This window comes from Kribbella sp. VKM Ac-2571, from assembly GCF_004362255.1.
GTDB classification, from domain to species: domain Bacteria; phylum Actinomycetota; class Actinomycetes; order Propionibacteriales; family Kribbellaceae; genus Kribbella; species Kribbella pratensis.
In genome coordinates this window covers 1-41,754 of record NZ_SNWS01000030.1, presented here as the reverse complement: position 1 = coordinate 41,754, position 41,754 = coordinate 1, and the positions used below count along the sequence as shown (strand labels likewise).

Genomic DNA, 41,754 nt, shown 5'->3' with positions numbered 1-41,754 from the left:
TCTTGAGTCCACACAACCCGAGATCATCAAGCGGTGGCCGCCTCGCGTCCGGGACCGCCACACCGCCAGATCACGAACTACGGCTGTCGTACTAGCCGGTACGTCCGGCGGAACGTTTACACTCAGACTCTTCGGCTTCGGGTTAGGGTCGAAGTCGGCGCTGTCTACGACGTATGTCTGACCGGTCCGAGTGGCGTAATCCGCAAGCGCGCGCTGGATCTCTTTGCCGGTTGCTCCTTTGGTCAGCGTTTTCATCGGCGCGACAGGCTTGGGGGTAGGTGCGGTGGCGGCGGGCGCAACGACCGGCTGAACGGTCGGCGACGACTGCAGCTGCTGAGGTTGCATGCCGGGCCGATTAGCGGCGGCACTGAGTAGGGCCGCTACGACGGCTGTTGCCGTCGCAGCACCATGTCGGAACGTCACCAGGGATCCTCCTGACGAGTGGGCGGGCATCCGTTTACACATCGCGCACCCATCGCGAAGCGTTACAGGCAGTTGCAACAACCTGCAACTGGGCTATTCCAAAACCCAGATCCCTTGACTGCTCCAGACTCGATGAGATAGGGACCGCTGCGGGCATGTGGAGGGCACCCGGCGCAGGTAGCGACCTCTCGACGTCATACTCCGGCAGCCGGGCGAAAGATGGGCCGCGGTGACGTCAGGCAATCGCGACGACTCGCGCACCAGTCGCGGCTTCGAAGTGCTGCTTGATGCGATTGGGAGCGCCGAGGACGGATCGTCGTGCCTGTCGGCCTTCGCGCGCTTCCTCGAAGCGACCATCCGCGACGAGGTCTTGATCAGGGCACGAGCCGGCGCCGATGGCAGTCGGTCGTCACACCAGGACGCGCGCCCGCCGGAGGCGGCGACAAGGCGGCCGCCGCGTAGCGGTGTCGGTTGTGTCCGGGCTTCCAGTTCGCTGCGCCGCGGCCGTTCTTGTTGGGGCGAGGTGCGCACCCCGCCGAAGGCGGCAACAGGCAGCCGCCGCGAAGCGGTGTCCTTTGTATCTCCTCAGGTGAGGGTTACGCCGGCGGTGTGGAGGTCGGTTAGGGCTTGTTGGGTGGTGGGATCGGCTACGCCTGCGGTTAGGTGGGTGAGGACCGTTGTGCGGAAGCCTTCTTTGTGGGCGTCTAGGGCGGTGGCTCGGACGCAGTAGTCGGTGGCTATGCCGCAGATGTCGACTTCGGTGACGCTCTTGCTGCGTAGCCAGTCGGCGAGGGTTTGGCCGCCTTCGTGGGACTTGCCTTCGAAGCCGGAGTAGGCGGCTGCGTATTCACCCTTGTCGAAGATTGCGTCGAAGGGCTGGGGATCCAGGTTCGGATGGAAGCTGACGCCGTCGGTGCCGGCTACGCAGTGCCGGGGCCAGGAGTGCACGAAGTCGGGTTCCTTGGAGAAGTGGTCGCCCGGGTCGATGTGGTGGTCCCGGGTGGCCACGACGTACGCGTACTGCCGGTCGTCCGGCTCGGCCTCGTGCCATTTGTGCAGCAGCTCGCCGATCCGGAACGCGACGTCGGCGCCGCCGGGGACGGGCAGGCTCCCGCCCTCGCAGAAGTCGTTCTGCACATCAACCACGATCAGTGCCCGGGTCATCGCGACGCTCCTTCTCCGGAGTACTCCTGAGCCCACCGTACAAGCGCCGACGCCGTCAGTGCTGCATTACGCGGGGATCAGGCTTCCGCCGGTGACGTGCAGGAGTTGGCCCTGGATCGCCTTGGTGCGGGGTGAGGTCAGGAAGAGGATCGCGTCGGCGAGCTCGGACGCGTCCGGGAGGTGCCGGGCGGTGAATCCGGCCGCGATCCGGTCCAGCGCCTGCTTGGGGATGACCCGGTGCGCCCCGTTCTCCAGCGTGATGCCGGGGAGTACGACGTTGACCAGTACGCCGTCCGCGCCCAGATCGTGCTGCAGACTCGCCGCCAGGCCGTGCAGGCCCGCCTTCGCCGCGCCGTACGCCCAGGAACCGCGCATGCCGCGCTCGGCGAGGTCCGTCGAGATCAGCACCAGGCGGCCGTGCTCAGAGGCGCGGAGGGCCGGTGCGACCTGCTGCACGAGGTGGTAGTTCCCCTCGAGGTTGGCCCGGATGATCTCGGTCCACCACTCGACCCGGGAGTCCTCGATCCGCTCCGGCCGGTCGTCGTACCCGAGCGTTCCCCAGGTGACCGCGTTCGCGACCACGGCGTCGAGCCCGCCCCAGTGTTCCACCGTCGATGCGACGGCGGCCGCGATCGTCTCCGGCGCACCGAGATCCAGCTGGACGACGTACGACGTACCACCCGCCTCCTCGACCTCGGAAGCGACCGCCTCGGCCGCGTCCTTCTGCGAGTTGTAGGTGATCGCGACCCGGGCCCCTTCCCGCCCGTAGGCGATCGCGGTCGCCCGCCCGATCCCCGACGACCCACCCGTCACCAGCACCGCGGCATCCTTCAAACCCAGGTCCATGACCCGTCCTCCAGCTATATTGTTAGTCGGCTAAGAAGAAAACTTAGCCGACTAATTAACTTGAAGCAAGCACGGTACGTACCGTGGTTCGTATGCAGCGCCACACCGCCCCCGGCGACGACCACCGCGGCTCCGTCTTCGACGAAGTCGTCGACCGCCGTACGGCGAACTCCGTGAAATGGGCCGCCGGCAACGAACTTCTGAGCCCGGACGAGGTCGCCGCCGACCCGCTGCCGATGTGGGTCGCCGACACCGACTTCAAAGCGCCGCAGGCAGTCCTCGACGCGCTGCATCAAGCGGTCGACCACGGGATCTTCGGCTATCCCGCAGGCCCCAGCGCGAGCTACCTGGACGCGGTCGTCGGCTGGCAGGCGCGCCGGTTCGGCTGGGATGTGCCGTGCGAGTGGGTGCTGCAGACCGCGGGCGTCATCACCACGCTCAAGACCACGGTGCAGGCGTTCTCGGCTCCCGGTGACTCGGTGCTGATCCAGCCTCCGGTCTATGCCCACTTCCACGACGACGTACTGCTCAACGGACGCCACCTGGCCTATGCGCCGCTCCAACGCACGGAGGACGGCTATCGCTTCGACGCCGCCGTCTTCGAGGCCGCGATCAGGCCCGACACGAAGCTGTTCATCCTCAGCCACCCGCACAACCCGACCGGGAACGTCTGGTCCGAGGACGAGCTGCGCGCCATGGGCGACATCTGCGCACGCCACAACGTGCTGGTCATCTCCGACGAGGTCCACCAGGACCTGATCCTGAACCCGGCCAAGCGGCACATCCCGTTCGCCTCGCTCGGACCGGGGTACGCCGCCAACAGCATCACCTGCACCTCGCCGAGCAAGACGTTCAACCTCCCCGGGCTGCAATGCGCCAACGTGTTCGTCGCGGACCGGTGGCGGCGTGCGGAGCTCGCCCGTCAGTACGAGCGCAATGTCTTTCCGGTCGCCAACGTGCTCGGCACTGTCGCGACCGAGGCCGCCTACACCCACGGCGAACCATGGCTCGAGGAGATGCTGACCTACCTGCGCGGCAACCATGCCCGATTCGCGGATGCGGTGAACAGCGCCACCGACATGATCCGCGTGCTGCCGGCCGACTCGCTCTACCTGGCCTGGATGGACTGTCGCGGCCTGGGACTGGACGCTGAGGCCCTCGACAAGTTCATGCTCACGCGAGCCAGGCTCTGGCTGGACAAGGGCCAGAAGTTCGGCCTCGAAGGCCACGGCTACATGCGCGTCAACCTCGGCTGTCCCCGTTCCACCGTCGAGGAGGCGATCGCCCGTCTCATCGCCGCCGTCAGTCGATCGGGCGGCCGGAAAGGTGGGCGAGCTGGGTGAAGAAGGCGCGGTAGACGGGCTCGTCTGACATGGGGATCTCTACCGTGGCCAGTGAGTAGACGCTGCTCATGAGGCGGCCGTAGATGGGCTCGTCCGGGTCCTGGATGTGGGTGAAGTGCAGCAGCATCGCGCGCCGGCGTACCTGCACGTGCACCCTGACCCACTCCAGTGGTGTCCGGTAGCACGCGACGACGCTCTTTCGCTGGAACAGCTCGAAGACGCCGCGATCGACCCGTACCTGCACGTTGCCGCGCTCGAAGACGATTGGCTCGGTCATTTGAGGCCCGAGTGGGCCAGGCCCTCGACGAACTGGCGTTGGGCGATGACGAACACGATCAGGACCGGGAGCACGGTCATGGTGGCGGCGGCGAGTTGTGTGTTCCACATGTCGGCTCCGTACGCGTCGGTGAATCGGGTGAGGGCTTGCGGCAGCGTGAACAGCTCCGGCGAGGTGAGGTAGACGGTGGGTTCGAGGTAGAGGTTCCAGGAGGCGAGGAAGGTCAGAATCGCGACCGCGGACAGGGCCGGCCGGGCGAGGGGCAGGCAGATTCGCCACCAGATCCCCGGGCGGCCGAGGCCGTCGAGCCGGCCGGCTTCCTCAAGCTCGGCGGGCAGGGCGATGAAGAACTGCCGCATGATGAAGCTCGCCAGTACGCACGGCGCCCCGAACGCGGTGACCAGGATCAGCGGCCAGTGGGTGTTGATCAGCCCGGCCCGTTTGAACACCTGGAACAGCGGGACGATCGTCACCTCGCTCGGCACCAGCAGACCGGTCAGCACGACCAGGAACAAGGCGTTGGCGCCAGGGAACCGGATCCGGGCGAAGGCGTAGCCGGCCATGCTCGAGACCAGCAGCGTGATCAGTGTGACCAGTACGGCGATGTAGACGCTGTTCACGTACTGCCTGGCGAACGGCTGGAACGTGGACGCTTCGCCGTACGCCGCCAGCGTCGGATGCTCGGTCCACAACGATGGCGGCGACTTGAAGATCTCGGGCAGCGGCTTGATCGACGCCGCGACCATCCAGATCGTCGGCACCGCGAACGGGACCGCGAGCACGGCGAGCGCTGCCACCAGCAACGCCCGCCGGAGCACCGAGGTTCTACTGTTCATGGAACACCCACTTCCGGCGCAGCTGCCATTGCAGCAGCGTCAGCACCATCACGAAGCTCAACAGCATCAGCGCGAGCGTCGAGCCGTAGCCGATGTCGTTGAACTCGAAGGCCTGCTGGAACACGTAGTACACGAGCACGGTCGTGCTCAGCTCCGGACCACCTCCGGTGAGTACGGCGATCTGCGCGAACGACTGCAGCGCGCCGACGACCGTGATGATCGCGGTCAGCAGCACCGTCGGCGAGATCAGCGGCAGCGTGATCCGCGCGAAGATCGACCTGCTGCCCGCGCCGTCGATCCGGGCCGCCTCGTACAGCTCCGACGGCACGCCCTGCAACGCTGCCAGGAACAGCACCATGTTCACACCGACGCTGCGGACGACCTGGCTGACGACCACCGACAGCATCGCGGTGTCGCCGTGCTGCAGCCAGTTCGGCCCGTCCACGCCGATCGCGTGCAGCAGACCGTTGATGCCGCCGTTGTCCTGCAGCAGGAAGCCCCAGACCAGGGTCCACGCCACCACGGACACCACGACCGGCGAGAAGAACAAGGTCCGGAAGAACGTCGCGCCGCGGAACCGCCGGTTCAGCAGCACGGCGATCAGCAGGCCGAGGGTGATGTTCAGGACCACGACGCCGCCGGAGAAGACGACCGTTGCCAGCAGCACCGATGGTAACTGCGGGTCGGAGGCCAGCGCGGCGTAATGGTCCCCGCCGACGAAGACCTGCTTTCCGGTGAAGACGTTCCACTTGTTCAGGCTGTACCAGATCGCCAGACCGACCGGGATCAGCACGAACAGCAGGACGCCGACGAGCTGTGGTGCGATGAACAGGTACCCCGTCAACACATCTCGCCGGCGCGTGGTCCAGAACGACGGCCTAGGCGCGGATCGGGTCTCGACCGGCGCCCGGTCCGAGTCCGGTGTGGTCGTGAGCGTGGCCATTACTTCGCCAGGATTGGCTGGATCGCGGTGCAGACCGACTTCAGGACGGCGGGGATGTCGGCGTCGGTCTTCCACAGTGCGTCCAGCGCGGTCTTGCCCTTCTGGGCGATCTCGGCCGGGCTGGTGTGGTTGGGCAGGGTGACGGCGTTCGGCAGCTGGTCGACCACGACTTCCTGCAGCTGGGCTGCGGAGAGCTTCTTGTTGTTCTCGGCAAGCTTCGCGCCGGTGAGCAGCGATTTGCGCGGCGGCGGGAAGAACTGGGCCAGCTTCGCCGCGTTGGCCGGATTCGTCAGGTAGGCAAGGAAGTCCGTCGCCTGGTCAGGATGCTTACTGGCGGCAAGAACACCGACACCGGCCTGGCCGAGTACGGCGTACTTGCCGGACGGACCGGCCGGCAGCGGGTACAGGCCGAACTTGAACGACCCGGTGAGCAACGACGCGCGGGAGACCTGGGCGACCGTGAAGGCGGCGTCACCGGCGAAGAAGTCGGCCTTCGTGCCGGGGCCGGGCATCGCGCTGGTCTTGAACGCGGCGTCGTGCAGGAACGTGAACGCGCGCTGCATCTCCGGGCTGTCGAACGTGCAGGTCTTTCCGTCCGCGCTCCACGCCGAGCCGCCGAAGCCGGTCCAGACCGTGGCCAGCGTGTTCCAGGACTTGTAGTCGAAGTCCCGGATCACAAAGCCCGCCTTGCCGGTCTTGGCGTGTACGGCGGCGCCCGCGGCTGCGACCTGGTCCCAGGTCAGCGTCTTCGGGTCGATCTTCTGACCGGCCTTCGCCAGCAGGTCGGTGTTGACGTAAAGGGCGAACGGCGAGTTCGAGAAGGGGTAGGCGTAGAGCTTGCCGTCCCGGCTGAACTCCTTGGTCGCGCTGTCCACCAGGTCGTCGTACTGCCAGCCCTCGGTCGCCTTGAGCTTGTCGGTGAGGCCGACCAGCGCGTCCGAGGCGATCAGGTCCTTCGACAGGTCACCCATCCAGGCCAGGTCGGGCGCGTTGCCGCCGGCGATCTGCGTCGTCAGCGTGGTGTTGTAGTCGGCGAACGGCAGGCTCTCGAAGGTGATCGAGGAGACCTCGGGGTGATCGGCCCGGTAGGCGTCGCCGATCGCGTTGAACAGCTTGAGCTGGTCCTCGTTCGAGGTCCAGACCGTCATCCGCAGCTTGACGTCGGTGGCCTTCGACCCCTCCGCCCCGGTGTCGGACGCTCCGCACGCGGCCGTCAGCGCGGCCGCGGTGGTCAGCGCGAGGGCGCCGAGCACCTTCCTTGCAGTGATCATGATGTGGTCCTTAAAGCTGGGGTGACTAGTAGCCGGCGATCTCGGGCCAGTGGAGCTCGACCCCGGCCTCGCTCAGCCGGCCCTGGAGGCGTTCGACGAGGGTGTCGTCGGTCGCGATCTGCTGCGGGCTCAGGCCGCTCTCGAGGCAGAACGCCACGAGTTCGCCGGCCGATTCGCCGATGTTCCACTCGACCGGATGCAGCCGGTAGGCGCCGTTGGTGATGTGGGTGGTGCCGATGTTCTTGGCGGCCGGCACCAGGTTCTGGGTGGCCACCGGAACCAGCGCGCCGAGCGGGATCTCGAACGGTGCGCACTCGACGTCGATGTAGTTGTCGCCGCCGGTGGAGGGATGGAGGTCGATCCGGTACATCCCGACTCCGACCGAGGCGTCGAACCGGGCCGGACCGTCGTACCCGCGGGCCTTGATCGAGATGTCCTGCTCGCGGACGGTCGTGAGGGCCTTGATCCGGCGCGATTCCCGGATGTACGGCGCCTGCGCGAAGCCGTCCGTGGTGCCGACCAGGTCACCGCGGAGCCGCAGACCGGGCCAGCCGCGACCGCCGTCCGGACGTGGCGCCTCGGTCTGCAGCCAGTACACGTACGCACGGGACTGGGCCTTCGCGGCCAGCAGGTGTACGGCGCGGTCGTCGGTGTCGATGATCGAGCCGCCGACGTAGTCGAGCTGCGGCCAGTTGGCGAGCACGATGTCGCTGTCGTAGAAGCCGTCGGCGAAGTTCTGCCGGGCGGCGATCCGGCGGAACTGCCACAGGTCGCGGTCGCCGGGATCGAAGCGCGGGTCGCCCCAGTGGTCGTCGACCGGGTTGACGTTCATCGTCCGTGCTTGCGGTACCAGCGTTCGCGGGTTCGGGGCGACGAAGGACAGCATCGGCGCGCCCCAGTACGGCAGCTCGAACGAACGCCAGAAGTCGTAGTCGTCGGGCCGCGCGATCGTGTGGTCGCCGTCGACGTGGTCGAAGACGAAGCACCACGCGATCGACTGCACGTTGGAGGGATCCGCGACCTCGGCGGCGCTCGGCTCACCGGTATCGGCTCGCGCTTCGGCGCCGACGGCGTACTCCGTGCCGGTGAGTGGCAGCAGGTCGCCGGTCTCGGTCCCGTCGACGACGAACTCGGCGGAGATCACGGTCTCGGCCCCGGTCGTCGGATCCGCGACCGTGACGGTGCGAACGACGCCGTCGGTCACCTCGGCCGCGATCGGCACGCAGGGTTGCAGAACGGTCAGGCGGCCGGTCGATCGGTATGGGGCGAGCAGTGCGGTGATGACCGCGTCGGCCACGCGAGGCTCGTGGCACAAGGCGCTGACCCGGCCACGGCCCGGATTCAGCTGTCGATGCGCGCGGGCGGCGTCGGTCAGCGGGTAGTGGTTGCGGTAGTAGCGGCGAATGCCTTCGCGGAGTGCGCGGTACCGGGCGGTGACGCCGAATTGCTCGACCCAGATGTGCTCGTCGGGCGGCACCGCCTGCGAGGTGAGCTGTCCGCCGAGCCACGCGTACTCCTCGGTCATCACCACCCGCCGGCCACGCTGCAACAGAGCCAGCGCGGCGGCGACGGAGCCGAGGCCGCCCCCGATGATCGCGACCTCGGTCGAAAGGCGGTCGGTCATGAGTCGGTCCGTTCGACGATGGTGGCGCCCGGCTCGACCTCGGAGTCGAGGTGCCGCCTGGTCTCGAGGTCGGTCCACTCCTGCGGTTCGGTCGAGATCAGCAACTGGAGCAGGTCGAGCGCCTCGGCCGCGAGTTGTTCCCTCGGGACGTGGAAGCCCGCGAGCGGCCGGCCGGCGATCCGGTGACCGCGCACCTCGCCGAGCGCCGCGACCGAGATCTCGTCGGGTACGGCGACTCCCGCGGCCGTCAGCGCGTGCACGGCATCCTCGATCAGGAACGCGTCCTCGGCGATGATCACGGTCGCGCCGGTGGCCTGCGCCAGCCGGGGCAGGTCAGCGATCCGCTCCTCACCGACCAGCAGGAAGGCGAGCCGTCCGTCCGCGGAGGCGGCCTCGACGGCACCGCGACGGTCCCGGGCCGCGGGCGTGTCCCGGCCGCGGTGCACGTAGAGCGCCTGCTGGTGACCGGCGGCCGCTGCCTGGTCGATCAACGCCGTGGCCGGCGTGATGTAGTCGATGGCGACGTACGGCACCGGGGCGGCGGTCTCGTCCCGGCGGCCGATGGCGACGAACGGGAACTGTTCGGCGACCAGTCGCTCCAGTTCGGAGGCGACCATCTGCTGGCCGAGCAGCACGCAGCCGTCGGTCAGCCGCAGCCGGGTCTTGCGGTGGAACAGGCTCCGGGTGCCGTCCTCGACCGGTGACGACGTGAAGAACAGCAGGTCCCAGCCGATCCGCTCGGCGGCGCGCTCGATCCCGTTCAGCAACGGCCCGTAGAAGTCCATGCTCTCGGGGGACAGCGCGGCCTCGTAGGTGAAAACGCCGATGATCTGATTGTCCAGGCCGGCCAGGCGGCGGGCCGCCGGGTCCGCGACGTACGTCAGTTGCTCGATCGCCTTCTTGACCCGCGCGCGGGTCGCCTCGGGGATCCGAACTCCTGTCCCGTCGCGGTCGTTCAGCACCACCGACACCGTGGTCTGACTGACGCCGGCGATCTCGGCGATCTCGCGCTGGGTGACCCGGCGAGGTTTCGGTGCCATCGTTCCTCCGTCGTGATAATGCCTATCTTCAGCAAGCTGCGGCGACCATAGCCCAGCCGAAGTCGGTAGCGCAATGACCTCTTGACGTCGGAGTTCCGGACTGGGAACGTTCCGACCATCGAATCTGAAGATACGCATTATCAAAGGAGTAGTCGATGACCTCCACCCTCAGTCGCCGCAGCCTGCTCGGCGCGGCGCTCGCGGCCGGCGTCGTCCTGGTCGCCGAAGCGACCCCGATCAGCGCGTTCGCCGCGGCCGGTGACGTGACCCTGACGGCCGGCGGCATCAGCCTGCTGGCCAGTCCCGGCGGCCGGCTCGCGATCCGTGACGCTGGTGGCGTCACGCGGTCGGTCGGGTCGAAGTTCCAGGTAAAGGACAGCGTCGCCGGCGTCCTGACCTCCACCGGCGGGACCCCGACGCTGAGCGCGCTCGCGGACGGTACGCCGGCGATCCGGATGGACTACACCTTCGACGCCGCCGCCGGCTCGACGGTCGTCACCGGCTGGTTCAGTGTCAGTACGTCGCATGCCCGGCTGGAATGGCGGATCACTGGGCCGAGCACGCTGCTCCCGGACGGGTTCCTCTTCAGCCGCGCGATCCAGGCGCCGACCGCGCCTGACGACTACATCGCGATCACCGAATGGGTCCGCGACGCGGGCGGCGGCATCCCGTACGAGGACACCGTCGGGGTTGCGCACACTTCGACGTGGAGCTCCAGCCTGCACGGTCTGTTCCTGCTGGAGCGCTCCCGGCAGTCGTGGACGAACGCGACCTGGGTGCACGCACCGGGCGTGGTGGATCCGGCCGGCGGCTGGACCAGCCGGGCCGACTTCTTCTTCTCCGAGACCCGCCCGTCGGCCACTGCCGCCATTGGCCGCGGCCGGGAGCTCGGGATCGAGCTCACCACCAACAGCGACTTCAACCTGTACGAGTCGGCCGGTGCACCGATGGCGCTCACCGCGCTGGTGGCCAACGGCGGCGCGGCCAAGTCGGTCGAGCTCGAGCTCTGGATGCGCAGCTTCGACGGTGTGCTGCTGGCATCAACGACCGTGACGGGAAGCGTCACCGCGGCCGGTACCTGGCAGCACACCTTCAACCTGACCGCGCCGGCCAGTGGGATCGCACTGGCTGAGGTGGTGGTCCGGTCCGGCGATGACGAGGCGTTCGCGCGGACCAATTTCGCCGTACTGCCGACGTACGACTATCAGGCCGGTACGGACAGCATGTTCGGGATCGCCAACTACCCGTGGCTCCAGCGGCCGAGCGCCGACGCCGTACTCGATCTGTGGCAGCGAGCCGGCATCAGTCTGGTCCGGATCGCGTACGACGGTGGGCCCGGGTTGCCGCCGTCCGCGTTCGACGCGCGCGGGATGCGGCACAACATCGAGCTGCAGCCGTCATTGACCGTGCCCGACGCCGAGGCGGCCGCCTGGGCCGCGGACAAGCTGGCCGTGGCGGCCGGTGCGGGTGCGGGGTACTTCGAGGTGGGCAACGAACTGAACCGGCCTTTCAACACCGGGGATGCCGCGCAGGCCTATCTGGACAAGGTGATGCGGCCGGTGTTCAACCGCCGGGCCGTCACTGGCGACACCGTGAAGCTGATGAACAACGGGCTGGCCGGGATGGACAAGCCGTGGGTGGAGAACTTCATCGCTGCGGGCGGCTGGGATCTGATCGATGCCTTCGCCTATCACCCAGGTCGCGGCAACTTCACGCCCGACTACATCCCACCGGGCGATGACTGGGGCACTGGCTCCACCGGGGCCTACTGGAACTTCTACGGTGGCCTGAAACAGTTGAAGGCGCTGATGGCGCAGCACGGTGAGAAGGAGATCTGGCTGACGGAGGCGTACGCCGCGACCAAGCCGAACAGCTGGTGGCACGACACATACCGGCATGCTGCGGAGAACGTGTTGTTGACATTGGCGCTCGCCAAGGCCGAGGGGATTCGGTGCGTGTGCTGGTACCAGTTCCACGACAGCGTGCTCGGGATGCCGCAGATCGCCGACCCGGACAACGTGGAGTACCACTTCGGCCTGATGAACCGCGATCTGAGCCCGAAGCCGTCGCTGCTCGCGTACGCGACGGCGGCCCGGGTGCTCGACCAGGCCGTCTTCGGTGGGCATTTGACGTTTGCCGATCCGCTGACGTCCGGCCTGTGGTTCGACACCCCGGACGGGCCGGCGGTGGTGCTGTGGAACCGGGCCGACGGGTACATCCTCAACACCGCGGGCCAGCGCACCGATTGGCACTTCCCGGCACCCGAGGTCTGGGTCGACCCGTGGCCGACCAAGACGCCGCTGACAGTCTCCGCGAGTTCCGCCGTACGAGAGCTGGATGCGATCGGGCAGGCACGGATGTTGCCCGTCACCAATGGCAACGCGACGCTGACCCTCGACGGCGCACCCCGGATCTACTACGGCCTGATCCCGCATGCCAGCGGCGCCGGCACCCACACCCTGGCCGGCTGCCGGCCCGGCCGCCGCTACCGCAGTTGACCCCGGGCCGCGAGGTGCGTGTGCCGACAGTTATCGTTTGACCGCGCATTGTCATCGGATCATGGGGTCGGCATCTTCCGCCGGAGCGGGCCCTTGGGGGTTTGCTCATGAAGAAGGCCGTTCTGGCTGTCGTCACCGCTGCGGCGGTTGGTGCTGCCGCACTCGTTCCGTCCGGTCCCGCTGTTCAGGCGGCTACTGCTACGGCGGCCGCTAGCGCGCCGCGTGGGTTCGGGTCCGCGCTGTCGTCGGTGCAGCAGGCGGCCTGGCAGACGAACGCGAGCATCAACACGCTCGCCGTCGCGGGGAACCTGGTGTTCGCCGGCGGTCTGTTCACTCGGGTCCGGCCGCCGGGGAAGGCCCGTGGCGTCGGGGACGTGGCGCGGAAGTACTTCGCGGTGTTCGACCGGACCACCGGCGTACCGACGCGGTTCGCGCCGCAGGTCAACGGGCCGGTGTGGAGCGTCGCGACCTCTCCGGACGGCCGGTACGTCGTGATCGGCGGCGACTTCACGGTCGTCGACGGGGTGCCGCGGTCGCGGGTGGCGATGTTCGATGTTGCGAGCGGCAAGCTGGTGGCCGGCTGGGATCCGGTGGTGAACTACCGGGTCGCGGCGCTGAAGGTCTCCAGCAGCACCGTCTACCTCGGCGGCTCGTTCGGATCGGTGGACAAGGTGGCCCGCGCGCGGGTGGCCGCGGTCAGCCTGAACAGCGGTGCGCTGCTGGCCTGGAGTCCGAACGCGAACGACGACGTCCATGCGATCGAGCTGTCGGCCGACGGCAAGCGGGCGTTCGTCGGCGGCGGGTTCACCCGGATCGGCGGCCGCGACGTGCACGCGCTCGCGATGGTGAACGCCGCCACCGGCGCCGCGCTCCCGATGCCCGCCGCGGCCGCGATCCCACCGAAGTCCGAGGAGTGCGACAGCCGGGTCAAGGACCTCGAAGTTCAAGGAAACAAGGTCTTCGCGTCGAACGCCGGCACGCTCAGCGTGGGTTGCTACGACGGCGTGCTGGCGGCTGACGCCACGACCGGCAAGCTGCTCTGGCAGAGCAAGTGCCGTGGTGCGACCGAGGCGATCAAGGCGATCGGGAACTGGCTGTACAAGGGTTCGCACGCCCACGACTGCAGCGCGGACGGAGCGTTCCCCGACAAGACCGGGATGCACCACTTCCTCGTCTACAGCGCGATCACCGGGAAGCTCGGTCCGTGGTTCCCGAACGCGACCGCCGGCGGCACGACCCTTGTCGGTCCGCTCGCGTTCGCGTCCGGCGGCAACGACCTCTGGGCGGGCGGCGACTTCACGAAGGTGAACGGCGTACCGCAAGAAGGGCTGACCCGGTTCACGAACGCGCCGGGTGGTGCGGCGCCGGCGCGACCGGCCGCGCCCAAGGTCGCCAGCGCGCGGGTGAACAAGGTGACGATCGCCTTCCCGACCGTGCTCGACCGCGACAACCTCACCCTCACCTACCTCGTGTACCGCGGCAGCACGCGGATCGGCAGCTGGTCTCGTACGTCGAACTCCTGGACGAAGCCGACCGTCACCTCGGTCACCGACTCCGGCCTGACCAGCGGCCAGAAGCTGTGGTACCACGTCGAGGTCAGCGACGGCCGCAACGTCCAGAAGAGTCCGTCAGTCTCCGTCCGCGTCCGCTAGCTCAGCAGCGCGTTCCGCGGGGCGGTACGACGAGATCGGCCAGGTAGGCGTCGATCTTGGTGCGGGCGCAGTCGTTGGACATGTACAGCGTGTGTCCGGGGCCGTCGTGGTAGATCCCGCCGCTGCCCGGGACCTGGTCGATCACTCGGGTCGCGGAGTCGTACTCGCTCCAGTTGCCTGCCATCAGCAGCGGCGGCAAGCCGTCTGGTAGCGCGGCGGGTTGATTGCGGACCGGCACCGGCCATCCGACACAGTTCAGCATCGGCAGCAGGATGGTGCCGGCGGCCCCGGTGTAGTGCGCGGCGGCCTCCATGCGTCGTACCTGCTGCTGGAGTTGGCGTTGACTGGTCGGATGCGGCCAGTCCGTGCACTCCACGACGCCCGGTGACGGCGCCGACGGGAACGGCGCGTTCGGGGGCGCCGGTACGAAGCCGGATGCGTCACCGGTCGTCGCAGCCTTCCTGAGCGCGGCCAAGAGCGTCGGGTACGACGCCTCACCGAGACGTGCGAGCCGCAGTCCGGTCCAGCGGATCTCGTTGCCGTCGTACGTCGTACTCCCGGCCGGCAGCGGATTACGCTGCGCTCGCGCCACCACCTGCTGCCACAGCGAGGCGCAGTCTTCTTGCCCACGGCACCAGTCGAAGAAGCGGGTCATGAAGGTCTGCACGTCACGCGCGAGTCGGGTCAGTTCGCGGTCCCAGTTGGCGGTGCTGTGGTTCCAGGTGCCGTCGAGGACCAGCGATCGCACGCGCTCCGGGAACAGTCCGGCGTACGCCTGCCCGATGAAGCCGCCGTACGACGCTCCGTAGAAGTTCACCTTCGACTCGCCGAGCGCGCGCCGGATGGCCTCGAGGTCGCGCGCGTGGCTCGCGGAGTCCATCGCCGCGAACAATTGCGGATCCTTCGCCTGGCACTTCTCCACAATCGCCCGGTTGGCGGCGGAGAGGGCGTCGAACTCGGCCTGGTTGCGCGGTACTCGCGGCTGTCGTGCGCCGGTCCACTCACACGGAAGATTGGTGCTCAGACCCGGGGCGTTGGGGCCGCCGCGCAGATCCCAGGTGACGATGTCCATATTCTGCCGGAGACCGGCGAAGGCCGCCGCGCCGCCGTACGACCGCATCAGGTCGATGCTGATCCCGATCGGTCCGCCGAGGTTGACCAGCACGGATCCATGGGGTTTCGGGGCGGTCGACGGCAACCGGCCGAGGGTCAGCGTGAGCTGGCGGCCGCCTGGACGGTCCCAGTCGACCGGGACCTGCAAGGTCGCGCACTCGATGCCGACGTCGCCCGGCCCGCCGGGACACTCGCCCCAATCGAGGGCGGGTGTTGCCTGGGCTGGTGGAGTGAGGGCGGCGTTGAGTGCCAGCAGGACGCCGGCCGCCAGGGCAAGTGGTTTCAGCATCCGGACACGCTCTCGTGGATCCCCGCGCCGCACATCGGACCACAGGCCGACGGACTCCGGTCCGAGGTGGTGATCCGTCGGCTCGGCTAGGTTCTGTCTGGTGTCAGAGGAGTACGGATTGAGCCGGCGACAGTTGATCGTCGCGGACTGCGTCGTCGCGGCCGGGTACGCCGTTCTCGTCCTGCTCACCTCGTCCACCGGGCCCGGGCTCGTCGCGATCGGACTCGGACTGCCGATCGCGGTACGGCGAATCTGGCCGGTCCCTGCCCTCACCGTGGTGGCCGTGATGTCGATGGGCGCGTTCGTAGTCGACGCATTGCGCGATCCACTGCTCGCTGCCGCCTACGTCCTGTACGTCGTCGCGCTCACGAGGTCATCGAACCGCCCGTTGTCCAGCCGCCGCCTGATCGCCGTGGCCGGCGCTGTCGGCTTCGTCGTACTCTTCCTCGCCATGGCGGCCGGCGCACCGGCCGGTCAGTCCCGCGCCGCGCTTGTGCTCACCGGCGTCGCCGCGTTGTACGGCGCTTGGGTGCTGGGACAGGTCGTCCGCGACCGACGGGCTGCCGCAGCCCGCGCGGCGCAGGTCCTGGCCGAGCAAGCCGTGGCTGCCGAGCGATTGCGGATCGCCCGCGAGCTGCACGACATCGTTGCCCACAGCATGGGACTGATCGCGGTCAAGGCCGGCGTCGCGAATCATGTGCTGCGGGTGCGTCCCGAGGAGGTGTCCGACGCGTTGTCGGTGATCGAGTCCACGAGCCGGGACGCCCTGGTCGAGCTCCGGCACATGCTTGGCCTGTTGCGGCCCTCCGGCGAACCGGTGGAGCTCGCACCACCCGCGGGCCTCGCGGCGCTGCCGGATCTGGTGAGCCGGGTCGAGTCGACCGGCGTTCAGGTCGAGTTGAAGGTCGCCGTACCAGAGCCGCTGCCGGAGGCCGTCGATCTCACCCTCCACCGGATCGTCCAGGAGTGCCTGACCAACGTCACCAAGCACGCCCGCGCCGCCCGCTGCCAGATCACGATCACCGGCGCCGCGAACGCCGTACAGCTCGAGGTTTCCGACGACGGTGCAGGTGGTGCGGTGGTGGAAGGACACGGCTTGATCGGGATCCGGGAGCGGGTGAGTGTGTACGGCGGCTCGTACCGTGCCGGACCGCGCGCGGGTGGCGGCTTCGAGGTCGTCGTACGGCTGCCGTATGAGTGAGATCCGAGTGCTGGTCGCCGACGACCAGGCATTGCTGCGCGGCAGCTTCCGCGTGCTGATCGACACCACGCCCGGCCTGACGACGGTCGGCGAGGCAGCGGACGGGATCGAGGCGGTCGAGCTCGCGCGACGCGAACGGCCGGACGTCGTACTGATGGATGTCCGGATGCCGAGGCTGGACGGGATCGAGGCGACCCGGCGGATCTGCTCCGCGCCGGAGACAGCCGGGACCAAGGTGCTGATCCTGACGATGTTCGACCTCGATGACGCCGTGTACGCCGGTCTGCGCGCCGGGGCGAGCGGGTTCCTGCTGAAGGACGTCCCGCCTGTCGAGTTGCTGCAGGCAATCAACGTCGTCGCGGCGGGGGAGGGATTGCTGGCGCCCTCGATCACCCGCAGGCTGATCGCCGAATTCGCGCGGCTGGCCGAGCCGGGACAGGCGCCCCTGACCGGTCTCGACGGCGTGACCGACCGCGAACGGGAGGTGCTGTCGCTGATCGCCCGCGGCCTGTCGAACGACGAGATCTGCAACCACCTGCACGTCGGCCGCGGCACCGTGAAGACCCACATCGGCCACCTCCTGGCCAAACTGCACGCCCGCGACCGAGCCCAACTGGTAATCGCCGCCTACGAGTCCGGCCTGGTGCAACCACGCCGACGGTGACTAGAGGTGCGACAGGATGGCGGTGAGGGCGATCAGGAGGCAGATGGCGCCGTTGATGTACGGGTGGCCGGCGAGGATCGCGACGAATTCGCGGATGGTTGCCGTGGGCCAGTAGTACGCGGCGGTGGGGGAGCCGATGACCTGGCCGTTGACCTTCGCCTTACGGGCGGTGAGTGCGGCGCGGAAGGCGTGGAAGTTGTTCGTGACGATCAGGCAGCGGTACTGCGGTCGCAGATCGATCATCAGGTCCCGGCTGAACGTCAGGTTCTCCCAAGTGGTCGTCGACTTGTCCTCGCGGATGATCTGGTTGTCGGGGACGCCGCGTTCGACCAGGTACGCCGCCATCGCGTGCGACTCGGGCAGGTCCTCACCCGGACCCTGGCCGCCGGATGTGACGAGCTGCGGCGAGCGACCCTTGCGGAGCGCGCGTTCGTACACCTGCTGGGCGCGGTCGAGGCGACTGGCCAGCAACGGCGTGACCCGCGAGCCCATCAAGCCCGAGCCGAGGACGACGACGAAATCCACCTTCCGCGAAGAACGGACCCGGCTGTAGACGAACGCGTACACCAGGAAGCAGAGGAACAGGAACGAGATGTAGGTCAGGATGCCGAGCAGCACCGACCGTACGACGGCCAGCGGTTCCCAGCCGATCTTCTGCACCAGCACGCTGAAGATGACGAAGCCGATGATCCCGAGCCCGACCAGCAGCGACAGCAGGTTGGACAGCCGCCGGCGCTCCCGGCGCAGCATGGTGACGCCGTTGATCACCAGGAACACCGCGAGCACGGCGATCGTCAACGGGACCGCGACCAGGACCGCAACTACCAGGACCTTGGCGGCGGTCTGACTGACCGTCTCGACCGCGAAGATCAGCCCGAGGCCGGTGAACATCAACGCGAGGACCAGGAAGATCCCGTTCTTGAACAGCCGCCGGTCCCGCAGGAAGCTGACGCCGAAGACGAGGAACCAGAACCCGGCGATACCGAAGCAGATGGCCATCGCGCGCCATCAAACCACTGTCCGTAGCCGCGGGTGCGCCTCCCACGCCGACGCACACCCGAGGTGGGCGAGGCTCGATGGCTGGACGGCGTCGGGTGTCCGGGCGGCTGGTGTGCGAGGCTGCGGGGGACGGGTCGTGCAGGTCGAGAGAGGTGAGGTCGGCGTGGGTGCTGTGACCAACTGGGCGGGGAACGTCAGCTTTGCGAGTGAGCTGCAGCGGCCCCGGACGATCGAGGAGTTGCAGGAGTTGGTCGCGGCGGCCGAGAAGGTGCGGGTGCTGGGGACCGGGCACTCGTTCAACCGGATCGCCGACAGCACCGGCACGCTGGTCAGCGTCGCGGACCTGCCGAAGGTGATCGAGGTCGGCGACGGTGGCGTGACGGTGTCGGCCGGGCTGCGGTACGGCGAGGTCACGGCGCCGCTGCAGGCCCAGGGACTGGCGTTGCACAACCTCGGCTCGCTGCCGCACATCTCAGTGGCCGGTGCGTGCTCGACCGGGACGCACGGGTCCGGTGACGCCAACGGTCCGCTGGCGGACGCGGTCAGCGCGATCACGTTCGTGAACGCTTCCGGTGAGCTCGTCACGTTGACCCGGGACGACGAGGACTTCGCCGGCTCGGTCATCTCGCTCGGTGCGCTCGGGGTGACCGTGAGCATGACGCTCGACGTACAACCGGCGTACCAGATCAGCCAGGTGGTGTACGACGGTCTGCCGGTGGAGCGGCTCGGGACGGACCTCGACGCGGTGATGGGGAGCGCGTACAGCGTGAGTGCGTTCACCGACTGGGTGGATCCGGACGTGATGGTGTGGCGTAAGCGGCGAGAGCTGACCGCGCCCGATCCGAAGTGGCTGGGCGCGACGCTCGCCGACGGGCCGCGGCACCCGATCAAGGTGATGCCGGCCGACTACGCGACCCAGCAGGGCGGGGTCGCGGGACCGTGGAACGAGCGGCTGCCGCACTTCCGGCTCGAGTTCACGCCGAGCAACGGGGACGAGCTGCAGTCGGAGTACTTCGTCCCGCGCGAGCGGGCCGCCGAGGCGTTCGACGTACTGCGGGCCTTGGGCAACCGGTTCGCGCCGGTGATCCAGGTGTCGGAGGTCCGGACGATCGCCGCCGACGACCTGTGGCTGAGCCCGAGCCAGGGCCGGGACACGGTCGCGCTGCACTTCACCTGGGTCCAGGACGAAACCGCCGTCCGCCCGGTCGTCGCCGCCTTGGAGGAGCGGCTGGCGCCACTGGACGCGCGCCCCCACTGGGGCAAGGTCTTCGCCGCCGACGCCACCACCTTGGCCGAGCGCTACCCGAAGGTGAAGGACTTCACCGCCCTCGCGGCGAAGTACGACCCGGCCGGCAAGTTCCGCAACCCCTACCTGGACCAGTACCTGCCTCTCAGCACGCAGGGGTAACGGAGAGCAAAGAGAAACCTCACGGCAACCGGGTTGGTCGTCGGGGGCAACAGGCACACGCCACAGTGACGGGGTGTTTCGGATCGTTGACGCTCCGTCCTGAGAGGTGTGCCGTGTCTGCTTCTGAACAGTCTGTGCGACCTGTGCGACATGGTGGAGTTCGGCCGTTGCTGGTCCGTTTGCACTTCTATGCGGGGATCCTGGTCGGCCCGTTCCTCCTCCTGACGGCGCTGACCGGGTTCCTCTACGCGTTGGCCCCGCAGATCGAGAACGCGCTCTACCGGGACACGATCTCCGTCAAGAGCTCGGGGACGACGGTGCCGATCGGCGACCAGGTGGCGGCTGCCCGGGAGCGTCAACCGGAAGGCACGCTGGTCGCCGTACGTCCGGCGGCCGGTCCGGGAGACACCACCCGGGTGCTGTTCGACGTACCCGGACTCGCTGAGTCGGAACGCCTTGCGGTGTTCGTGAATCCGGGCAACGCACAGGTCACCGGCGAGCTGGTTGCCTATGGCTCCAGTGGTGCCTTGCCGTTCCGCACCTGGCTGTCGCGCCTGCACGCGAACCTGCACCTCGGTGACGTCGGGCGGAACTACAGTGAGCTGGCCGCATCGTGGTTGTGGCTGATCGCCCTGGCGGGGTTGGTGCTGTGGTTCACCGGACGCCGGAGCGGATCGCGCTGGCGGGTGGAGCGATCCGGCAGCGCACGACGCCGTACGTTGTCGTGGCACGGAGTTCTCGGGACGTGGGTGATCCTCGGGATGCTGTTCCTGTCGGCGACCGGTCTCACCTGGTCGCGTTTCGCCGGCGCGAACGTGACGGACCTGAAGGCCTCGCTGGACTGGAAGACGCCGACGGTCAGTACGGCGCTCACCGACGCCGACCACGCGGGTCACCAGGGACACACGTTCCCCGGCGGCGAGGTGGACCCGGCGGTCGACGAATGGACCCAAGCGTTGCAGTCCGCCCGCTCGGCCCAGCTCGACGGGCCGGTGGAGATGGTGGCGCCGAAGGAGTCCGGTACGTCGTTCGTGGTCAGCGAGATCGGGAAGGCCTGGCCGACGCAGGCCGACTCGGTCGCGGTCGACCCGATGTCGGGGAAGGTCGTCGACGTCGTCCGGTTCGAGGACTACCCGATCGGGGCGAAGCTGTCGCGATGGGGGATCGACGCGCACATGGGCCTGCTGTTCGGCCTGGTCAACCAGATCCTGCTGCTGATCGTCGCCGGGACCGTCGTCGCGTCGGTGATCTGGGGCTACCGGATGTGGTGGCTGCGCCGGCCGACGCGCGGACACGCGTTGCGGTTCGGTCGTCCGGCCCGGCGTGGTGCGTGGCGGGGAATCCCCGTGCTCGCTGTGGTCGGAATGCTCGCCCTTGCGGTGGGGGTCGGGATGTTCCTGCCGTTGCTCGGGATCAGCCTGGCCGCATTCGTGGTGATCGATCTGCTGATCGGGCTCTACCGCTGGCGGCAGACCGGCACGACGGAGCCGTCGCCGGACGAGCCGGTGGCGGAGGCCGCGGCGGACGAGCTACTCGTGTAACAGCGGCTCGAGGGTCGCGGTGATCGTCCAGAGCAGGTTTCGCATGACCCGGCGGTCCTCGGGCGACAGCTGGGCCAGGGCGCGGCGGCCGGCGCGGTCGTAGATCTCCTGAACGGTGTGGGCGAGCTCGACGCCGCGGTCGGTCAGCTCGATGCCTACCTGGCGGGCGTCGGTAGTGCTCTTCACCCGGCGGACCAGGCCGGCGGCTTCCATCCGCTGGGTGGTCTTGGTTGCCGTCGGCACCTCGACGTCCAGGACCTTCGCGAGCCGGGCGACCGGGAGCGAACCGTGGTGCAGGAGCTTGGCGAGCACCAGCTCCTGCCCCGTGTGCAACACGGTCCCCGCCAACTCCTCCGCGATCGCCTTCCGGGTCGCGCGCTCCGCGAACCGCAAGGCGATCAGGACATCCGCCTCATCGGCCGGCGCATCCGGCGACCACTCGCCGTGCTCACCTGCATCGCGCGTGGAGGTCATGAGTCCCAGCCCCATGACCACGCCGGCGCCGAAGGCCCGGCCGAAAGCGCTGTCACGTGTGGCTCCGGGGGAGGAAGGGGTTGCGGCTGTTGTAGTCGCCGATGTAGTCGGTGGGAATGGCGGGCTCGCCGCGGCTCAGCTGGCTGGCGGAGCGGGGAAGCTCGTCGCGGACCTTCTGGTGATGCGCCTGGGACTCCTCGGGCGTGGTCCGGCCGACGATCTTGCCCGACTCGACGAGCGGCTTCAGGAGCACCCGGTCGTCACCGTCGTCGACCGGCTGCTCGCCGACCCCGATCAGTTCGACCTCCGCGACCCCGGCCGCCGTACGCCGTCGCAGCGCCCACTTCCGGCCGCCGATCGAGATCTTGTCCGGGCTCTTCTTCGCCACCGGAACCACCTCGCCGCTCGCGTCCTCACGGGCGACCAGCTTGTACACGAACCCACAGGTCGGGTACCCGGACCCGGTGACCAGCGACGTACCCACGCCGTACCCGTCGACCGGCGCCGGCGCGAGCGCCGCGATCTGGAACTCGTCCAGGTCACTCGTCACGATGATCCGGGTCTTCGTCGCGCCCAGCGAGTCCAGCTGGTCGCGGACCTGCCCGGCCAGCGACGGCAGGTCACCCGAGTCCAGCCGGACCGCGCCCAGCTCAGGGCCGGTCAGCTCGATCGCGGTCCGCACCGCCGCCGCAACGTCGTAGGTGTCGACGAGCAGCGTGGTGCCCTTGCCGAGGGCGTCGACCTGCGACCGGAACGCGTCCTCCTCGCGGTCGTGCAGCAGCGTGAACGCGTGCGCCGCCGTCCCCGTGCTCGGGATACCGAAGCGGCGGGCCGCCTCCAGGTTCGAGGTGGCGGTGAAGCCCGCGATGTACGCCGCCAGCGCCGCACCGACCGCGGCGCCTTCGTGGGTCCGCCGGGAGCCCATCTCGATACAGGGCCGCCCACCGGCCCACCAGGTCATCCGCGACGCCGCCGAGGCGACCGCGGAATCGTGGTTCAGGATCGACAAGAAAACGGTTTCCAGCAGTACCGCCTCGGCGAACGACGACTCCACCACGAGCACCGGTGAGCCGGGGAAGAAGATCTCGCCGTCGGCGTACCCGGAGATGTCGCCGGAGAACCGGTACTCCGCCAGCCAGTCCCGGGTAGCCTGGTCGACGACGCCGCGATCGGCCAGGAAGGCGATCGTCTGCTCGTCGAACCGGAACCGCTCGAGCGCGTCCAGCAGGCGGTTGATGCCCGCGACCACGCCGTACCGGCGGCCGTCCGGCAGCCGGCGGGCGAACAGCTCGAACACCGAGCGGCGCTGCGCCGTGCCGTCGGCCAGCGCGGCCTGCAGCATGGTCAGCTCGTAGTGGTCTGTCAAGAGCGCGGTCGAGTGCGTCACAGGAGCAGCCTATTGCGAGACCGGAACCGATGATGGAGAGAATGGACAGGTGACCACCGCACCAAGCGAACTCGAGAGCCCCGAGGTCGACGAGGCGATCGAGTTGAGCCCGCCTTGGGTGACCATCGTCTGGAACGATCCGGTCAACCTGATGGACTACGTCACCTTCGTCTTCCAGACGTACTTCGGCTACTCCAAGGCGAAGGCGGAGAAGCTGATGCTGCAGGTGCACCAGGAGGGCAAGTCGGTGGTCTCGAACGGCAACCGGGAAGCGATGGAACGCGACGTGGAAGCGATGCACACCTACGGCCTGTGGGCCACCTGCGAGAAGTCGTGACGCGGTTCCGCAGGCGCCGCAAGACCGTGATCGTCAGTTTCGCCGAGCACGAGGCGGACATCCTGGCGAATCTGCTCCGCAACCTGGTCGAGCTGCTGTACGACGGTCTGCCGCCGCGCGCCACCGAGTCCAGCGACCCGCTCGCGGCGCTGCTCGACTCCGACGGGCCGACGTCGCCACCCGAGGACGTCGTACTGCAGCGGCTGCTGCCGGACGCGTACAAGCAGGACGACATGGCGTCGGCCGAGTTCCGCCGGTTCACCGAGCGCGGGCTGCGCGAGGGCAAGGTCACCGACGCCAAGCGGGTGCTGTCCGCCCTCGAGGAATCCGGCGCCGACGAGATCGCACTCGAGCCCGACGAGCAGCTGTCCTGGCTGCGCGCGCTGAACGACCTCCGCCTCGCCATCGGCACCCGTCTCGACATCAAGGACGAGGACGACTACTCCACCTGGGAAAAACTCCCCGACGACGACCCACGCCGCCTCACCTACGACCTCTACGACTGGCTCGGCTACCTCCAGTCCGCTCTGCTGCACAACATGCGCCATTAGGGTTGGCCGTATGGAGATGCGGCGGCTCGGGCGAACCGGGCGGGATGTCGGTGTGGTCGGGCTCGGGGCGTGGCAACTCGGGGGCGACTGGGGATCGGTGGACGAGAGCGACGCGCTCGCGGTGCTGCACGCCGCGATCGACGGCGGCGTGACGTTCATCGACACCGCGGACGTGTACGGCGACGGCCGCAGCGAGCGGCTCGTCGGACAGGTACTCAAGGCGTCCAATGGCCTGACTGTGGCGACCAAGATGGGCCGCCGCGTCGAGCAGGTGCCGGAGAACTACACGCTGCAGAACTTCCGCGCCTGGAACGACCGCTCCCGGCAGAACCTCGGCGTCGACACGATCGATCTGGTGCAGCTGCACTGCCCGCCGACGCCCGTCTACTCCGACGACGAGGTCTTCGACGCGCTCGACACCCTCGTCGACGAGGGCCGCATCGCGTCGTACGGCGTCAGCGTCGAGACCTGCGCCGAGGCCCTGACCGCGATCGCGCGGCCGAACGTCGCGTCGGTGCAGATCATCCTGAACGCGCTGCGCCTGAAGCCGCTCGACGAGGTCCTGCCCGCTGCTCAGGCGGCCGGCGTCGGCATCATCGCCCGCGTCCCGCTCGCGAGCGGTCTGCTCTCGGGCAAGTACGACGAGCACACCACGTTCGGCGACGACGACCACCGGACATACAACCGGCACGGCGAGGCCTTCGACGTCGGCGAGACCTTCTCCGGCGTGGACTTCACCACCGGCCTGGAAGCCGTCCGCCGCCTGATGCCCTGGCTCCCGGCCGGTGCCACGATGGCCCAGTTCGCGCTCCGCTGGATCATCGACCAGCCCGGTGTCTCGGTGGTGATCCCCGGCGCCCGCAACCCGGCCCAGGTAGCCGGCAACATCTCCGCCGCCACCCTCGCCTCACTGACCCCGGACCAGCTGACCGCCGTCCAGCAGACGTATGACGACCTGATCCGCCCCCAGATCCACGACCGCTGGTAGGCGGACCTCCTCTGCACTGTCCGCATTGTGGACCGACTTCGCGGTTGGCGGGGTCGGTGCGGCGCGCGCCGTACCGTGGAAGCGTGCTGGTGATCGAGAAGGCGACGGTTGACGCGATCGTGGCGCACGCCCGGCGGGATCACCCCGACGAGGCGTGCGGTGTGGTCGCGGGTGCGGAAGGTTCGGACCGGGCGACCCGGTTCATCCCGATGCTGAACGCCGCCATGTCGCCGACGTTCTACGAGTTCGACTCGGGTGACCTGCTGCGGCTCTACAAGGAGCTCGACGAGCGGGACGAGGAGCCGGTGGTGATCTACCACTCGCACACCGCCACCGAGGCCTACCCGTCACGCACCGACATCAACCTGGCCCAGGAGCCGGGCGCCCACTACGTGCTGGTGTCGACGCGGGACGGCGCCGACTCCCCGGAGTACGACGGCCCGGTCGAGTTCCGCTCGTACCGGATCGTCGACGGTGAGGTCACGGAAGAAGAAGTACGCGTGGTTGGTTCTTATGCGGAGACAGAAGGAGAGCACTGAATATGGCGATCGAGCTGCGCGTGCCGACGATCCTGCGCACCTACACCGGTGGCGCGAAGGCGGTCAACGGTGACGGCACGAACCTGGCCGAGTTCATCGACAACATCGATGGCGCCCACCCGGGCCTCAAGGAGCGCATCGTGGAGGGCGAGCCGGAGGAACTGCGCCGGTTCGTGAACGTGTACGTGAACGACGAGGACGTCCGGTTCACCGGCGGCCTGAAGACCGAAATCAAGGACGGCGACGTCGTCGTCGTGCTGCCGGCCGTCGCCGGCGGCTGAGTCCCGATGCGATTCGACAGCCTGCTGGACTCGGTCGGCGGCACCCCGCTGGTCGGGCTGCCGCGGTTGTCGCCGTCGGCCGACGTACGGCTCTGGGCGAAGCTCGAGGACCACAACCCGACCGGGTCGATCAAGGACCGGGCCGCGCTGCGGATGCTGCTGGACGCCGAGAAGGACGGCCGGCTGCGCCCGGGCAACACGATCCTCGAGCCCACGTCGGGCAACACCGGCATCTCGCTCGCGATGGCGGCCAAGCTCCGCGGGTACCGGATGGTCTGCGTGATGCCGGAGAACACCTCCGAGGAGCGCCGCCAGATCCTGCGGATGTGGGGGGTCGAGATCATCTCCTCCCCGGCCGCGGGCGGTTCCAACGAGGCGGTCCGGGTCGCGAAGCAGGTCGCCGAGGAACACCCGGACTGGGTGATGCTGTACCAGTACGGCAACCCGTCGAACGCGCTCGCGCACTACGACGGCACCGCGCGGGAGATCCTCGAGGACCTCCCGTCCGTCACGCACTTCGTCGCCGGCCTCGGCACCACCGGCACGCTGATGGGCGCCGGCCGGTTCTTCCGCGAGCACAAGCCCGCGGTGCGGATCGTCGCCGCCGAGCCGCGGTACGGCGAACTCGTCTACGGCCTGCGCAACCTCGACGAGGGCTTCGTCCCCGAGCTGTACGACGCGACGCTGATCGACGCCCGCTTCTCGGTCGGTCCGCGCGACGCCGTCCGCCGGGTCCGCGAACTGCTCGACAACGAAGGCATCTTCGCCGGTATCTCGACCGGCGCGATCCTGCACGCGGCGCTCGGCCAGGCGGCCAAGTGCGTGCGCGACGGCGAGCAGGCCGACATCGCGTTCGTGGTCGCGGACGGCGGCTGGAAGTACCTGTCCACCGGCGCCTACGAGGGCACGATCGACGAGGCCGAGGACCGTCTCGAAGGTCAGCTCTGGGCCTGAGCCCTTGCCGGTCCGGCAACTTTTCGTGCTCGAAGCATGTGCCGGACGGCAGTCTTGGCCGCGTGAAGAGACGTGATGCCGGACCGCCGGCGACCGGGCCGGGCGAGCGCGACGTACTCCTCGGCTTCCTCGACTATCTGCGTACGTCGGTGGCGGCCAAGGCGGACGGTCTTCCGGAGGACGCGGTGCGCGCACCCGGCGTACCTTCCGGGACCAATCTGCTCGGGCTCGTGAAGCATCTGACCGCGGTGGAGCGGCACTATCTGCTCGGGCACGAGGTGCCGGACTGGAAGGCCACGTTCCGCGCGGGAGCCGGCGAGACGGCGGCGGAGGTGCTCGCGGCGTACCGGGAGATCGGGGTCGAAGCCAACGCGGTGGTCGCGGCTTGGGACGACCTCGCCGTACCGGGGCCGCGGCCGGGCAGGCGTGGGGCACCGTCGCGGCGGTGGACGCTCGTCCATCTGATCGAGGAGACCGCCCGGCATGCTGGGCACGCCGACATCCTGCGCGAACAGCTTGACGGCCGAACCGGGCGCTGAACCAATCGGCGCAGGGGTGAGGGGAACCCGGAACGGCGGGCGGAGGGCCGGTCCGGGCTGGTGGTGCCTTTAGTTGCCTTAGGCACCTGCAGGGGTGGTTACGTCATGTTGCCTACGGTTCTTTGAACAGGACCTTGCGGCCGAGTCGGGGATGGACGCCCCGGCCCTTGCAGCTGTTGCAGGGGCGTTGGGCGTAACTGAAGATGCTGCCGCGGTGCCGGCCGGCACCTTTGCACCGGTTGCACTTGGCATTCGGATGCAGCGACAGCGAGACGACGTACGCAGCGAACATCGCCATCAGCGCCAGCAGCAGGAGTCCCGTCGGTCCGATGGACGACGCGATGTCCGCGGCGGTGCCGTTGTGCGACTCCGCGGCCTGACTGGCCGCTTGACCTGCGGCGGCTACCTGATCGGGCTGCGGAGTTGGTGCGGCGGTGGTACCGAGTACCACCGCGAGGTGATGCGTCAGATCCATGGCATCACGAGGGGCGGTCGAGCAAACATCGCTCCAGAGTGGCGCGCATCACGCGAAAAGGCAATTCCATAACGTAAAGATGTGGACAACCCCGGCGTGTCGTTCCGCCCGGTTAGGTAAGCCTGCACTTGTGATCTGCCCGCCGCCGGACCTGTTGAGAGGTTCCGCCAAGAGATGCCACCTGCTGCGCGCCGCCCCGCGGGCGCTGGGCGGCGTTGTCGTCGGTCGACAGGACTCCGTCCTGCCTCCCTCCTCCGCCTTGCCCAGCACTCCGCGGGACGACGCTCGCGACGGTGTCATCTCTTGGCGGAACCTCTAAGCTTTTCCTGTGGCTGACGCACCGGTGGGGATCTTCGACTCGGGCTTCGGGGGACTCACCGTCGCCCGCGCGGTACTCGATCAGTTGCCGCACGAACCGATCCTCTATCTGGGCGACACCGCGCGGCAGCCGTACGGGCCGAAGCCGATCGCCGAGGTGCGTGAGTACGCGCTCGAATGCCTGGACCATCTCGTCGAGGCCGGCGTGAAGATGCTGGTGATCGCGTGCAACTCCGCGAGTGCCGCGATGCTGCGGGACGCTCGCGAGCGGTACGACGTACCGGTGGTCGAGGTGATCCTGCCGGCTGCGCGGCGGGCGGTGGCGGCGACGCGGAACCAGCGCGTCGGCGTGATCTGCACGAAGGCGACCGCGCAGTCGCTCGCCTACGAGGACGGGTTCGCGGCCGCGCCGCAGGTGGAGCTGTTCACGCAGGCGTGCCCGAAGTTCGTGGACTTCGTGGAGTCCGGTGTGACGTCCGGACCGGAGCTGCTCGAGGCCGCCCACGAGTACCTGGATCCGCTGGTCGAGGCCGGTGTCGACACGTTGATCCTTGGGTGCACCCACTATCCGTTGCTCACCGGCGTCATCTCGTACGTGATGGGCGACAACGTCACGCTGGTCAGCAGCGCCGAGGAGTGCGCGAAGGACGTGTACGGCGTCCTCACCAAGACCGGACTGCTGCGCCCCGATCACCTCCCGGCGCCCGCGCACCGCTTCGTCACCACGGGCAACCCCGCGGAGTTCGCCGCGATCGGCTCCCGCTTCCTCGGCCCCGCGCTGGGAGTGGTCGACCAGTTCGCCTGGGTCCGTTGACGAGTGTGATTCAGGTCGCATCCGGACGTTGTCCAAGGCACCGGAAGCGGCCGGGATGCCTGTGTGGTAACCGAATCGACGCGTCCGGTCGTCCTGCGCGGGGGTCGACTCGCCGGTAGTGTTCCAAGTATGAAGCTCACCGTGATCGGTTGCTCCGGGTCTGTGCCCGGGCCGGACTCGGCCGCCTCGAGCTATCTGGTCACGGCCGACGGGTTCAACCTGATCCTCGACCTCGGCAGTGGCGCGCTCGGTTCGCTCCAACGGCACGTCGCCGTACCGGAGATCGGGGCGATCGGCCTGTCCCACCTGCATCCTGACCACTGCATGGATCTGTGCGGGCTCTACGTCGCGGCGCGCTACGCGCCGGGGGCGCCGATCCCGCGGATCCCCGTGTTCGGGCCGCCCGGTACGTCGGAACGCATGGCGCTGGCGTACGACCTGCCGCTCGACCCGGGGATGGAGGAGGAGCTCGAATTCCATGCCTGGCAGGGCGTTCAGCAGATCGGCCCGTTCACGATCCGCACCGCGCCGATGGTGCACCCGGTGCCGGCGTACGCGATCCGGGTCGAGCACGGCGGCAAATCGCTGGTCTACACCGGCGACACCGGGCCGAACGACGCGTTGGTCGAGCTCGCCCGCGGCGCCGACGTACTGCTGTCCGAGGCCGCGCTGCCGGACAACGAACCGAACAACCCGATCGACCTGCACCTGACGCCGGCCGACGCCGGTGAGCATGCGAGCAAGGCCGGTGTGAAGCGGCTCGTCATCACGCATGTGCCGCCGTGGTACGACCGCGTGACGCAGGCCGAGAACGCCCGTCGTACCTTCTCCGGCCCGGTCGAGATCGCTACCCCGCATGCCGTTTTCGACATCTGACGGCGTTCGGTTGTGGACCGCAACCACCGGTACGGCGACCGGACGGCCGGCGGTCGTGATCCTGCACGGCGGCCCGGGCTTGTGGGACGACTACGCCGTACTCGCGGAGATGCTCGACGATCTCGTCGTCGTACACCGGTTCGACCAGCGCGGCTGCGGACGCTCGGATCCGTCCGACGTACAGACGCTGGCCCGATCGGCGCGCGACATCGACGAGCTGCGCGCGTACTTCGGGCATGAGCGGATCGTCGTCATCGGCCACTCCTTCGGCGCGACGCTGGCGATGACCTACGCCGCGTCGTACGGCGATCACGTGGCCGGGGTCGTGTACCTCGACGGTGTCGGCATCGGCGACTGGCGTACGGCGTACGACGAGGAACGCGCGCGCCGGATCACCCCGGAGCAGGACGCCCGCCTGGGGGAGCTGTCCGGCAGGCAGCGCACGCCGGCCGAAGAAACCGAGTTCCGCGCGTTGTCGTGGTTCACCGATCATGCCGATCGCGAGCGCGCGATGGAGTGGGCGTACGCGAGTGCGGCCGTCGACCTCCCGATCAACTTCGCCGCCAATCGCGCGCTGGGGGCCACCGGACGGTTGGCATCTGACGAGCTGAAGGCGCAGGCTGCCGCGATCCAGGCCCCGGTCACGTTCGTCCACGGCGCCGGGGACCCGCGCCCTGCCTGGGCGGTCCGCGATCTCGCCGACCACGTCCCGAACCACACGTTCCACCTGATCCCGGGCGCCGGTCACTCGCCTTGGCTGGAGCAGCCGGAGCTCGTCCGGGAGGTGCTGCGCGCCGCCGTGGAATAGTCAGATCGCGGTGGACAGATCGCAATTCTGAGATCTACTCTCAAATTAGAGTTGATCTCAGAAAGGTGATTGTCATGCTGGATCCGCGGCGGTGGTGGGCCCTGGCGGCGATGTCCCTCAGCCTGATCGTGATCGGGCTGGATCTGACCGTGCTGAACGTCGCGTTGCCGACGCTGGCGACCGATCTGCAGGCGTCGACGAGTCAGCTGCAGTGGTTCGCGAACGCGTACACGCTGGTGCTCGCCTCGCTGCTGCTCCCGGCGGGCCTGCTGGGGGACCGGTTCGGGCCGAAGCGGCTGATGCTCGGGGCGCTGGTGGTGTTCGGGCTGGCGTCGACGGCGTGCGCGTTCGCAAACTCTCCCGGTCAGCTGATCGCGGGTCGCGCGGCGCTCGGGATCGGCTCGGCGTTCCTGATCCCGCTGTCGATGTCGCTGCTCAACCTGTTGTTCGCCCCGGAGGAACGGCAGCGCGCGATGACGATCTGGCTGATGGCGAACTCGGTCGGCATCCCGCTCGGCCCGCTCCTCGGCGGCTGGCTGCTGGACCACTACCGCTGGGGTTCGATCTTCCTGATCAACCTGCCACTAGTTGCAATCGGACTAGTTGCAGTGGCCCTCTTGATCCCGTCGACGAACGGTCACCGGTCGCGGCGGATCGACGTACCGGGCATCCTGCTGACGGCGGCCGGGCTGGTCTGCCTGACGTACGGGTTCATCGCCGCGGGCGAGCACGGCTGGGGCTCGGCGTGGGCGCTCGGTGGGATTGCCGCCGGAGTGGTCTTCCTGACGGCGTTCTGGTCGTGGGCCCGGCGTACTGCGGACCCGTTGGTCGAGCTGTCCTTGTTCCGGTCGGCCGGCTTCACCTGGGGCACGGTGCTGGCGACGCTGGCGTCGTTCACGCTGGTGGGGCTGCTGTTCGTGCTGCCGCAGCTGTTCCAGGCGGTGCAAGGCGCGGACGCGTTCGAGGCCGGGCTGCGGTTGCTGCCGATCATCGGCGGGATGCTGGTCGGCGCGAAGGTCGCGGAGCGTCTGGTCGCGGCGGCCGGGGCGCGGATCTCGGTGGTGATCGGGTTCTCGCTGATGCTCGTCGGGCTGGCGATCGGCGCGTTCACGAAAGTCGGTGACGGCTACGGGTTCACCGCGATCTGGGTCAGCCTGGTGGGTGTCAGCATCGGTTTCACGCTGCCGCCCATGAACGGGCTCGCACTCGCGGCGCTGCCTCTCGACCGGAGCGGCTCGGGATCCGCGCTGATCCAGGCGGCGCGCCAGGTCGGCGGGACCCTCGGCGTCGCGATCCTCGGGACTGTGCTCAATGCGGCGTACCGCGACCACCTGGACGTCACCGGCCTCCCGTCCGCGGCTGCGGAGGCCGCGCGCGACAGTGCCTCGGCGGCGGTCGCGATCGGTTCGCCCGAGCTGACCCGCTCGGCTCGTGCGGCGTTCGTCGACGGCATGGACGTCACGCTGTGGGCGTGCAGCGGCCTCGCCGTGGTGTCCATCGTGCTCGCGCTGGCCTTTCTGCCCCGCCGTACCCAGGCAACCGCACCGGAACTTGCGACAATCAAGGCATGAGCGGGTTGCGGGAGCGGAAGAAGGCGAAGACCAGGGCGGCGATCCAGGAACATGCCCTGCGGCTCTTCCGGGACCAGGGGTACGCCGAGACCACGGTCCAGGAGATCGCCGCCGCGGCCGAGGTGTCGCCGGCGACGTTCTTCCGGTACTTCCCGACCAAGGAGGACACCGTCGTCCTCGACCGGCTCGACCCGGTGATGATCGAGCTGTTCCGCGGCCAGCCCCCCGAACTGCACCCGACCGAGGCGCTCCGGGCGGCGATCCGGCAGAGCATGGACGCGCTGACCGCGGAGGAGTGGGAGCTGGAGTCCGAACGCCAGCGCCTGGTGATGAACGCCCCCGAGCTCCGCGTCCGGATGCTCGACCAGATGTACGAGGGCATCGAACTCCTCGCCACCCTCGCCGCCGAACGCACCGGCCGCCGTCCCGACGACTTCGCCGTCCGCGCCTGGGCCGGCGCGGTCGTCGGCGTCGTCATGGCCACATACCAATCAGCGATCGACCTCCCCCTCCCGCAGTACCTCGCAACCATGGACCAGGCCTTCACCCAACTCACCGCCGGCCTTCCGATCTGACGGTTACGCCACCTTCTCGACGGCGCGCTCCAGCAGCGCGTCGCCAGGCTGCAGGCCGAAGGCTTCGGCTGCAGAGCCGCCGCGGACGACGAGTTCGGTGAAGCCGGTGCCGGAGCTGCCCGGGATGAGGCCCGGTGCGTTCCGTGGTACGGCGGTCAAATGCGGGTAGACCGTGACGTCGACGATCGTCGTACTGCCGTCATCGTTGCGTTTGGCAACGGGAAGCGTCGTGCCGGCGACGAGGTCGAGGCGCTGGTCGAACTTGCAGTTGCCGAAGTTGTCGATGACGCTTACGAGCGGGGCGTCCGCTATTGCTTCGGGTACGGCGGTTTCGGTGGCCGGGATCCTGCGGCCGTCGGTGACCCATTTGGCCAGCAGGGGGAGGTACCAGAGGCTGCGGAATTGCGTGGTGGCGATCTTTTCGATGTCGTCCGCGTTGAAGCCGGCCGCCGTCACTGCCTCGCGGATGTCGGTGACGTGGACGTGGTCGATGCCGAGCTCACGCCGTACCAGGGAAAGCACGCGGGCGTTGAAGGTGCTCGCGATCAGGTGTTTGCCGTGCCAGAAGAAGCAGAACGGGACGCCGTTCGGCCAGACCCCGTCACGCGGTGCGATGTTGAGCAGCGTGATGGTCGGGTGGCCCTCCTCGCCCAGCAGCTCCAACGATTGCAGACAGTCGAGGAGGGTGAGGGCGGCGAACGATTCCGGATCGGGACCGTCGGCGGCGACGACGGTCGGCGACTGGCCGAACAGTGCACCGATCCGGGTGCTGAGTCTGGCGCGGGCGTTACCGTCGAAACAGTCAGTGATGTAGGTGATCATGTGGCACTCCAGGGTGGTCGCAGCAGGTCTCGGAAAAGAGAAGAGGCCCCCGACGTCGGGGGCCTCTCGCTGCAAGCACACGTGCCTACGCCGCTGAGGTCCTCCCGCATCGAGGGCTCAGCATTCGCATCGCGGCGTACCTGGTCACGTCGAAAAGCGTAGCAGGGTCAACGCGTCTGCCCGTTGTCGAAATACTCGATCAGGGCCGGGTCGAGGGCGGGAACGTCTTGCGGTACGCCGTTCGCGCGCAGGGACTGGGTCGCGGCGTAGCCGGCAGCGACCGCGGCGCGGGCCGCGATCGGGGAGGTGAGCGTCGCGCCGCCGTCGCGGACGAAGTTCACGAACTCGGCGACCAGGTGCGGGTCGGCGCCGCCGTGGTGCTCGGTCTCGCCGGCGATCTCGACGACCTGGTCGGCGTCCTCGCGGTACCCGGAGCGGCGGCTGTTCCACACCTTCACCACGCCGCCCGCGGTGTCACCGAAGTTCTCGAGCCGCCCGTGGGTGCCGATCACCGTGTAGTTGCGCCAGTAGTCCGGCGTGTAGTGGCACTGCTCGTAGGTGAGGAACACCCCGTTGTCCAGCAGCAGGTTCGCCATCGAGAGGTCCTCGACGTCCATCACCGGCGCCAGGCCCTTCTGCTCCAGCGGCGGCCAGTTGTCGTTGGACACGAAGTCCTTGAACCGCTGCCCGGTGCGGTCCATCCGGTCGGTGATCCCGCCGTACAGCGTGAGCGCGCCCATCGCGTTCACCCGGGTCGTGTAGCCGCCGGCCAGCCAGTGCATCACGTCGATGTCGTGGGCACCCTTCTGCAGCAGCAGGCCGGTCGTGCGGGTGCGGTCCGCGTGCCAGTCCTTGAAGTAGAAGTCGCCGCCGTGGCCGACGAAGTGCCGGCACCAGATGGCCTTCACGTCGCCGATCGCGCCGTCCTGGATCAGCTTGCGCATCGTCAGCACGACGGGCATGTGCCGCATGTTGTGGCCGACGTACAGCCGGGCGCCGGAGTCGTACGCCGCCTGCAGGACCCGGTCGCAGCCCTCGGTGGTGATCGCCAGCGGCTTCTCCACGAACACCGGGACCCCGGCCTGGAGGAAGTCGATCGCCGGCCCCTCGTGCAGGTCGTCGGGCGTGGTCAGGAACACGCCGTCGAGCTTCTGGTCCAGCAGTTCGGAGTGGTCGGCGTACGCCGTGGCGTCCGGGTACAGCTCCAGTGCGAGGTTCCGTTGTCCCGCGACCGGGTCACAGACCGCGACAACTTCCGAGCCCTCGCCGGGACGGTGCGCGTACTGCGCGATGCGGCTGCGGGCCCCGAGCCCGACCACGCCAAACCGAAGATCAGTCATACCAGGCAACTCCTGCACATAGTTGTTTGCAACAGCCTAACTCCGAGCAATTCTGGCAAGCAATCACCGATCCTCCAGCTGGAATTGCCACACTGGCCATCCGCCGCACATCGGCGTCTCGCTCCGTGCCGTCACCATGGCGGAATGTGAGCCTCCACTACGTGGCACTGGGGGACTCGACCACAGTAGGGGTCGGGGACCCGATGAGCGGCAGCAGTACGACGGACCTGTCCGGTGCCGGTGCGCGCCCGGGCGAGGGGTGGCGGGGCTGGGCCTCGCTGCTCGCCGACTCCCTGGCCAGCACCCACCGTGTGACGTTCTCCAACTACGCGACCAGCGGCGCCACCGTGCCGGTCGTCGCGACCGAGCAACTCCCTTCGACGGGTGATGGTCCTATCGACCTTGCTTCGCTGATCGTCGGGGTCAACGACACCCTGCGATCCACCTTCGACGCCGGCCGGATCCGCGAGCACCTGAACCTGTGTGCCGAGCAACTGACCGCCCGGGGCGCGTTGCTGCTGACCGTCCGGTTCCACGACCACGGCCAGGTGTTCGGCCTGCCGCGGTGGTTGCGACGGCCGCTGTGGCACCGGATCGAGCAGGTCAACGTCGCGTTCGACGACCTGCACGCCCGGTTCGGTGGGATCCGGCTGGACATGGCCGACTACCCCGAGGTGTATCGGCGTGACTTCTGGAGCGTCGATCGGCTGCATCCGGGGGAGCGCGGGCATCGCAAGCTCGCCCGGGCGTTCGCGGACGAACTGGCGGCCCGCGGGCTGCGCATCGACGTACGGCCGGAACTGGACTGTGCGTACCGGCCGCCGAGCAAATGGGCGGACGCCGCGTGGCTGGTGCGCGAAGGCGTGCCGTGGGCCGGGCGCCGGGCCAACGACCTGCTGCCGTGGGCGGCCCGGATGGCGCTGACCCAGTCGCTCCCGTCCGCGGAAGGGATGCGCTTGCGTCCGAAGAAGCGAGAGGAGCTCCCGCCGGTTCTTCGGACCTGAGCAACTGCGACTAGGGTCTTGGGTATGGCTCGGATTGACGGACGTAATGCTGACCAGCTCCGACCCGTGACGGTGACCCGGAACTGGCTCGACCACGCCGAGGGTTCGGTGCTGGTCGAGTTCGGACGCACCCGGGTGCTGTGCGCGGCGAGTGTGACCGAAGGCGTGCCGCGCTGGCGCAAGGGCTCCGGTCTCGGCTGGGTGAGCGCGGAGTACGCGATGCTCCCGCGGGCCACCAACACCCGTTCGGACCGCGAGTCGGTGAAGGGCCGGATCGGTGGGCGCACCCATGAGATCTCCCGGCTGATCGGCCGCTCGCTGCGGGCCGTGATCGACTACAAGGCGCTCGGCGAGAACACCATCCTGCTCGACTGCGACGTACTGCAGGCCGACGGCGGCACGCGGACCGCGGCGATCACCGGTGCGTACGTCGCGCTCGCGGACGCGGTGTCGTTCCTGCGGGAGCGGAAGCTGCTGAAGAGCGAGCCGCTGACCGGGACGGTGTCCGCGGTGTCGGTCGGCATCATCGACGGTACGCCGATGCTGGACCTCTGCTACGAGGAGGACGTCCGCGCCGAGACCGACATGAACCTGGTGATCACCGGCGACGGCAAGTTCATCGAGGTGCAGGGTACGGCGGAGGGCGCGCCGTTCGACCGCGCCGAGCTGGACAGCCTGCTGGAGCTGGGCATCTCCGGCTGCGCCGACCTCGCCAAGATCCAGCAGGAGGCGTTGGCGTGAGTCGGGTGTTGCTTGCCTCGAACAACAAGAAGAAGCTCGAGGAGCTGCGGCGGATCCTGACGCCGATCGTGCCCGGGATCGAGGTGCTCGGGCTCGGCGACGTACCGCCGTACGACGAACCGGCCGAGACCGAGCCGACGTTCGAGGGGAACGCGCTGCTGAAGGCACGCGCCGCGCTCGCTGCGACCGGGCTGCCGTCGATCGCCGACGACAGCGGGATCTGCGTGGACGCGCTGAACGGGATGCCCGGCGTGCTGTCGGCGCGCTGGTCGGGGCCGGCGAAGGACAACCACGCGAACAACCTGCTGCTGCTCGGGCAGCTGGAGGACGTACCCGACGAGCGTCGCGGCGCGTCGTTCGTGGCGGCGGTCGCGTTCGTCCGGCCGGACGGGTCGGAGGACGTGGTGCTCGGCGAGATGCGCGGGTCGGTGATCCGCTCGCTGCGGGGGACCGGCGGGTTCGGGTACGACGTACTGTTCCAGGCCGAGGGGTACGACCGCACGACCGCGGAGTTGTCGATCGAGGAGAAGGACGCGATCAGCCACCGCGGCAAGGCATTGCGCGAACTGGCCCCGATCGTGGCGAAGGCGTTGGGGAGCTAGAGATGTTGTTCGCTGGAACGGACAAGGACGGCGTCGAGAGCGGGCGGATCACCGTGGCGTACCGGCGGTGGGCCGAGCCGCGGGTGGTCGAGGGGCGGATCTACCGGACGAACGCGGGCCGGATCGAGATCGACAGCATCCGCCAGGTGAACCCGGACCTGATCGTCGACAACGACCCGGACCTGGCACTCGCCGACCGCCAGAACGCGAAGGACGTACGGCGTCGGCTGCGGGGCGATGACACGTTGCCGACGTTCCTGATCCGCTTCCATCTGGTGGAGGGTCCGGATCCGCGCGAGGAGCTGGCTGCTCAGTCATCGCTGACCGCGGAGGACCTGGACGACCTGCGAGCACGGCTGGCCCAGTTCGACCAGCTCAGCCACCACGGTCCGTGGACCGAGCAGACGCTTCGTTTGATCGAATCCAGGCCGGCTACCCGGGCGGCGGACCTCGCCGCGTCCGTCGGGCGCGAGACGGCACCGTTCAAACTCGACGTACGCAAACTCAAGAACCTGGGCCTCACCCACAGCCTCGAGGTCGGCTACCGCCTCACCCCCCGCGGCGCGGCCTACTTGGATGCTTTGGGCAACTAGTCGCCGCGGTGGAGGTTGAGGGTGGCGAGGAGGTCCTCGTGGAGTTCGAACCAGACGCGGTGGCAGGAGTCGACGTCACTGCGGTCGACCCACGCGGTCTCGCCTGCGGTGGCGCGTGCCAGCGCTTGTGCGAATCGCCGGTCATACCCGTCGAATCGCGGTAACACCTCCGTCAACCGTCGGGTGATGCTCCCGAGCGCTCCATCGATCACCTTGAGTTCGTGCAGCACCCCGGCATCCCAGGCGGCGTCAGAGTGATCATTTGCCGCCAGGGGATCCCCGTCGACCGGCCGCAGCTGCCAGTCGGTACACGCCTGCTGCAGCATGCCGTTCAGCAGCAAGAAGTCGGCGTACACCTTCCTGATGGCGTCCACGTCGGTCAGCTCGGCCTTGAGCAGGCGCTCGTTCTCCGCGCGACCCGCTTCGGTGAGCGACCAACCCGACGTCCCTGCGAAGCTGCTGTACGTCGCCCACCCGCGTGCCTCGGCGTCCTTCAGGAGGTTGTCGACGTCCCGCAGGTCAAAACGTTGAGCGATTGCCTTCCTGTCCGCGAAGCCCAGCAGACGGATCGCATGCAGTACGAGGTGCATCACGTGTCCTGCCGTGCGACCAGCCGGTTGAACCGCTGCTGACAGGCCTGCGGCGAGCTGAACCCCATCGCGTCGGCCATCTCCGCCCAGGTCAGCCCTGCACTCCTGGCCATGAACAGCAGGCCGGCCTCGACCTCGTCGACCTCCGCCCGAGCAGCCGGCAACAACGCTAGCGCCGCTAGGAGATCGTCGTCGTTCAGTTCGGAGGCTCGCCAGGCCGCGAACTGCGTGAAATCCACCGCGGACAAGGGGATCGGCGCCGGTCGCCACGGACGGGCCGGGAGGTCCTTCGCGCCGAGGGCGAGCAGCTGTTCCCGGGCCTCGCGCTGGCGTTCGGCCTGTTCCTGGTCCGCGGTCGCCGCCGCGTCCTGCTTGCGTCGCATCCGCCTACAGTGGATCATCAACATTCCGTTGTCAACATTCCATTGTCAACGTTTTGTTGATGGGAGCTTCGCATGCTGGTGCCGCTCGTGGACGCAACCATCGACAGGTGCGGCGCCAAAGCAGCCACCCTCGCCACTCTCCTCCGCAACGACCTACCGGTCCCGGAAGGCATCGTCATCCCGTTCGATGCTCAGCAGGCTGGCGATGGGCGGCCGGACAAGCTCATCGACGGGCTGCCGGACGGGCTCGTCGGCGAGATCTCGCGGTGGCTCGCGAGCGTGGGTGATCCGCCGGTCGCCGTCCGGTCGTCGGCCGCGAACGAGGACACCGCGCTCGCATCGGCAGCGGGGCAGCACGACAGCTTCCTCGGCGTACAAGGGATCGATGCGATCGTCGACGCCGTACGCGCCTGCTGGGCGTCCGTGTGGTCCCCGCGCGCAACGGCGTACCGCAACGGCTCCGACGCTCCGGCGATGGCCGTGATCATCCAGCGCCACCTGGACGCGGACGTCTCCGGCGTGATGTTCACCAACGCAAACGGCCCCACGCTGATCGAGGCCTCCTGGGGCCTAGGCCCCAGCGTCGTAGAAGGCCGAGTAACCCCCGACCGCTACCAGGTAACCGCAGACGGCAAAGTCACCCGCACAATCGCCAACAAACTCACGTCCCTCGACCGCCACGGCTCAGCCCTGACGGTCCGCCAGGTCCCCACCGCTCAACGCCGTACGCCGACCCTCTCCGACGCAACCGCCGTACAACTAGCAGCGCTAGCCCAAACCGTCACCACGCTCCTTGGCAGCCCTCAAGACATCGAATGGTCCCTAATCACCCACGCCCCCTGGCTCCTGCAATCGCGCCCCATCACAACCCGACCCCCCGCTGCCCCCGCACTCCTCGCCGGCGACCAACACCTAGTAGTCGGCGTCGCAGGCAGCCACGGCACAGCAACCGGCCCTGCCAGAGTCGTCCGCGGCCCAGCCGACTTCCCCACCGTCCGCCCCGGCGACATCCTCATCTGCCCCTACACGGACCCTGCCTGGACACCTCTCCTGTCCATAGCCGCCGGCGTGGTCACCGAAATCGGCGGCATCCTCTCCCATGCGGCAATCGTCGCCCGCGAACAAGGCATCCCCGCGGTCCTGGCCGTCCCCCAAGCCACAACCCAAATCCCCAACGGCACCACAGTCACCATCAACGGCACCGTCGGCACCGTCCACCTCTGATCAGCCGGATGCAGGGTCTTGGTGGCTTCGATGCCGGTTGACGACATCAAGGCTCGAGGATTTTCGTAGCCTGAGGCAACTATCTGGATCAACTGTGGACACCGGTCCGCCCTGTGGATAACCGATTGCTGTGAATCTCCTTGAAAACAAGGTGTTCCGGCGTCGGAAACTGTCGGAGGGGGTCTCTAGAGTTGTGGGTATGGAGATCCGCGGTGGACGGCCTGTGTGGTCGATGAGTGACAGCGAGAAGCTGTCGGCTCTCGACGCGGTCGTTGCCGAGAAGGCGCGGCTGGAGACGCTGGGACAGCAGTTGGTGGCGGACCTGGACCGGTCCGGGTACGCCAAGGAACTGGGTGCGGGTGACACGGCCCGGTTGATGTCGCAGCGGTACCGCCAAGATCTTCGGCAGACCCGGCGTGACGTCCGCGTCGCCAACCTGCTCACCGCCTACCCGGCCACCCGGGCGGCTCTTCCGGACCCCAGCGTCCCCTTCCCGAATCCGGCCCACGCCGCCACAGCAACCGCCGCCGAGGCTCCTGAGGGCGCTGACGTCACTGGGGATCCCGAGGGTGCTGACGTCACTGGGAATCCCGAGGGTGCTGGAGGTGCTGAGGACGCCGATGGTTCTCGGGGTGCTGAACTTGCGGAGGGCGACGGCGGGGCCGGCGGTGTGGCGGACGGGCCTGCTGCGGCGAGCGGTTGGCGGGTGAACCCGGCGCAGGCCGCGGTGATCGTGGCAATCCTGGATCACGTCCCGGCCACGGTCCCCCCGGAGAACCTCGCGGTCGCCGAACAGGAACTGATCGGCCTGGCCGCGACTCACACACCGTCCGAGCTGCGCCGCGCGGGCAAGGTGATCTGCGATCTGCTCGACCCCGACGGCCCCGAGCCGTCGGAGAAGGCCGCCTACGCCCGCGAATCGCTGACCCTCAAGTCCGCCGAGCGCGGTGTCAGCTTCCACGGCTTCCTCGCCAACGAGAACGCCGAACTGTTCCGCACCCTGATCCACGCCCACGCCCGCCCCCACAAAACCATCGACGGCGAGCCCGACCCCCGCCCCCACACCAAACGCCAAGCCGACGCCCTCACCACCGTCCTCACCACCGCCGGCCAAACCCCCACCGCAACCGGCGCCGCACCGACCGGCGCCACCGCGTCGAGTACTGCCGGGGCAGGGGATGGTGAGGTGCTGCCGTTCCCGCTCGACCGGGTCGCACCCGACGGCGACGACGCCACCGCCGCCTCAGCCGGTGCCGGCAACATCACAGGCACAGGCACAGGCACGGGTGTGGGTGTGGGTGCAGCGGTTGGTGCTGGTGCTGAGGCTGGTGGAGGTGCTGGCACGGTCACGGGCGCTGGTGGTGGGCGCGAGGTTGTGCCTGGGCATGGCGCGAAGCCGCACATCAGCGTCACGATCGACTACAACGACCTCGTCACCGCGACAGCCAACGCGACCGGCGCACTGACCTTTGGTGACCGGCTGTCTGCAGCGACCGTCCGACGCCTGGCCTGCGATGCCGACATCCTCCCGATCGTGCTCGGCTCGAGATCGCAACCCCTCGACGTCGGCACCACCCAGCGCCTGGTCACCCGCCCCATGCGACGCGCGCTCAACGCCAGAGACAAGGGCTGCGTCGTCTGCGGAGCGCCGCCCAGCCACTGCGAGGCCCACCACCTCATCCACTGGGCCGACGGTGGTATTACCGCGGTGTCCAACCTGGTCCTGCTGAGGCTGTCGCACGAATCGCGTGTCGGGCGGGTGGGGCTGGGGTGGTGCGAAATACTCGGGTGTGGCTGTGAACGTGCGTTGTGGCGATGTGGATCAGTTGATGTTGA

42 protein-coding genes are annotated in these 41,754 nt (G+C 68.5%); 25 read left to right on the top strand and 17 right to left on the bottom strand.

The annotated features are described in order from the left end of the window. Positions 1-1,008: 1,008 nt before the first annotated feature. Complete coding sequence (locus tag EV651_RS40230) at positions 1,009-1,587, bottom strand: nicotinamidase (protein ID WP_133791350.1); 579 nt, start codon at positions 1,585-1,587, stop codon at positions 1,009-1,011. Positions 1,588-1,653: 66 nt separating this feature from the next. After that, the gene (locus EV651_RS40225) at positions 1,654-2,433 is read right to left on the bottom strand and encodes an SDR family NAD(P)-dependent oxidoreductase (protein ID WP_133791348.1); all 780 of its coding nucleotides are present in this window, start codon (positions 2,431-2,433) and stop codon (positions 1,654-1,656) included. A 92-nt stretch (positions 2,434-2,525) separates the two neighbouring features. Here EV651_RS40225 and EV651_RS40220 point away from each other — a divergent pair, with 92 nt between their 5' ends. After that, positions 2,526-3,776: a MalY/PatB family protein gene (locus EV651_RS40220; protein ID WP_133791346.1), complete on the top strand. Its 1,251-nt coding sequence runs from the start codon at positions 2,526-2,528 to the stop codon at positions 3,774-3,776. On the opposite strand, the gene EV651_RS40215 is transcribed toward EV651_RS40220, so the two are convergent. Genes EV651_RS40215 through EV651_RS40190 form a run of 6 tightly spaced genes read right to left on the bottom strand, consistent with a single transcriptional unit; the run spans position 3,736 to position 9,767 of the window. After that, on the bottom strand, positions 3,736-4,053 hold the full coding sequence (locus EV651_RS40215) for a hypothetical protein (RefSeq protein WP_133791344.1): 318 nt from the start codon (positions 4,051-4,053) through the stop codon (positions 3,736-3,738). The two genes, EV651_RS40220 and EV651_RS40215, sit on opposite strands and share 41 nt — an antisense overlap. After that, entirely contained in the window at positions 4,050-4,889 is an 840-nt protein-coding gene (locus EV651_RS40210) for a carbohydrate ABC transporter permease (protein WP_133791342.1), read from the bottom strand. Before EV651_RS40210 ends, EV651_RS40215 begins: the two co-directional genes overlap by 4 nt. Then, complete coding sequence (locus EV651_RS40205) at positions 4,879-5,832, bottom strand: carbohydrate ABC transporter permease (RefSeq protein ID WP_133791341.1); 954 nt, start codon at positions 5,830-5,832, stop codon at positions 4,879-4,881. The genes EV651_RS40210 and EV651_RS40205 overlap by 11 nt, the downstream gene beginning before the upstream one ends. Continuing rightward, positions 5,832-7,103, bottom strand: coding sequence for a sugar ABC transporter substrate-binding protein (locus EV651_RS40200; RefSeq protein ID WP_133791339.1), 1,272 nt, complete (start codon positions 7,101-7,103; stop codon positions 5,832-5,834). The genes EV651_RS40205 and EV651_RS40200 overlap by 1 nt, the downstream gene beginning before the upstream one ends. Positions 7,104-7,128: 25 nt before the next feature. Further along, the gene (locus tag EV651_RS40195) at positions 7,129-8,727 is read right to left on the bottom strand and encodes an FAD-dependent oxidoreductase (protein WP_133791337.1); all 1,599 of its coding nucleotides are present in this window, start codon (positions 8,725-8,727) and stop codon (positions 7,129-7,131) included. Further along, the gene (locus EV651_RS40190) at positions 8,724-9,767 is read right to left on the bottom strand and encodes a LacI family DNA-binding transcriptional regulator (RefSeq protein WP_133791335.1); all 1,044 of its coding nucleotides are present in this window, start codon (positions 9,765-9,767) and stop codon (positions 8,724-8,726) included. The genes EV651_RS40195 and EV651_RS40190 overlap by 4 nt, the downstream gene beginning before the upstream one ends. A 155-nt stretch (positions 9,768-9,922) precedes the next feature. Between EV651_RS40190 and EV651_RS40185 the strand changes: the two genes are divergently transcribed. Together EV651_RS40185 and EV651_RS40180 are read left to right on the top strand one after the other, a co-directional pair. Continuing rightward, positions 9,923-12,265, top strand: a complete 2,343-nt coding sequence (locus EV651_RS40185; protein WP_133791333.1) for a hypothetical protein — start codon at positions 9,923-9,925, stop codon at positions 12,263-12,265. 107 nt (positions 12,266-12,372) lie between these two features. Continuing rightward, positions 12,373-13,917 (top strand): fibronectin type III domain-containing protein, encoded by a 1,545-nt coding sequence (locus EV651_RS40180; RefSeq protein ID WP_133791331.1) that lies wholly within the window; start codon positions 12,373-12,375, stop codon positions 13,915-13,917. Position 13,918: 1 nt separating this feature from the next. Here the strand turns inward: EV651_RS40180 and EV651_RS40175 are convergent, their stop codons facing one another. Next, a complete protein-coding gene (locus EV651_RS40175) occupies positions 13,919-15,319 on the bottom strand; it encodes an alpha/beta fold hydrolase (RefSeq protein ID WP_133791329.1) in 1,401 nt (466 codons plus the stop codon). Between the two features lie 100 nt (positions 15,320-15,419). Between EV651_RS40175 and EV651_RS40170 the strand changes: the two genes are divergently transcribed. Further along, positions 15,420-16,520, top strand: a complete 1,101-nt coding sequence (locus EV651_RS40170) for a sensor histidine kinase (RefSeq protein WP_202870745.1) — start codon at positions 15,420-15,422, stop codon at positions 16,518-16,520. Continuing rightward, positions 16,513-17,184, top strand: coding sequence for a response regulator transcription factor (locus EV651_RS40165; RefSeq protein WP_133791327.1), 672 nt, complete (start codon positions 16,513-16,515; stop codon positions 17,182-17,184). Before EV651_RS40170 ends, EV651_RS40165 begins: the two co-directional genes overlap by 8 nt. Here EV651_RS40165 and EV651_RS40160 read toward each other — a convergent pair whose 3' ends face one another. Next, the gene (locus EV651_RS40160; protein WP_133791325.1) at positions 17,185-18,183 is read right to left on the bottom strand and encodes a YdcF family protein; all 999 of its coding nucleotides are present in this window, start codon (positions 18,181-18,183) and stop codon (positions 17,185-17,187) included. A 163-nt stretch (positions 18,184-18,346) separates the two neighbouring features. Here EV651_RS40160 and EV651_RS40155 point away from each other — a divergent pair, with 163 nt between their 5' ends. Both EV651_RS40155 and EV651_RS40150 read left to right on the top strand, forming a co-directional pair. Then, positions 18,347-19,591: a D-arabinono-1,4-lactone oxidase gene (locus tag EV651_RS40155; protein WP_238157525.1), complete on the top strand. Its 1,245-nt coding sequence runs from the start codon at positions 18,347-18,349 to the stop codon at positions 19,589-19,591. 167 nt (positions 19,592-19,758) lie between these two features. Further along, positions 19,759-21,132, top strand: coding sequence for a PepSY domain-containing protein (locus EV651_RS40150; protein WP_202870744.1), 1,374 nt, complete (start codon positions 19,759-19,761; stop codon positions 21,130-21,132). Here the strand turns inward: EV651_RS40150 and EV651_RS40145 are convergent. Together EV651_RS40145 and EV651_RS40140 are read right to left on the bottom strand one after the other, a co-directional pair. Then, a complete protein-coding gene (locus tag EV651_RS40145) occupies positions 21,121-21,606 on the bottom strand; it encodes a MarR family winged helix-turn-helix transcriptional regulator (RefSeq protein ID WP_133791320.1) in 486 nt (161 codons plus the stop codon). The genes EV651_RS40150 and EV651_RS40145 overlap by 12 nt on opposite strands. A gap of 52 nt (positions 21,607-21,658) precedes the next feature. Beyond that, positions 21,659-22,948, bottom strand: a complete 1,290-nt coding sequence (locus EV651_RS40140; protein ID WP_238157527.1) for a nicotinate phosphoribosyltransferase — start codon at positions 22,946-22,948, stop codon at positions 21,659-21,661. A 94-nt stretch (positions 22,949-23,042) separates the two neighbouring features. Between EV651_RS40140 and clpS the strand changes: the two genes are divergently transcribed. The 7 genes from clpS (at position 23,043) to EV651_RS40105 (ending at position 27,182) form a co-directional block, all read left to right on the top strand. After that, on the top strand, positions 23,043-23,330 hold the full coding sequence (clpS, locus tag EV651_RS40135; RefSeq protein ID WP_133791316.1) for an ATP-dependent Clp protease adapter ClpS: 288 nt from the start codon (positions 23,043-23,045) through the stop codon (positions 23,328-23,330). Further along, the gene (locus EV651_RS40130; RefSeq protein ID WP_133791314.1) at positions 23,327-23,881 is read left to right on the top strand and encodes a DUF2017 domain-containing protein; all 555 of its coding nucleotides are present in this window, start codon (positions 23,327-23,329) and stop codon (positions 23,879-23,881) included. The genes clpS and EV651_RS40130 overlap by 4 nt, the downstream gene beginning before the upstream one ends. Positions 23,882-23,891: 10 nt before the next feature. Continuing rightward, positions 23,892-24,869 (top strand): aldo/keto reductase, encoded by a 978-nt coding sequence (locus EV651_RS40125; RefSeq protein WP_133791312.1) that lies wholly within the window; start codon positions 23,892-23,894, stop codon positions 24,867-24,869. An 83-nt stretch (positions 24,870-24,952) separates the two neighbouring features. Beyond that, positions 24,953-25,408, top strand: a complete 456-nt coding sequence (locus tag EV651_RS40120) for a Mov34/MPN/PAD-1 family protein (RefSeq protein WP_133791310.1) — start codon at positions 24,953-24,955, stop codon at positions 25,406-25,408. 2 nt (positions 25,409-25,410) lie between these two features. Next, a complete protein-coding gene (locus tag EV651_RS40115; protein WP_133791309.1) occupies positions 25,411-25,689 on the top strand; it encodes a MoaD/ThiS family protein in 279 nt (92 codons plus the stop codon). A gap of 6 nt (positions 25,690-25,695) precedes the next feature. After that, positions 25,696-26,643, top strand: a complete 948-nt coding sequence (locus tag EV651_RS40110; RefSeq protein ID WP_133791307.1) for a PLP-dependent cysteine synthase family protein — start codon at positions 25,696-25,698, stop codon at positions 26,641-26,643. Between the two features lie 62 nt (positions 26,644-26,705). Beyond that, on the top strand, positions 26,706-27,182 hold the full coding sequence (locus EV651_RS40105; RefSeq protein ID WP_238157524.1) for a DinB family protein: 477 nt from the start codon (positions 26,706-26,708) through the stop codon (positions 27,180-27,182). A gap of 112 nt (positions 27,183-27,294) precedes the next feature. Here EV651_RS40105 and EV651_RS40100 read toward each other — a convergent pair whose 3' ends face one another. Beyond that, on the bottom strand, positions 27,295-27,657 hold the full coding sequence (locus tag EV651_RS40100) for a hypothetical protein (protein ID WP_133791304.1): 363 nt from the start codon (positions 27,655-27,657) through the stop codon (positions 27,295-27,297). Positions 27,658-27,985: 328 nt separating this feature from the next. On the opposite strand from EV651_RS40100, the gene murI reads away from it, so the two are divergent. The 5 genes from murI (at position 27,986) to EV651_RS40075 (ending at position 32,619) form a co-directional block, all read left to right on the top strand. Beyond that, entirely contained in the window at positions 27,986-28,789 is an 804-nt protein-coding gene (murI, locus tag EV651_RS40095; RefSeq protein ID WP_133791302.1) for a glutamate racemase, read from the top strand. 129 nt (positions 28,790-28,918) lie between these two features. After that, the gene (locus EV651_RS40090) at positions 28,919-29,665 is read left to right on the top strand and encodes an MBL fold metallo-hydrolase (protein ID WP_133791300.1); all 747 of its coding nucleotides are present in this window, start codon (positions 28,919-28,921) and stop codon (positions 29,663-29,665) included. Continuing rightward, entirely contained in the window at positions 29,646-30,473 is an 828-nt protein-coding gene (locus EV651_RS40085) for an alpha/beta fold hydrolase (RefSeq protein ID WP_133791298.1), read from the top strand. The genes EV651_RS40090 and EV651_RS40085 overlap by 20 nt, the downstream gene beginning before the upstream one ends. Positions 30,474-30,547: 74 nt before the next feature. Beyond that, positions 30,548-32,044 (top strand): DHA2 family efflux MFS transporter permease subunit, encoded by a 1,497-nt coding sequence (locus EV651_RS40080; protein WP_133791296.1) that lies wholly within the window; start codon positions 30,548-30,550, stop codon positions 32,042-32,044. After that, positions 32,041-32,619 carry a TetR family transcriptional regulator gene (locus EV651_RS40075; protein WP_133791294.1) on the top strand — a complete coding sequence of 193 codons (579 nt, stop codon included), beginning with the start codon at positions 32,041-32,043 and terminating at the stop codon, positions 32,617-32,619. Before EV651_RS40080 ends, EV651_RS40075 begins: the two co-directional genes overlap by 4 nt. Positions 32,620-32,622: 3 nt before the next feature. Here EV651_RS40075 and EV651_RS40070 read toward each other — a convergent pair whose 3' ends face one another. Together EV651_RS40070 and EV651_RS40065 are read right to left on the bottom strand one after the other, a co-directional pair. After that, entirely contained in the window at positions 32,623-33,441 is an 819-nt protein-coding gene (locus EV651_RS40070; RefSeq protein WP_133791292.1) for an SAM hydroxide adenosyltransferase, read from the bottom strand. A gap of 167 nt (positions 33,442-33,608) precedes the next feature. Next, on the bottom strand, positions 33,609-34,781 hold the full coding sequence (locus tag EV651_RS40065) for a Gfo/Idh/MocA family protein (protein ID WP_133791290.1): 1,173 nt from the start codon (positions 34,779-34,781) through the stop codon (positions 33,609-33,611). Between the two features lie 146 nt (positions 34,782-34,927). On the opposite strand from EV651_RS40065, the gene EV651_RS40060 reads away from it, so the two are divergent. Genes EV651_RS40060 through EV651_RS40045 form a run of 4 tightly spaced genes read left to right on the top strand, consistent with a single transcriptional unit; the run spans position 34,928 to position 37,721 of the window. Then, positions 34,928-35,785 (top strand): SGNH/GDSL hydrolase family protein, encoded by an 858-nt coding sequence (locus tag EV651_RS40060; protein ID WP_133791288.1) that lies wholly within the window; start codon positions 34,928-34,930, stop codon positions 35,783-35,785. 24 nt (positions 35,786-35,809) lie between these two features. Continuing rightward, positions 35,810-36,526, top strand: a complete 717-nt coding sequence (gene rph, locus EV651_RS40055; RefSeq protein ID WP_133791286.1) for a ribonuclease PH — start codon at positions 35,810-35,812, stop codon at positions 36,524-36,526. Next, the gene (rdgB, locus tag EV651_RS40050) at positions 36,523-37,128 is read left to right on the top strand and encodes an RdgB/HAM1 family non-canonical purine NTP pyrophosphatase (RefSeq protein ID WP_133791284.1); all 606 of its coding nucleotides are present in this window, start codon (positions 36,523-36,525) and stop codon (positions 37,126-37,128) included. Before rph ends, rdgB begins: the two co-directional genes overlap by 4 nt. Before the next feature lie 2 nt (positions 37,129-37,130). Then, positions 37,131-37,721: a hypothetical protein gene (locus EV651_RS40045; protein WP_133791282.1), complete on the top strand. Its 591-nt coding sequence runs from the start codon at positions 37,131-37,133 to the stop codon at positions 37,719-37,721. Here the strand turns inward: EV651_RS40045 and EV651_RS40040 are convergent. Both EV651_RS40040 and EV651_RS40035 read right to left on the bottom strand, forming a co-directional pair. Next, positions 37,718-38,311, bottom strand: a complete 594-nt coding sequence (locus EV651_RS40040; protein ID WP_133791280.1) for a transcriptional regulator — start codon at positions 38,309-38,311, stop codon at positions 37,718-37,720. The genes EV651_RS40045 and EV651_RS40040 overlap by 4 nt on opposite strands. Beyond that, positions 38,311-38,694 (bottom strand): DNA-binding protein, encoded by a 384-nt coding sequence (locus EV651_RS40035; protein WP_133791277.1) that lies wholly within the window; start codon positions 38,692-38,694, stop codon positions 38,311-38,313. Before EV651_RS40035 ends, EV651_RS40040 begins: the two co-directional genes overlap by 1 nt. Before the next feature lie 72 nt (positions 38,695-38,766). Here EV651_RS40035 and EV651_RS40030 point away from each other — a divergent pair, with 72 nt between their 5' ends. Continuing rightward, positions 38,767-39,918 carry a PEP/pyruvate-binding domain-containing protein gene (locus EV651_RS40030; RefSeq protein WP_133791275.1) on the top strand — a complete coding sequence of 384 codons (1,152 nt, stop codon included), beginning with the start codon at positions 38,767-38,769 and terminating at the stop codon, positions 39,916-39,918. Positions 39,919-40,117: 199 nt separating this feature from the next. After that, a partial coding sequence (locus tag EV651_RS43160; RefSeq protein WP_133791273.1) for an HNH endonuclease signature motif containing protein occupies positions 40,118-41,754 on the top strand: 1,637 nt, incomplete at its 3' end.

What these genes read in the sequence shown, in the direction of transcription:
- EV651_RS40230 (WP_133791350.1), bottom strand. Translation starts at nt 1,587, where the DNA reads ATGACCCGGGCACTGATCGTGGTTGATGTGCAGAACGACTTCTGCGAG.
- EV651_RS40225 (WP_133791348.1), bottom strand. Translation starts at nt 2,433, where the DNA reads ATGGACCTGGGTTTGAAGGATGCCGCGGTGCTGGTGACGGGTGGGTCG.
- EV651_RS40220 (WP_133791346.1), top strand. Translation starts at nt 2,526, where the DNA reads ATGCAGCGCCACACCGCCCCCGGCGACGACCACCGCGGCTCCGTCTTC.
- EV651_RS40215 (WP_133791344.1), bottom strand. Translation starts at nt 4,053, where the DNA reads ATGACCGAGCCAATCGTCTTCGAGCGCGGCAACGTGCAGGTACGGGTC.
- EV651_RS40210 (WP_133791342.1), bottom strand. Translation starts at nt 4,889, where the DNA reads ATGAACAGTAGAACCTCGGTGCTCCGGCGGGCGTTGCTGGTGGCAGCG.
- EV651_RS40205 (WP_133791341.1), bottom strand. Translation starts at nt 5,832, where the DNA reads ATGGCCACGCTCACGACCACACCGGACTCGGACCGGGCGCCGGTCGAG.
- EV651_RS40200 (WP_133791339.1), bottom strand. Translation starts at nt 7,103, where the DNA reads ATGATCACTGCAAGGAAGGTGCTCGGCGCCCTCGCGCTGACCACCGCG.
- EV651_RS40195 (WP_133791337.1), bottom strand. Translation starts at nt 8,727, where the DNA reads ATGACCGACCGCCTTTCGACCGAGGTCGCGATCATCGGGGGCGGCCTC.
- EV651_RS40190 (WP_133791335.1), bottom strand. Translation starts at nt 9,767, where the DNA reads ATGGCACCGAAACCTCGCCGGGTCACCCAGCGCGAGATCGCCGAGATC.
- EV651_RS40185 (WP_133791333.1), top strand. Translation starts at nt 9,923, where the DNA reads ATGACCTCCACCCTCAGTCGCCGCAGCCTGCTCGGCGCGGCGCTCGCG.
- EV651_RS40180 (WP_133791331.1), top strand. Translation starts at nt 12,373, where the DNA reads ATGAAGAAGGCCGTTCTGGCTGTCGTCACCGCTGCGGCGGTTGGTGCT.
- EV651_RS40175 (WP_133791329.1), bottom strand. Translation starts at nt 15,319, where the DNA reads ATGCTGAAACCACTTGCCCTGGCGGCCGGCGTCCTGCTGGCACTCAAC.
- EV651_RS40165 (WP_133791327.1), top strand. Translation starts at nt 16,513, where the DNA reads ATGAGTGAGATCCGAGTGCTGGTCGCCGACGACCAGGCATTGCTGCGC.
- EV651_RS40160 (WP_133791325.1), bottom strand. Translation starts at nt 18,183, where the DNA reads ATGGCCATCTGCTTCGGTATCGCCGGGTTCTGGTTCCTCGTCTTCGGC.
- EV651_RS40145 (WP_133791320.1), bottom strand. Translation starts at nt 21,606, where the DNA reads ATGACCTCCACGCGCGATGCAGGTGAGCACGGCGAGTGGTCGCCGGAT.
- EV651_RS40140 (WP_238157527.1), bottom strand. Translation starts at nt 22,948, where the DNA reads ATGCTGCAGGCCGCGCTGGCCGACGGCACGGCGCAGCGCCGCTCGGTG.
- EV651_RS40125 (WP_133791312.1), top strand. Translation starts at nt 23,892, where the DNA reads ATGGAGATGCGGCGGCTCGGGCGAACCGGGCGGGATGTCGGTGTGGTC.
- EV651_RS40115 (WP_133791309.1), top strand. Translation starts at nt 25,411, where the DNA reads ATGGCGATCGAGCTGCGCGTGCCGACGATCCTGCGCACCTACACCGGT.
- EV651_RS40110 (WP_133791307.1), top strand. Translation starts at nt 25,696, where the DNA reads ATGCGATTCGACAGCCTGCTGGACTCGGTCGGCGGCACCCCGCTGGTC.
- EV651_RS40100 (WP_133791304.1), bottom strand. Translation starts at nt 27,657, where the DNA reads ATGGATCTGACGCATCACCTCGCGGTGGTACTCGGTACCACCGCCGCA.
- EV651_RS40090 (WP_133791300.1), top strand. Translation starts at nt 28,919, where the DNA reads ATGAAGCTCACCGTGATCGGTTGCTCCGGGTCTGTGCCCGGGCCGGAC.
- EV651_RS40085 (WP_133791298.1), top strand. Translation starts at nt 29,646, where the DNA reads ATGCCGTTTTCGACATCTGACGGCGTTCGGTTGTGGACCGCAACCACC.
- EV651_RS40080 (WP_133791296.1), top strand. Translation starts at nt 30,548, where the DNA reads ATGCTGGATCCGCGGCGGTGGTGGGCCCTGGCGGCGATGTCCCTCAGC.
- EV651_RS40075 (WP_133791294.1), top strand. Translation starts at nt 32,041, where the DNA reads ATGAGCGGGTTGCGGGAGCGGAAGAAGGCGAAGACCAGGGCGGCGATC.
- EV651_RS40070 (WP_133791292.1), bottom strand. Translation starts at nt 33,441, where the DNA reads ATGATCACCTACATCACTGACTGTTTCGACGGTAACGCCCGCGCCAGA.
- EV651_RS40065 (WP_133791290.1), bottom strand. Translation starts at nt 34,781, where the DNA reads ATGACTGATCTTCGGTTTGGCGTGGTCGGGCTCGGGGCCCGCAGCCGC.
- rph (WP_133791286.1), top strand. Translation starts at nt 35,810, where the DNA reads ATGGCTCGGATTGACGGACGTAATGCTGACCAGCTCCGACCCGTGACG.
- EV651_RS40045 (WP_133791282.1), top strand. Translation starts at nt 37,131, where the DNA reads ATGTTGTTCGCTGGAACGGACAAGGACGGCGTCGAGAGCGGGCGGATC.
- EV651_RS40040 (WP_133791280.1), bottom strand. Translation starts at nt 38,311, where the DNA reads ATGCACCTCGTACTGCATGCGATCCGTCTGCTGGGCTTCGCGGACAGG.
- EV651_RS40035 (WP_133791277.1), bottom strand. Translation starts at nt 38,694, where the DNA reads ATGCGACGCAAGCAGGACGCGGCGGCGACCGCGGACCAGGAACAGGCC.
- EV651_RS40030 (WP_133791275.1), top strand. Translation starts at nt 38,767, where the DNA reads ATGCTGGTGCCGCTCGTGGACGCAACCATCGACAGGTGCGGCGCCAAA.